Raw genomic sequence first — 55,434 nt, forward strand, 5'->3', positions numbered from 1 at the left:
AGCGTCCCGGACGCGCGGATCACCAATGTCCGCATCGACGGCTCGAACAACGGCGCGGGCATCCTCGCGATGGCGGGGGCGCGCGGCAGCGCGACGCTCACCAATGTCACGATCACGGACTCGGCCGACGGCCACATCGTCGTCCAGCCCGGCTCGCAGTTCGTCATCACCGGCGGCAACACCGGCGGTGCCTCCCAGCAGGACTCCCCGCGGCAGGACTCCCGCCAGGACGCGGCGGCAGCGCCCGTGGTCGCGCCGTCGTCACGGCGCGGCGCGGTCTGACCCGCCACCACCGCGGGCCCGTGGTCCCCGGCGGACCACGGGCCCCACGGCCGCCCGGCCCGCGCCCTCCCCGGGGCGCGGGCCGGGCGCGGTCCGGTTCAGACGCTCAGCGCCTCCCGCACCGCGCGTTCCGCGCCCGCGCCCCTGGCGCCGGACGACGTGACGCGGCCCGCCTCCAGCACGTGGTACCGCTCGGCGGCGCGCAGCGCGAAGGCGATGTGCTGCTCGACCAGCAGCACGGAAAGACCCGACGCGCCGAGGCCGAGCACCGTCTCCTGGATCTCCGCGACGACGGACGGCTGGATGCCCTCGGTCGGCTCGTCGAGCAGCAGCAGGCGCGGCCGGGTCAGCAGGGCGCGGGCGAGGGCGAGCTGCTGCCGCTGGCCGCCGGAGAGCAGCCCGGCGCGGCGGCCGGTGACGGCCCGCAGCGCGGGGAAGCGGTCCAGCGCCTCGTCCAGCGCCGCGCGCCCGTCGCGCCGCGCGTCGGCGACGAGCCGCAGGTTCTCCAGCGCGGTGAGCTGCGGGAAGCTCTGCTGCCCCTGCGGTACGTACGCGAGGCCGCGCCGCACCCGCCGGTGGGCGGACAGCCGCGTGATGTCCTCGCCCTCGAACAGCACGGCGCCCGACCGGGGCCGCAGCAGTCCGACGACGGCGCGCAGCAGCGTGGACTTGCCCGCGCCGTTGTGCCCGAGGACGGCCGCCACACCGTCGGCCGGCACGGACAGGGACACGCCGTGCAGGACGGTGGTGCGCCCGTACCCGGCCGTCAGCCCGGTGACCTCCAGCATCAGGCGACTCCTTCCTTCTGCTCTCCCGCGGGGCTGTGCTCATCGGGGCTGTGGCCCAGGTAGACCTCCTGGACGCGCGGGTCGGCCCTGACCTCGGCCACCGAGCCCTCGCTGAGCACACGCCCCGCGTGCAGGACGGTGACGCTGCTGGCGAAGGCGCGCATGAAGTCCATGTCGTGCTCGATGACGACGACGGTGCGGTCCGCCGCGATACGCCGCAGCAGGCCGCCGGTCGCGTCCCGTTCCTCGTGGCTCATGCCGGCGACCGGCTCGTCGAGGAGCAGCAGTTGCACGTCCTGGACGAGGAGCATGCCGATCTCCAGCCACTGGCGGCGGCCGTGCGCGAGCGTCCCGGCGAGGTCGCCGCGCCGGTCGGCGAGGCCGATGGTCTCCAGCGCGCGGGCGACGGCCTCGGGGACGCCCCGGCGGCGGCGCAGCAGCGCGGCGGGGGAACGCCCCGCGCCCGCGGCGATGTCGAGGTTCTGGAGGACGGTGAGGTTCTCGAAGACGGTGGCGGTCTGGAACGTGCGGCCGATGCCGAGGCGGACGATGCGGTGCACGGGTCTGCCGAGCAGCTCCGTGCCGCCGAACTCGGCGGAGCCGGCCGCGGGCACCAGGCCCGTCACGGCGTCCACCAGCGTCGTCTTGCCCGCGCCGTTGGGCCCGATCAGGAAGCGCAGGTCGCCCGGCCCGACGGTGAGGCTCACGCCGTCCACGGCGGTGAAGCCGTCGAACGTGACGCGCAGGTCGGTGATCCGCAGGCCCTTCAGCGGTTCGTCGGGGGTCGTCATGCGGGCACCTCCGCCGGGCGCGGGCCGCGGCGGGCGAGCAGCCGCCGCAGCGAGACGAGTCCGCCGGGCAGGAACGCCACGACGGCGATGAAGAGACCGGCCTGGAAGTACGTCCACGCCGCCGGGAACTCCTCGGACAGCGAGGTCTGCGCCCAGGCGACCGCGACGGCGCCCGCGGCCGCGCCGGCCACGCTGGCGCGGCCGCCGATGGCCGCGCCGATCACGAACTGGATGGACGGCGCGATCCCGATCAGGGCCGGGGAGATGATCCCCACGGCCGGGACGAACAGGGCGCCCGCGATGCCCGCCATGCCCGCCGACAGGACGTAGGCCGCCAGTTTGACGAGCGCCGGGTCGTAGCCGAGGAAGCGGACGCGTTCCTCCGAGTCCCGGACGGCGACGAGGAGTTCGCCGTAGCGGCTGAGGAACAGCTGCCGTGTCAGGACCATCAGGGCGAGCAGGACGCCCGCGATGAGGAAGTAGACGGTCCGCCGGTTGACCGGGTCGAGGAGCGAGAAGCCGAAGAAGCCCTGGAAGTTGGTCAGGCCGTTGGTGCCGCCCGTGGTGGCCTGCTGGCCGACGAGGAGGATCGCGAACGCGGCGGCGAGCGCCTGGCTGAGGATGGCGAAGTACGCGCCGCGCACGCGGCGGCGGAAGACCGCGTAGCCGATGGCCGCCGCGATCCCCATGGGCAGCAGCAGCACGGCGGCCAGGGCGACCGCCGGTGAGCGGAACGGCTCCCACCACCACGGGAGTGCGTTCGCGTCGCCGTACAGCAGCATGAAGTCGGGGAGCTGCCCGGCGCCCGCGTCGGCGAGCTTGAGGTGCATCGCCATCGCGTAGCCGCCCAGGCCGAAGAAGAGGCCCTGGCCGAGGGTCAGCATGCCGCCGCGCCCCCAGGCGAGCGAGATGCCGACGGCGACGATGGCGAAGCACAGGTAGCGGGCCAGCTGCCCGAGCCTGAAGTCGCCCAGCAGCGCCGGGGCGACGGCGAACAGCAGCACGGCGAGGAGCGCGTAGCCCGCGGGCGCGCGCCAGCGGTCGAGCGTACGGGTGGTCATGCCAGGCTCCGGGTCCGCAGGGTGTGGATGCCTTGGGGGCGCCACTGGAGGAAGGCCACGATGGCGATCAGGACGGTGACGCGGGCGACGCTGACGGTCGTCGAGTACTCCATCACCGCCTGGAGGACGCCGAGGGCGAACGCGGCGATCACCGCGCCGCGCAGCCGCCCGATGCCGCCGACGACGATCACGAGGAACGCGTCGATGATCACGTTCGTGCCCATCGTGGGCCCGATCGGTCCCACCAGGGTCAGGGCGACCCCGGCGAGACCGGCGAGGCCCGAGCCGGCGAAGAACGTGAGCCGGTCCACGCGGCCCGTCGCGATGCCGGACGCCTCCGCCAGGTCGCGGTGCTGCACGACGGCCCGGATGCGGCGGCCGAGCGGCGTGCACCGCAGCGTCAGTGTGAGGGCCGCGACGGCGGCGACGGCCAGGCCCAGGATGAACAGCCTGCTGTACGCCAGGGTGAGCGGGTCGTCGCCGCCGATCAGGGTCAGCCGCCCGGACAGCCAGCCGGGCGACTCGGTGTGCACGTTCGGCGCGCCGAAGATGTCGCGGGCCAGCTGCTGGAGCATCAGGGAGACGCCCCAGGTGACCAGCAGCGTGTCCAGCGGACGCGCGTACAGCCGCCGGATCAGCAGCCACTCCAGCAGGGCGCCCATCGCCCCGGCGACCAGGAAGGCCACCGGGAGCGCGAGGAGGAGCGAGAGCCCGGCGTCCTCGACGGGCCCTTGCAGCACGTACACGGTGTAGGCGCCCGCCATGATGAACTCGCCGTGCGCCATGTTGATGACGCCCATCTGCCCGAAGGTCAGGGAGAGTCCGAGCGCGATGAGCAGCAGGACGGCGCCGATGCTGACGCCGGTGAACGACTGGCTGAGGTAGACCGTCATGTCAGGACAGGCCCTCGGCCCACGGGTAGCCCTCCAGGTAGGGGTCGGGGCGTATCGGCTCGTCCGACGACCAGACCTCGGTGATGCTTCCGTCGGCGCCGATGCGGCCGATGCGGCTGGTCTTGTAGAGGTGCTGCGTCTCGCCGTCCACGGTGACGGTGCCCTCGGGGGCGTCGAACGTGATGCCGTCGGCGGCGGCGCGGACGTCCTCCACGTCGAACGACCCGGCCTCCTCGACCATCCGCGCCCAGAGGTGGACGGAGGTGTAGGCGGCCTCCATGGGGTCGGAGGTGGGGCGGTCCTCGCCGTAGCGTTCCTGGTAGGCGGCGACGAAGCCCTCGTTGGCGGTGCTCTCGGTGGTCTGGTAGTAGTTCCAGGCCGTGAGCTGGCCCGCCAGGTACTCGGCGCCGATGCTCGCCACCTCCTCCTCGGCGATGGAGACGGACAGGACGGGCATCTCCTCGGCGGTGAGCCCGGCCGCGGCGTACTCCCGGAAGAACGAGACGTTGCTGTCGCCGTTGAGGGTGTTGAACACCGCGTCGGCGCCGGAGTCCTCCACCTTGTTGGCGATGGTGGCGAACTCGGTCGAGCCCAGCGGCGCGTAGTCCTCGCCGGCGATCTCGATGCCGTGCTCCTCGGCGTAGGCGGTGATGATGCGGTTGGCGGTGCGCGGGAAGACGTAGTCGCTGCCGACGAGGTAGAGGGACTCGACGCCCTCCTCCTCGCGCAGGTAGTCGAGCGCCGGGATGATCTGCTGGTTGGTGGTCGCGCCGGTGTAGAAGATGTTGGGCGACTGCTCCAGGCCCTCGTACTGCACGGGGTAGAAGAGGAGCGAGCCGTTCTGCTCGAAGACGGGCAGCACGGCCTTGCGGCTCGCCGAGGTCCAGCAGCCGAAGACGGCGGCCACGCCGTCCTGGAGGATCAGCTTCTCCGACTTCTCGGCGAAGGTGGGCCAGTCGGAGGCGCCGTCCTCGCTGATCGGCTCGATCTGCCGGCCGAGGACGCCCCCGGCCGCGTTGATCTCGTCGATCGCCAGGAGCAGCGCGTCCCGTACGGTGACCTCGCTGATCGCCATGGTGCCGGAGAGGGAGTTGAGCAGGCCGACCTTGATCGTGTCGCCCGAGGTGTCCACCTCGGCGGCGGCGCTGCCCGCGGTCTCCTCGCCGGTGCGGGCGCCGCAGGCGGTGAGTGTCATGGCGGTGAGCGCCGACACGGCGGCGGCGAACAGGCGGAAGCGCCGTCCACGGAATCTGGGCATGTCCGTCCTCCATGTCCCGCCCGAGTGGCGGGGTAAGGGGAAGGTGACACCGGGCCGCGCCGCCCGGCCTGAACATGCCACAGCCTCAACAGGCTTGATTTCTCCGGGATTTCTCGACAGTTAACACTTCCGGTCGGAAGGAACCGGCCGTCAGGCCTGGCGCGTGCTCCAGGCGTCGAGGTCGGCCGTCACCCGGAAGTCGAGGCCGTCCGCCTCGGCGAGGTAGATCCGCTGCCTGACATGGCGGCCGCTCAGCCGCAGCAGGCCGCGGGCGCCCTCGTAACTCACGCGCTCGGCCGCCCGTTCGATCGCCGGGACGCGCCAGGAACCGGCCGCGGCGACGAGGGCCGCCAGCAGCAGCACGCCCTCGTAGCAGGACTCCCCCAGCGTGCTGGGCGCGGGCGCGCCGTGGCCGAAGCGCGCGGCGTAGCGGCCGTGGAAGTCGAGCGTGTCGGCGGTGGCGAGCGAGCCGAAGAACCCGGCCGTGGCGGTGAGTCCGCGGGTGGCGTCGGGGCCGCTGGCGAGCAGCATGTTCTCGTCCATGAGCGTGCTCAGCCGCAGGGCGCGGCGGTCGAGCCCGGCGGCGGCCCAGGCGCGGTTGAAGCGGACGGCGTCGCTGCCGACGAGGAGCATCAGCACGGCGTCGGCGTCGTGGCGCTCGACGCGGCGCAGGGCGGCGGTGAAGTCGTCGGTGCCGAGCGGGAGGTAGGTGGCGCCGCAGATCCGGCCGCCGCTCTCGCGGGCGTACACGTGGGCGGCGCGCGCGGTCCGGCGCGGCCACACGTAGTCGTTGCCGACGACGTACCAGCGGCGTACGCGGTGCTCGGCGGCGAGCAGCCGCATGGCGGGCCGGAGTTGTCCTTCGGGGGTCTCGCTGGTGAGGTAGACGCCGGGGGTCGTCTCGCCGCCCTCGTACAGCGCCGTATACACGTACGGCACGCGGCCGGCGAGGCGCGGGGCGAGCGCGCGGCGCACCGGGGAGATGTGCCAGCCGGTGACGGCGCGCACGATCCCGGCGTCCACGAGGGCGGCGACCTCGGCGGCCACCTGCCGCGGCGGGGCGCCGCCGTCCACGGTGACCAGGCGCAGTTCGCGGCCGAGGAGACCGCCCGCGGCGTTCACCTCGTCGGCGGCGAGCCGGGCGCACAGCTCGCAGGCGGGGCCGAAGATCCCGGCGGGGCCCTGGCGCGGCACGACCAGCGCGACGCCGAAGGTGTCGGCGTCGGCGGCGAGCCACTCTCCGTCGGCCATCGGCCCATCATCCCGGGTTTGTACGATGGTTGGCCCGTCGCCCGAGGAGTGAGATGGCCGTGCCGAGCGAGGAACGACCCGGGGAGCTGGCCGCTCTGCTCGCCAGGGCCGGGCGGCTGTCGGACCGCAGGCTGCGCGCCGTCCTGGAGGGCGCGGGCTGCTCGGCCGACGCGTGGCGCGTCCTCGACCTGCTCGCCGACGGCGAGGGGCACGGCATGACGGCGGTCGCCGGGTGCGTGCTGCTGCCGCCGCCGACGCTGACCCGGCTGATGGACCAGCTGGTGGACGACGGGCTGGTGCACCGGCGGGTGGACCCGGTGGACCGGCGGCGCATCCTGGCGTATGTGACGCCGCGCGGCATGGAGTTGTGGCGGACGCTGGAGCGGCGGGTCGCGGAGAGCTGGGCGGGGCTGCCGGGCGGCGGGGACGACGAGCTGCTGACCGTGCTGCTGCGGCGGCTGGTGGCGCGCCTTGAGGACGCGTCGGCGGCGGACGGGCGCGCACAGCATGCCCGTTGACGGCGCGTCGGCTCCTTCCGGTGCCGCACGGCGCTCGCTAGGCTGCTCCGTCAGGCACGCCCGTGCGCGCGACCGAGGAGGCGTCATGCCGAGCGTCATCGCCCGACCCGTGCGGACCGCCCTCCCCCTGCTGGCCGCGCTGCTCGCGGCGGCCGGCTGCTCGGCGGACGGCGGCCGGGAGGACTCGCCGGAGGCCACGCGGGAGGCGGCCAGGGCGGGGCAGACCCAGGAGGAGGCCCCGGCCGGTGCGATCGGCGATCCCGTGGCGGCGGCCGAGGTGTGCGACGGCGCGCTCTCGCCGGAGGCGGGCGCGGCGCTTGAGGGGCTGACGGGCGCGTCGGAGTTCGAAGAGCTGGGGGGCCAGGAGGCGGGGGACGCGGCGCCGGCCGACCTCGCCGCGTTTGCGGACGGGCTGCCGGCCTCCGAGGCGTACTACGAGGACTTCTGCGTCGTCGGGGCCGCGGGCGCCGGGGAGCCGTCCGCGCGCGTCGCCTTCGGCCTGCGCGAGGCGGTGGACGTGCCCGGGACGCCGGGGCCGCGGGAGGTCCGCTACGCGGCCGGGGACTACGCGTACGCCACCGACGCGTCGGCGATCGTCGTCTTCCCGTGCGCGGGCGCGGGCGCGGGCCCCGGGGACCCCGGACACGTGGAGGCGAACCTCTGGACCGGCGGGGACTCGCCCGCCACGCGTGACGCGCAGATCACCCTCGCCGTGTCCTTCTCCCGCGCGCTCGCCGGCCGGCTCGGCTGCCTGGACGGCGCGGGGCTGCCCGAGGGCGTGCCCGAGCGGGTCGCGGGGGGCTGACCCGCGGAGCCGGCCGGCGGGCCCGCGTTCACTCGGCGGGGGCGCCGCCGACGAAGGTGCGTTCCTGTGGGGACGCCACGAGTTCGACCATGGTGCCGGGGCGGAACTCCTCGCCGAGGACGCCGGTGACCGCGTCGGTGAGCGCGGCGGCGAGGCGCGCGGAGATCTCGGCGGCCCCGGGGCGGTCGAAGGCGGTGGCGCGGATGCCGAGGACCACCGAGACCTGGGTGTCCACCGCCTCGCCGCCCTGGGCGAAGCGGCCGCTGGGGACCCCGGTCAGGACGATGCCGACGAGGTGGCGGGCCCAGGCGCCGTAGACGTCGGCGACGGCGTCGGTCAGGGCGGCGACGAGCGCGGACTCGTTGCCCGCGAGCCTGTTCTCCGGGACGTGGACGGTCAGATGCGGCACGGCCGACTCCATTACCTTTGACAACAAAGCATTTGCCTACAAACATAACTCGGGCACCGCCCGGTGTCCACGCGGGCGGCCCCTCCGATCGGCCGAACCGCGCGCCCGATCCCGTGGCGCGGGACGGGAACGACGCGGGCCGTGGTGGCGTTGGGCGAATTGATGACTACGCTGTGCGATGTCGCCAGGTGAAGGAGGGCCGGAAGAGGCGGAGGACGAAGTCGAATGATCTGAGTGATCCGGGGTAGCCGCGGCCCATTAGTTCGTTTCCCTGTACAGCTACCCGCTGCGCAGACTGAGAGAAAGGCACCGGCGTGCCAGGCGACAAGCAGATCCGGGGACCGGCGACCACGTCGTGGCGCCCGTCGTTCACGAACTCGCGGACCGACCCCGTGGTCTTCGGTGTGACGGCTGCGATCACGCTGGCGTTCGTCCTGTGGGGCTCGATCGGCACGGATTCCCTGGCCGACGCGTCCTCCTCGGCGCTGAACAGCGTCATCCACAACGCGGGCTGGGCCTTCGTGCTCGCCGCGTCGTCGTTCGTGGTCTTCGCGCTCTGGCTGGCCATCAGCCGCTACGGCCGGATCACCCTCGGCACCGAGGGCGAGAAGCCCGAGTTCAGGACCGTGTCCTGGGTCGCGATGATGTTCAGCGCCGGCATGGGCATCGGCCTGATGTTCTACGGCGTGAACGAGCCGCTGAGCCACTTCGTCTCCCCGCCGCCCGGCACCTCGCCGGACGACCCGGGCGAGCGGATGTCCACCGCCCTGGCCACCACGCTGTTCCACTGGACCCTGCACCCCTGGGCGATCTACGCGGTCGTCGGCATGGCCATCGCGTACAGCACCTACCGGCGCAAGCGGCGGCAGACGATCAGCGCGGTCTTCACACCGCTGATCGGCGAGCGGCACGCGAACGGCGCGGTCGGCAGGGTCATCGACATCCTGGCGATCTTCGCGACCCTCTTCGGCTCGGCCGCCTCGCTCGGCCTCGGCGCCCTCCAGATCGGCAGCGGCATCGAGGAGGTCGGCTGGCTGGACAACGTCGGCACCGGACTGCTCGTCGTGCTGATCGCCGCGCTGACGACGGCGTTCATCGCGTCGGCCGTGTCGGGCGTCGCGAAGGGCATCCAGTGGCTGTCCAACATCAACATGGTGCTGGCGGCGCTGCTGGCCGTGTTCGTGTTCGTCGTCGGCCCGACCGTGCTGATGCTCGACCTGCTGCCGACCTCGCTCGGCTCCTTCATCGACAGCCTGCCGGGGATGGCCGCGCGCACCGAGGCCAGCGGTGGCGAGGAGGTCGCCGGGTGGCTGTCGGGCTGGACGGTCTTCTACTGGGCGTGGTGGATCTCGTGGACGCCGTTCGTGGGGCTGTTCATCGCGCGCATCAGCCGGGGCAGGACGATCCGGCAGTTCGTCGGCGGTGTGATCCTGGTCCCGAGCGCGGTCAGCCTGGTCTGGTTCGTGATCTTCGGCGGGACGGCGATGCGCCTGGAGGAGAACGGCGCGGACCTCACCAGCCAGTCCACCACCGAGGGACAGCTCTTCGCGGTGCTGCGCGAGTACCCCGTGGCCGGGCTGACGTCGGTCCTGGTGATGATCCTGGTCGGCATCTTCTTCGTCTCGGGCGCGGACGCGGCGTCGATCGTGATGGGCACCCTGTCGCAGCGCGGCACACTGGAGCCCGGCCGGGTGGTCGTCGTGTTCTGGGGCGTCCTGACCGGTGCCGTCGCGGCGGTGATGCTGCTGGTCGGCGGTGGCGGCTCCTCGGCCCTCGACGGATTGCAGAATCTGACGATCCTCGCGGCCGTACCGTTCGCCCTCGTCATGGTGGGACTGTGCTTCGCGCTGATGCGCGACCTGCGGCACGACCCGCTGATCGTGCGCGGCGAGCGCGGTGAGGCGGCCGTCGAGATGGCCGTCATCGCGGGCAACGAGAAGTACGACGGCGACTTCGAGATCCGCATCGGGCCGGGACCCGGCGGCGAGCAGACCGCGACCGCCGAGCCGCGGCCGGCGCAGCCCGCGGGCAGCTGAGGCCGTTCCGCCGCTCCCCCCGGCCCCGGTTCCCGGGCCGGGGGGCGGCGGACTCAGGCGGCGCCGCCGAACCGGTCGGGCCTGAACAGGCCGATCGGATGGGCGGTGGTGCCGGTGAGCGCCAGGTCGGCGAGGATCTCGCCCACGACCGGCACGAACTTGAAGCCGTGCCCCGAGAAGCCGCACGCGACGGTGACCGCCGGGTGCGCCGGGTGCGGCGCGATGACGAAGTGCTCGTCGGGCGTCGTGGTGTACATGCAGGTGGCGGCGCGCAGGTGGCGGCCCGGGAGGGTCGGCAGGCGGTCGGCCGCGTAGGCGGCGATGTCCGCGATCTCCTCGGGGCGCACCGTGCGGTCGATGGTCTCGGGGGCGCACTCCTCGCCCTTGCGGAAGAACGCGGCCTTGACGCCGCCCTCGGGCCCCTCGACGGCGGGGAAGCCGTAGATCTGGGCGCCCTCCGGGTCCTCCCAGATCCAGACCGGGTGGCGCTCCGGCGCGTACGGAGCCGTGCCGCCGGTGGGCGAGAACCAGTGCATGACCTGCCGTTCGACGGTGAACGCCACACCCAGGTCCGGGAGTTCGCGCGGCGCCCAGGCGCCGGGGCACAGTACGAGGTGCCCGGCCGTGTACGTGCCGCGCGCGGTGCTCACGCGGACGCCGCGGCCGCCCGGCAGCGCCTCCCACGAGGTGGCGGGCTCGTGGAACCGCAGGTCGGCGCCCGCCCTGGTGGCCAGCTCGATCTGGGCGGCGACGGTCTCCTCGGGGCGCAGCAGCCCGGCGCGTGGCTCGAAGAGGGCGATGTCGTCATCGTGCGGCGCGAAGGTGGGGAAGCGGCGGCGTAGCTCCGGGGCGTCGAGGATCTCGTGCGGCAGGTCCCAGGTCTCGGCGGCGTGGCGGCTGCCCGCGACGGTGCGGCTGTCGGGGCGGCCGATCATCAGGCCGCCGCAGAGGGTGGCGACGTCGCGGCCGGTGGCGCGTCCGAGGCGCTCGTACAGCTCGTGGGCGCGCAGCAGCAGGGGGACGTACGCGGCGCCCTCGAAGTACGACTGCCGCGTGATGCGCGAGGCACCGTGGCTCGATCCCTGGGCGTGGGCCGGGCCGAACCTCTCCAGGCCGAGGACGCGGGCGCCCCGCGCCGCGAGGTGGTCGGCGGCGGCGCTGCCCATGCCGCCGACGCCCAGCACGATGACGTCGTACCCGGTCGGCGCGGTCGCCACGGTCGGCACGGGGTTCCTCCTGGGGGTGCGGGGCCGGCGGGGACCGTTCCACTGTCTCGCACGGCCCCGGTCGCGCGGGCCCCGGGTCAGCCGACGGCGCGGGCGGCGGCGCGGCCCGCGGTCCGGCCGGAGAACAGGCAGCCGCCGAGGAACGTGCCCTCAAGCGAGCGGTAGCCGTGCATGCCGCCGCCGCCGAAGCCCGCGGCCTCGCCCGCCGCGTACACGCCGGGCAGCGGTTCGCCGTCCGGGGTGAGGACGCGGGCGGACAGGTCGGTCTCCAGGCCGCCGAGCGTCTTGCGGGTGAGAACGCCGAGGCGGACGGCGATGAGCGGCCCCGCGTCCGGGTCGAGCATGCGGTGCGGCGGTGCGACGCGGACGAGGCGGTCGCCCAGGTAGCGGCGGGCGGCGCGGACGGCGGCGAGCTGGAGGTCCTTGGAGAACGGGTTGCGGATCTCCCGGTCGTGGTCCTCGACGCGGCGGCGCAGCGCGGCCTCGTCGATCAGGGGCTCGGCGGTGAGGGCGTTCATGCCGCGCACCAGGGCGGACAGGTCGCGTTCGACCACGAAGTCCTGGCCGTGGTCCATGAACGCCTGGACGGGCGCGGGCGTCCCGGCGCGGGCGCGGCCGAGGACGTCGCAGACGCTCTTGCCGGTCAGGTCGGGGTTCTGCTCGGAGCCGGAGAGCGCGAACTCCTTCTCGATGATGCGGCGGGTGAGGACGAACCACGTGTGGTCGTGCCCGGTGCGGGTGATGTGGGCGAGCGTCCCGAGGGTGTCGAAGCCGGGGAAGTAGGGGGCGGGGAGCCGTTCGCCGGTGGCGTCGAGCCACAGCGACGAGGGGCCGGGGAGGATGCGGATGCCGTGCCGGGACCAGACGGGGTCCCAGTTGGTGACGCCCTCGGTGTAGTGCCACATGCGGTCGCGGTTGACGGCGTGGGCGCCCGCCTCCTCGGCGATGCCGATCATGCGGCCGTCCACGTGGGCGGGCACGCCGGACAGCAGGCGCGCGGGCGGGGTGCCGAGGCGCCGCGGCCAGTGGGCGCGGACGAGGTCCTGGTCGCCGCCGATGCCGCCCGAGGTGATCACGACGGCCTGGGCGCGCAGGCTGAACGCGCCCGCGACATGCCGGTTGCTGGCGGTGCCGCGGCGGGCGGCGCTGGGGGCGAGGACGTCGCCGGTGACGGTGTCCACCGTCCCGGCGGTGGCGGCGAGGCCCGTGACGCGGTGGCGGAAGCGGAGCTGGACGAGGCCGCGTTCGGCGGCGCGGCGCACGCGGCGTTCGAACGGGGCGAGGACGCCGGGGCCCGTGCCCCAGGTGATGTGGAAGCGGGGCACGGAGTTGCCGGGGCCGGTCGCGTCGCCGCCGCGCTCGGCCCAGCCGACGACGGGGAAGAACCGTATGCCGTGCCCGCGCAGCCAGGAGCGCTTCTCCCCGGCCGCGAAGTCGACATAGCTCTCCGCCCAGCGGCGCGGCCAGTGGTCCTCGGGCCGGTCGAACCCGGCGGTGCCGAGCCAGTCCTGCCAGGCCAGCGCGTGGCTGTCGCGGACGCCGAGGCGCCGCTGCTCGGGGGAGCCGACGAGGAAGAGGCCGCCGAACGACCAGTGGGCCTGGCCGCCGAGGGACGCCTCGGGCTCCTGGTCGAGGAGGATGACGCGGCGGCCCGCGTCGGCGAGTTCCGCGGTGGCGGCGAGGCCGGCCAGACCGGCTCCGATCACGATCACGTCGGCGTCGTACGCCATGCCGTCCCGTCCTCCCGTGCCGCGCTGCCGGTGGTGGTGCCGCTGTCGGCGCCCCTGTCGGTGCCGGACCGATCCTGCGGGTGGGGCGGGTGTGGCGTCAACCGTTGCGGGGGCGGGGCAGGAAGCGCAGGGGGGTGCCGGGGGCGGCCTGCGCGGCGGCGGCGAGGGCGCGTTCCGGGACGACGCCGGCGACGGGGTAGCCGCCGGTGGTGGGGTGGTCGGCGAGGAAGACGACGGGGCGTCCGTCGGGCGGGACCTGGACGGCGCCGAGAACCATCGGTTCGCTGGGGAGTTCGCCGTGGCGGGCGCGGGTGAGGGCGGGGCCTTCCGTGCGCAGTCCGACACGGTTGCTGTCGGCGGACACGCGGTAGGGGGCGGTGGCGAGGGTGGTGACGGCGTCGGGGGTGAGCCAGTCGTCGCGGGGACCGAGCAGCAGCGGCAGGACGAGGGGGGCGGGCGGTGCGGGCTGGGGCACGGCATCGGTGGGCGCCGGGCGCGGGGCCGGGGCGCCGAGCGGGAGGACGTCGCCGGTGCGCAGGGGCGCGGGGCCGAGGCCGGACAGCAGGTCGGCCGAACGGCTGCCGAGGACGGGCGGGCAGGCGATACCGCCGGAGAGTGCCGCGTAGGTGCGTACGCCGCTGGTGGCGGGGCCGATGTCCAGGACGGCCCCGGCGGGCACGGTGAAGGCCAGGCCCCAGGGGGCGGGGCGGCCGTCGACGGTGACGGGGCAGGGCGCGCCGGTGAGGGCGGCGGTCAGCGGGGCGTGGGCGCGCAGGCCGCAGCCGGTGAGGGTGGTCTCCAGGGTGGCGGCGTCGGGCGGGTTGCCGACGAGGCGGTTGGCGAGAAGGTGGGCGGGCGGGTCGAGCGCGCCGGAGCGGGGGACGCCGAGGTGGGCCTGCCCGGGGCGGCCGAGGTCCTGGACGGTGGTGAGGGCGCCGGGGCGTACGACGGTGCAGGCGCGGTCGTTCGTGCGGCCGTTCATGCGGGCGCTCCGGGGACGGCGGTGAAGCGTACGCGGGTGCCGGGTGTCAGCAGCGCGACGGGCTCGCGGGCGGGGTCCCACAGGACCGCGTCGGTCGTGCCGATGAGCTGCCAGCCGCCGGGCGAGGCGCTGGGGTAGACGCCGGTGTAGGGCCCGGCCAGGCCGACGGAGCCGGCGGGCACGGAGGTGCGGGGCGTGGCGCGGCGCGGAACGGCGCGGTCGTCGGGCAGGCCCGTGAGGTAGCCGAAGCCGGGGGCGAAGCCGCAGAAGGCGACGGTGAATTCGGTGGCGGCGTGGAGACGGGCGGCCTCCGCGGGGGTGACGTCCCACAGCGCGGCCACGTCGGCGAGGTCGGGCCCCGTGTAGCGGACGGGGATTTCGACGGTACCGCTCCCGCCGGGGGTGGCGGGCGGGATGCCCCAGGTGGGGAGCGCGCGGGCCAGTGCGGCGGGGTCGGTGAGGCCGTCGAGCAGGACGGTGCGCGCTGCGGGGACGATCTCGGCGACGGGCGGCAGGGTCCCGGCGGCGCGGCGGCGGAGCAGTTCGGCGTGGAGGGCGCGGGTGCGTTCGCCGGTGGGGAGTTCGACGAGGAGGGCGCGGTCGCCGTAGGGCAGGACGTTCATGCGAAGCGCTCCAGGGTGATCCCGGCGGTGGTGAGGGCGTCGCGTACGCGGCGGGCGAGGTCCTGCGCGCTGTCGGTGTCGCCGTGCAGGCACAGGGAGCGGGCGCGGATGGTGACGCGTTCCCCGTCGTGGGAGGTGGCCTCGTGGTCGCGGGCGATTCCGACGGATCGCTGGACGACCGCCTCCGGGTCGGTGACGACGGCGCCCGGCTCGCTGCGCGGCACGAGGGTGCCGCGTGCGGTGTAGGCGCGGTCGGCGAACGCCTCGTCCACGGTGGGGAGTCCCGCGGCACGCGCGGCCTCGTGCAGGCGCGAGCCGGGCAGGCAGAGCACGGGCAGGGGGCGGCCGGCCAGGGTGACGCCCTCGATGACGGCGGCTGCCTGGGCCGGGTCGTGGACGACGCGGTTGTAGAGCGCGCCATGGGGCTTCACGTACGAGACGGCGGAGCCCGCCGCGCGGGCGAAGAGGTCGAGCGCGCCGATCTGGTAGGCGACCTCGGCGGCCAGTTCGGCGTGCGGGACGTCCATGGTGCGGCGGCCGAAGCCCGCGAGGTCGCGGTAGCTGACCTGGGCGCCGATGGCGACGCCCCGGGCGGCGGCCAGGTCGCAGACGCGGCGCATGGTGGCCGGGTCGCCCGCGTGGAAGCCGCAGGCGACGTTGGCGCTGGTGACGACCGTGAGCAGCGCGTCGTCGTCGGTCAGCCGCCAGCGGCCGAAGCCCTCGCCGAGGTCCGCGTTCAGGTCGATGGTCGGTGGGGTCGGTGGGGTCGGTGGGGTCGTCATGTGCCTCGCCGTTCGCCGTGCCGGGGTACGCCGGGTCCCATCATGGCGGGCCGCGCGGCGGGCGTCGCGTCGGATTCCGATGGTGCGCAGCGCGGCCCGCGGGGCGGGAAGAACCGGCCGCGCACGTCGTCGGGCAGGCGGCCGGTCGTGGCGGCAGTCTGCCGGGCCCGCGACGGCGGCGGTCAGGGTGCCCCTGCGGGCACGCGTCGTTGTCATGATCAGACGACTGACCCAGCGCGGGATGGGGTGACGACCATGCGCCGTTTCTGTGATCATCACGCACCGAGAGTTCCTGGTCCGTAGTCCCAGGCTTCCCGGAGGCTTGCGGTCCCGGGGGTGGACGCGGGGCGGCGCGTGTGTCGCGGCGTCCCCGCGGTGGAGGGACGGACGGGGCCTGATTAGGGTCGTCACATGATCAGACGGGCCAGGGACGCGGTGCGGCTGTGGTTCTCGCCGCAACTCGTGCGAGCCGAGGGCAGCCAGCCCGATTATCGGTTCAGTTTGGCCAACGAGCGGACCTTCCTGGCATGGCTGCGCACCGGGCTCGCCCTGCTGGCGGGCGGCATCGCCGTGGACCAGTTCCTCACCGGGCTGCCGGGCCCGTTCCGCGCCGTCGTCGCCGTCGTGCTGCTCGCGGGCGGCGGGCTGTGCGCGATCCGCGCCGTCAACCACTGGGTCCGCACGGAACGCGCCATGCGCCGCGGCGAGGACCTGCCCGCCGGGCGGTTCCCCGCGCTCCTCGCGGTGACGACGGCCCTGGCGGCGCTGGCGGTCGTCGTCGCCGTGCTGGTGAGCGGATGACGGGCGGCGCGCCGCCAGGGGCGCAGCGCGAGCGCACGCGGCTCGCGTGGCGGCGTACGACCCTGGCGTTCGCGGTGGTCCTGGTGCTGGCCGCCCGCGAGGGCGCGCGGACGGGCCGGGGCTGGGTCGCCGTGGCCGTTGCGGCGGCGCTGTGGGTCGCCTTCCTCGCTCTGGCCCACCGCCGGCTGCTCGCCCTGTCGGGGACGGGGCCGCCCCCGGCGCCGGTGGCCGCCGTCGTGGGCGCCGCCTGCGCGGTCACCGGGACGGCGGTGTGCGCCGCCGTGCTGGTGGCGGACGGCTGAGCCGTTCCCCCTGGGGTCGGCGCGCGGGGTCCGGCGGTACGGTGGCGGGATGGCCGAGCCCCGTGTCTTCGCGTCACCGGCCGAGCTGCGCGCCGCCGTCGGCGAACCGCTCGGCGCCGGCGACTGGCTCGGCGTGGACCAGGAGCGCGTCGACCTGTTCGCGGCGGCCACCGGCGACCACCAGTGGCTGCATGTCGATCCGGCGCGCGCGGCGGCCGGGCCGTTCGGCACGACGATCGCGCACGGCTACCTGACCCTCGCCCTGCTGCCCGCCCTGGTCCCCGGCCTGCTGCGGGTCGAGGGGACGCGCATGGCGGTCAACTACGGGGTGAACAGGGTGCGTTTCCCCGCGCCGCTGCCCACCGGTTCCCGGGTGAGGGCGACGGGGCGGATCGCGGACGCCGCCGATGTGCCGGGCGGCGTGCAGCTCGTCCTCGCGGTGACGGTGGAACGCGAGGGCGGCGAACGTCCCGTCTGCGCCGCCGAGACCGTGACCCGCTACTACCTCTGACCACCCCCCGGGCCACGCGGCGGCGCCGGGGCGGGTGTCGGGGGCGCGGCGAGCTGCGGGGAGCGCGTGCGGGACGGCGCGTGCGCCGTCTGCGCCGGGGCGTGCGGAGGGAACACAACTGCTGCGTACGCGTACGGATCATTCATGTACTCACCGTCAACCAACCGGCTACTCCACGCCACTTGACATGACGAAATACCGAAAAAGCAACCCGATGGTGTGATGTCGGGGCAGAGGCGCGCACGCGAACGCCTCCGTGCGCCCTGTCGGCCGGGCCGTCCGCATGAGACGACAGGACACATGACGAACCGGCGCGGTCCCAACCTTCAGTTGCGGACGCTGCTCATCGAGGCCGGCTGGACCCAGGAAGCCCTGGCCCGCGCGGTGAACACCCTCGGCGGCGAGATAGGGGCGGTGCTGCGCTACGACCGCACCGCCGTCGCCCACTGGCTGTCCGGCACCCAGCCGCGGCACCCCGTCCCCCAGCTCGCCGCCGAGGCGCTCTCACGCCGCCTCGGGCGCTCCGTCACGCCGGAGGCGGCCGGATTCCCCGGCGCGGTGCGCGAGAGCGTCCCCACGGACGCCGTGAGCGGCTTCACCGCGCTGGCGCGCGCCGACGCGGACGCCGGGCGGCGCGCGCCGCTGCACCAGCGCCCGTACCGCGTGGCGGACGCGACGGTGCCCGCGCCGCCCGAGGCGCCGGAGCCGGGCAGGCCGCTCGGCTCGCGCACCGACGAGACGACGGCGCTGCACGACGCCGTCGCGTTCTTCGCCGCGTCCATCGACACGCACGGCGGACGGCACGCGCGCAGCGCCCTGTCCGCGTACCTCGCCGACGACGTGGCCCCGCTGCTCGCCGCCGCCCCGCCGGGGCGCCACCGGGCCGAACTCCTCGTCCTCGCCTCGCGGCTGGCGTTCCTGCTGGCCCGCATGTACGAGGACGGGCTGCTGCACGGAGTCGCCCAGCGGTACTACACGTACGCCCAGCGCCTCGCCGCCGAGTCGGGCGACCGGACGGCGTGGAGCGTCGTGCTGCGCGCCATGAGCGCCCAGGCACAGCGGCTCGGACACCTCCCGGCGGCGCTGCAACTGGCGGAGGCGGCGCACGAGGGGGCGCGTACGGCGCCGTACGCGCACCAGGCGTACGTCCAGGCGCAACTGGCGGTGGTCCTGGGCCAGAACGGGGACCGGCGCGGGGCACTCGCCGTCATGGGGCGCGCCGAGCGGGCGGCGGAGCGGTCGCACAGCGGCGCGTCGCCGTTCGACAGCTACCCGGTGGCGGCGCTGCACTTCCAGACGTCGGCGATGCTGGAGGCCATCGGGGAACTGCCGGGCGCGCTCGCCGCGTTGCGCCGCGCCTCGGGCGAGCGGGCGCCGTCCGACCTGCGCGGCCGGGCGCTGAGCCAGGCGAGGTTCGGGCAACTGCTGCTGCGCACCGGGCATCTGGACGAGGCGTGCGCGGCGTGGGAGGGGTTCCTCGTCACGCAGGAACGGTTGCGCTCCGGCGACGCGGAGCGCGCGCTGCGCGACATACGGCAGGCGCTGCGGCCCTACCGCAACCGGAAGCGCGCGGCGGAACTGCTCGCGCGCACGGTGCCCGCCGGGAACCGCTGAGCGGGCGGCGGCGGACATGGAGACGGCCACCGCGTCGACCCGGGTGTCGTCGCGCGGTGGCCGGAGGGGAACGGGACGGTACGGGTGGCGGGGAGTGCGTCAGATCCGCCGCGCGGGCGCCGCCTCCCCTGGGGTCGGCCGCGCCCGCCGGTCGGTCAGCCGCGTCCGCCGAACAGCGTGCGCCGCAGCTTGCGCAACGGCGCGAACAGCAGCACCCGTGCGCCGCGGCTGGTGTGCGCGGTGCGCTTGTCACGCCGGGTGAGTTCCAGCATGAGCGAGGTGGCCTCTTCGGCGTCGCGCTGCGGCACGGCAGGTCCGGAGAGCACGCTCAGATGACGGTCGAGCCGCGCGCTGTTCGCGCTGCTCCCGCAGTTGATGGCAGGCACGCGGGGCGGCCTGCTGCGCGCTGTTATCTGCTCCATGACTCTCCCACCCGTACAACGACACCCGGTCCGGGCAGGGTAACCCTAACGCCCCACACGAGCGCGTGGGTATCCCGGTCCCACGATTCACCTTGCCCAGCAACGGGGTTGACGAACACCGCCGGACGCGTCCGCACCCCGGATCACCTCGCGTCACCGCGAAAAGCCCCATGCGCCTGGCTTGTCCCCGGGCCCGGGGCCGCCACCGCCACGCGGCGCCGCCATCCACCCACACGGAGGAATCGCCGGACCCGCGCCGCCCCCCACCGCGACCACGCGGGACGGGGGCGGCGGGGGGCGGGACGGCGTGCCGATCATGACGAGAATCACGTCGGCCGACCCGTCCGACCGGCGCGGACGGCGGGGAACGCGCCCCCTGTCACGCCCGGCGGACGCCGAACGCGTAGACGGTGGACGAGCGGTAGGTCCGCCCCGGCCGCAGCACCGTGCTGGGGAAGGCGGGCTGGTTGGGCGAGTCGGGGAAGTGCTGGGTCTCCAGGCACAGGGCGTCGCTCTGCCGGTAGAACGAGCCCGAGGTGCCCGCGAACGAGCCGTCGAGGAAGTTGCCGGTGTAGAACTGCACGCCCGGCTCCGTCGTGCTGACGGTCATCGTCCGGCCCGAGGAGGGGTCGTACACGGTGGCGAACTGCTCCGGGCGCCGGGTGCCGCCCTTGTCCAGGACGAAGTTGTGGTCGAAGCCCTGGCCGAAGCGGAGCTGCTCGTGCGACCTGCGGATGTCGCGGCCCACCGGCTTGGCGCGGCGGAAGTCGAAGGGCGTGCCCGCGACGGGCGCCAGGTCGCCGGTGGGGATCAGTGTCGGGTCGACGGGGGTGAAGCGTGAGGCGGCGAGCTGGACGTGGTGGTCGAGGGCGGTTCCCGAGCCCTCACCCGCGAGGTTCCAGTACGTGTGGTTGGTGAGGTTGACGACGGTCGGGGCGTCGGTGGTGGCGCGGTAGTCGATGCGCAGGGCGCCGTCGTCGGTGAGCGAGTAGTCGACGCGGACGTCCAGGGCCCCCGGGTAGCCCTCCTCGCCGTCGGGGCTGGTGCGGGTGAGGGCGAGGGAGGCGGGCCCGGTGGGCTCGACGTGCCACACGTGCTTGTCGAAGCCCTGGTTGCCGCCGTGCAGGCTGTTCGGGCCGTTGTTGACGGGCAGGCTGTAGGTGCGCCCGTCGAGGGTGAAGCGTCCGGCGGCGATGCGGTTGCCGTAGCGGCCGATGAGGGCGCCGAAGTAGGGCGAGAGCGTGAGGTACGGCTCCAGGCTCGCGAAGCCGAGGGACACGTTCGCCCTCTCGCCGCGGCGGTCGCGCACCTCCAGGGTCTGCACGATGCCGCCGTAGCTGAGGACCTTCAGGAGGGTGCCGCCGCGGGAGAGCGTCCAGCGGTGGACGTCGCGGCCGTCGGGGAGGTGCCCGAAGACCTCCTGGCGCGGTCCGCGGCCCGTGCCGCCGTGTGACGCGGGGGCGGCGGCGGTGGTGTCGGCGGCGCCGGCCACGCCGGACGTGGCGGCCACGCCCGCGGCCACGGCCGAGGTGAGGATCGTGCGTCTGCTGGGTGTCATGACCGGTTACTCCTCGTCGCGCGGGGATCTCGGAGTGCAGCGTTCGCTTTTTTCGCTTTCGGTTCGACTCTGCGAGGCGAGAAGTTAGGCGGGCCGCTGACACCGCGTCAAGAGTTATGCGGGGTGAATCCCGAGGCTGCTGGTGAAGTCGCAGGTCAGCGGACGGACTTCAGGGAGTGGCGCGGCCGGGGCGAGACGCGCACGTGATCTTGACGCAGCGCGCATGGTGGACAGGGCGGCGCCCCGGAGCCGCGCGCTCCCCGCCGTTCCCACATTTATCCAAGTGGCCGGGCGCACGGCAGAGGCCCCGCACCGCGGCCGTGGGGCCGGGGCGCGGGGCCTGTGCGGGTCGGAATCCTCCCTGGGTCAGCTCTTGACCGATCCGGACATCAGTCCGCCGATGAAGTACTTGCCGAGAACGATGTAGACCAGCAGGGTCGGCAGCGAGGCGAAGAGCGCGCCCGCCATGGAGACGCCGTAGTTCTGGAGCAGGGCGCCGTTGGCGAGGTTGTTCAGCGCCAGGGTCACCGGGCCGTTCTGGCTGGAGGAGAAGAACACCGCGAACAGGAAGTCGTTCCACGCCGAGGTGAACTGCCAGATCAGCACGACCACGAAGCTCGGCACCGAGATCGGCAGGATCACCGACCAGTAGGTGCGCAGCAGTCCGGCGCCGTCCATGCGGGCGGCCTCGACCAGTTCGTGCGGAACCGTCTGGTAGTAGTTCCGGAAGATCAGCGTCGTGATCGGGATGCCGAAGACGACGTGGAGCAGGATCAGGGTCGGGATGCCGCTCGGCAGACCCAGGTCGAGCACCAGCTCGTTCAGCGGGATGATCACGGCCTGGTAGGGGATGAACATCCCGAACAGGATCAGCGTGAACACGAGGTTCGCGCCCCGGAAGGACCAGCGGGAGAGCACGAAGCCGTTGACCGAGCCGAGCACCGCGGCGATCAGCGCCGACGGGACGACCATCTGCACGGTGCGCCAGATCGCCGGGGCCAGGGCGTCCCAGGCCGTCTCCCAGTTGTCGAACGTCCAGGTGCTCGGCAGGTTCCAGGCGCGCTCGGGGGCGGCGTCGCCTGGGCCCTTGAAGCTCGTCACCAGCAGGACGTAGACGGGGATCAGGACGATCAGGAGGAAGAGGAGCAGCGCGGCGTAGCGCAGCGTGCGGGCGAGGGTGAAGCCCTTGGGGCGGCGCGCGCGCCCGGGGGGCGCGGCCGGGAGGCCCGCGGCGGTCCCCGGGGGGACCGGCTGGGTGGAGAGCGTGGCCATCACTTCTCCCTGCGATTCGTGCGGATGAGGTAGGGCACGACCACGAGGGCCACGAGGACCAGGAGGATCGTTCCTACGGCGGCGGCGTTGGCGTAGTCGAAGCTCGACTTAAACATGTACATGTCGACGGCCGGGACCTTGGTCTGGTAGTTCGCCGGTTTCGAGATGGACATGATGAGGTCGAACGACTTCAGCGACATGTGGCCGATGATGATCAGCGCGGACAGCGCGATCGGGGACAGCTGCGGGAACAGCACGTGGCGGTAGAGCTGCCAGGTGGTCGTGCCGTCCATGCGGGCCGCCTCGCGCAGTTCCTCGGGGATGCCCCGGAAGCCGGCGAGGAAGAGCGCCATCACATAGCCGGACAGCTGCCAGATCGCGGGGATCGCGATGGCGGTGATGCCGTAGTCGACGTTGTTCCACCAGTTGTTCTGGAGGAAGTCGAGATGCACCATCTGGAACAGCCGGTTGAGGCCCGTCGCGCTCTCGTCCTGCCCGGAGTTGAGCAGCCACCGCCACACCACACCCGAGGCGACGAAGGAGATCGCCATCGGGAAGAGGTAGATGGAGCGGAAGACGCCCTCGCCCTTGATCGGGCGCTCCAGCAGCCAGGCCCACAGGAAGCCCATGAACATGGTCCCGGCCAGGAAGAGGACGGTGTAGAGCAGGAGGTTCTTCAGCGAGTGCTGGAACGCCTCGTCGCCGAGGAGGTCGAAGTAGTTGCTGAACCAGACGGTGCCCGAGGGCTCCTGGCCCGTGGTCTGGGCCGCCGTGTGGATGTCGGTCGTCGACGTCTGGAAGTTGACGGCGATCAGACCGTAGACGAACACGCCTATCAGGATCAGCGAGGGAGCCAGGAGCAGCAGCGGCGCCCCGGCACGTCTGAGGGTCTTGGTCATTGAGGTCTCCCTGAGCGCCGCGGCGCGCCGCCGGAGGGTCCGGCGGGCTCGCCGCGGGCGCGGTCCGGATGGGGCGCCGCGGGACGGGGGCGTACGGCTCGGTCGCCCGGCCGCCGCCCCCGTCGTGTCGCCGCGGGGTCAGTCCGTGCCGACCGCCGACGCGAGCTCCGACTGGAACGCCGCGAGGTCGGACGCTCCGGAGGTGAACTTGCTGGTGGCGTCCGTGATGGCGTTCAGCGTGGCCACCGGGGCGGCGGCGCCGTGCGCCAGGGAGGAGACGATGGTGTCCTGGGCGAACGACTCGATGGCCGTCTGCTGGTACTCCGAGAAGTCGGCCGGGTCGGCGTCGGTGCGCGCCGGGATGGAGCCCTTGGCCGCGTTGAACGCCGTCTGGCCCTCGGCGGAGCTGATGGTCTCCAGCCACGCCTCGGCACCCGCCTCGTGGGGCGCGCCCACCGGGAGGGTGAAGGAGTCGGCGAGGAAGTCGAAGACACCGTCGGTGCCGGGGACCGGCGCCGCGTTGAAGTCGGTGCCGAGGGTCTTGCCCTGCTCCTCGAACGCGGCGATGGCCCAGTCGCCCATCACGTTGAAGGCGGCGTTGCCGTCGATGACCAGCTGGGTGGCCTCGGGCCAGTCCAGGCCGTCGCGGTCGCTGTTGGTGTAGCTCATCGCGTGCTCGAAGTCCTCAAGGGCGGCGGTGACATCGGCGCCCTCCCAGTCCGTGGTGCCGTCCCACAGGCCGGTGTAGGCGTCGGAGCCGAGGTCGGACAGCAGGATCGTCTCCAGCAGGTGGACCTGGGTCCACGCGGTGGCGACGGACAGCGGGGTGACGCCCGCGTCCTGGAGGGTGTCCATGTCGGCGAACCACTCGTCGAGCGAGTTGTAGGTCTTCTCCGGGTCGATGCCGTTCTCCTCCAGCACCGAGGCGTTGGACCACATCATGTTCGCGCGGTGGATGTTGGAGGGGATCGAGTAGATCTTGCCCTCGTGCGTCAGCAGGTCCACCAGGTCGGCGGGGAAGGCTTCGCGCAGGTCGAACTCGTCGTACAGCGACGAGACGTCCTGGAGCTGCCCGGCGTTGATGTAGTCCAGCAGCTCGGCACCCGCGTGCGCCTGGAACGTGTCCGGCGGGTCGTTGGCCTGGAGGCGGGACTGGAGGAGGTCCTTCGCCGCGGAGCCCGCGCCGCCCGCGACGGCGCCGTTGATGAAATCGGTGTCCGGGTGCTGCTGGTCGAAGACGCCGACCAGGGCGTCGAGACCGGCCTTCTCGGAACCGGCCGCCCACCAGGTGAAGACCTCGACCTCGGAGTCGGAGCTGCCGCCCTCCGAGCCGCCGCCTCCGCCGCCGTTGGAGTTCCCGCTGCACGCGGAGAGTGTGAAGGCGGTGACGGCGGCGCCGGCCACCATCATGCCTATTTTGCGATTGACACGCATGCGAGTCCCTACGCCTTCATTGCCGTACCGGGGAACGGCGCGCAGGGGGACGGCGCGCCGCCGACGGGCGCCGTTGCGCCCTCGTTGTCCGGCAGTCATCAAAGGCCCAGGATTCGTTGAAGTCAAGAAGTAAATTCATAACGAACCGGAAGCGGTCCTTGGGGTTGGATCACATACCCAACGGGGGCGGGGCCCGCCGCGTCCCGAACGCCCCCTGAACGGTGGGGCATGACCGGTCGGCACCACAGCGGGTATCCTCCCGACTGTGCGCGCTGATCGGGTGACACCGGGCTCACAGACTTCACTGCGTGAGGCCAACCGAGCCCGCATCGTGAGCGCCGTTCAGCGATGCGGTTCCCTGACGCAGATCGAGCTGGCCGGCGTCACCGGGCTGTCCCCGGCCACGGTGTCCAACATCGTCAAGGAGCTGACGCAGCTCGGCGTGCTCCACACCTCGCCCTCCACCCGCAGCGGGAGGCGGGCGCTGCGCGTCACGCTCGCCCGCAACCTCGGCCTCGTCGCGGGCGTCCACTTCGGCTTCCGCTCGCTGCGGGTCGCCCTCGCCGACGCCTCGATGCAGGTGCTGACCGACCAGTCGATGCCGCTGGCCCCCGACCACCGGGCGGACACCGGGCTGCGCCGGGCGGCGCTGCTGGTCATGGAGATGGTCGACTCGCTCGACGCGCGCCCCGAGGAACTCCTCGCCGTGGGCGTCTGTCTGCCCGCCCCGGTGGACCGCCGCACGGGCCGCATCACCACGCTCGGCATGCTGCGCGGCTGGGACGGCGCGGTCGTGCCCGAGGTGATCGGCGAGGAGCTCGGCGTCCCCGTGACGGTGGACAACGACGCGAACCTCGGCGCCCTCGCCGAGACGCGCTTCGGCGCCGCGGCGGGACACGACGCCGTCGCGTACCTGCGGGTGTCCCACCGGGTGGGCGGCGGACTCGTACTCGGCGGCAGGCTCGTCCACGGCCGCGCGGGCGGCGCGGGCGAGATAGGCCATGTGACGGTCGACGCCAACGGGCCCATCTGCCGCTGCGGCAACCGCGGTTGCCTGGAGACGTTCGTGGGCGCCCCGGCACTGCTCGGGATGCTCGCCGCCAGCCACGGGCACCTCACGCTGCGCGACGTCATCGCCCGCGCCACCGAGGGCGACGCGGGCTGCCGCCGTGTGCTCTCCGACTCCGGGCAGCACCTGGGCGTCGCCGCCGCCAACCTGTGCAACCTCGTGGACCCGGAGATCGTCGTGGTCGGCGGCCAGCTCGCCGAGGCGGGGGAGATCCTGCTCGGCCCGATGCGCACGGTCGTCGAGCAGCGCACGATGCCCAGCACGGCGGGCCCCGTCCGCGTCGTCGCCGCCGGGCTCGGCCCCTCGGCCGAGGTGCGCGGCGCGCTCGCCGTCGCCCTCGACACCGCCCGCATCGGCGGCGCCCTGGGGGTGACGACATGACCGGCGCCGACCGCACGTCCCCCCGGCGCGGCCGCCTCGCGGCGTGGACGGCCGGGCTCTGCGCGCTCGTCCTCGTCGTGACGGGCGCGGTGTTCGCGGCGGGCGCGGACCGCGACGCGTCCGAGGGCGCCATCGCCCTGCTGCTCCCCGAGGTCGAGACGGCACGCTACGAGACCACGGACCGGCCCACGTTCATGGGCATCGTCGACCAGCGCTGCCCCGGCTGTGAGGTGTATTACGCCAACGCCGACCAGAACGCGGCGACCCAGCAGCAGCAGGCGGAGTCGATGCTCGCGCGGGGCGCGGACGTCCTGGTGCTCGACGCCGTGGACGCGGTGGCCGCCGTCAGCATCGTCCAGGAGGCGAAACGGTACGGCGTGCCGGTCATCGCATACGATCGGTTCATCGCCGACGCCGACGTCGAGTACTACGTATCCTTCGACAGCGAGCTGATCGGCTACCTCCAGGGAACCGCCCTGGTCGCGGCCGTCGAGGAACGGGGTCCACGCCGGGACGGGCGTCCCCCCGGCGTCCTCCTCGTCCACGGGTCCCCGACCGACCCCAACTCGGCGGAACTCGCTGCGGGCGTCCGCCGCGCGCTTGAGGGAGAGGGCATCGAAGTGCTGGCCCAGTACGACACACCCGACTGGAGCCCGGACCGGGCCACCGACTGGGTCGAGAGCCGGCTGACCGAGTTCGGCGACCGCGTGGACGGCGTGTACGCGGCCAACGACGGCATCGCGGGCGGCGCCGTCGCCGCGATGAAGGCCGCCGGGTTCGACCCCGTCCCGCCGGTCACCGGCCAGGACGGCGAGCTGGCCGCCGCGCAGCGCATCATCTCCGGAGATCAGTACATGACCGTCTACAAGGCCACCACCGAGCAGGCACGCACGGCCGCCGAACTCGCCGTGCGCGTGCTGCGCGGCGAGGAGCCCCGTACCACCGCGGTGATCGACGGCGTCCCGAGCATGCTGCTGGCCCCCCGCGCGGTCGGCGCGCGGGACGTGCACCACGTCCTCGTCGCGGGCGGCGTGTACTCGGTGGACGAGATATGCACCGAGGCCTACCGCGCGGCCTGCGACCGCGCCGGACTCCGCGAGGAGACGCCGTGAGCACGCCCGCCCCCGGCCGCGCCCCCGTGCTCTCGCTGCGCGGCGTCTCGAAGAACTTCGGCGGCGTCCGCGCCCTCACCGGCATCGACCTCGACGTCCATCCGCACGAGGTGCTGGCGGTCGTCGGCGACAACGGCGCGGGCAAGTCCACGCTCGCCGGGGTGATCTCCGGCGTGTACCGGCCGGACGCGGGCCAGATCACGCTGGACGGCGAGCCGGTGACCCTCGACTCCCCCGCCACCGCCCGCAGCCTCGGCATAGCCGCCGTCTTCCAGGACCTCGCCCTCTGCGACAACCTCGACGTGGTCGAGAACCTCTTCCTCGGGCACGAACCGACGCGCGGCGGCTTCCTCGACGAGGTCGCGATGGAGCGCAAGGCCTGGGAACTCCTCGGCCAGCTCGCCACCAGCGTCCCCTCCGTCCGGCTGCCGGTCCGCGCCCTGTCCGGCGGGCAGCAGCAGGTCGTCGCCGTCGCGCGCGCCCTGCTCGGCTCGCCCCGGGTCGTCGTCCTCGACGAGCCGACCGCCGCCCTCGGCATACGCCAGACCGCCGAGGTGCTGAACCTCGTGGAACGGCTGCGCGACCGCGGCCACGCCGTCGTCGTGATCAGCCACCAGGCCGCCGACCTCCAGGCGGTCGCCGACCGGTTCGTCGTCCTGCGGCTCGGCCGCATGGGCGGGGAGCTGGACGCGGCGAACGCCGGGTACGAGGACCTGCTCGCCGCGATGACCGGCGTGAGCCGCCCGAGCGGCAGGAAGCCCCGATGACCCGCGCCCCCGCGCCCGCCCCGGTGCGCACCCACGTCGCCGCCTTCGACAGCGGCGAGTCGTCCCTGCCGAACCTGCTGCGCCGCATCCCCGACCGGGAGCTGGGCATGGTCCCGGTGATCGGCGCGCTCGCGGTGATCTGGGCCGTCTTCGGCCTGGTCAACCCCGCGTTCCTGTCCGCCGAGAACCTCGTCAACCTCACGCTCCAGTCCGCCCCGACCGGCGTGATCGCGCTCGGCGTCGTCCTCGTGCTGCTCGTGGGGCAGATGGACCTGTCGGTCGGCTCGGTCAGCGGGCTCGCCGCCGCCGTCGTCGCCGTCACCACCGTGCTGCACGACTGGCCGATCGGGCTCGGCATCCTGCTCGCGCTCGCCGTGGGCGTCGCCGTGGGGCTGTGCTACGGCTTCGCGGCCACCCGGCTCGGGCTGCCCAGCTTCGTGCTGACGCTCGCCGGGCTGCTGATCCTGGCTGGCGTGCAGCTGCGGGTGCTCGGCTCGCGCGGGTCGATCAACCTGCCGTTCGAGTCCTGGCTGGTGCGGTTCGCGCAGCAGGGCTTCCTGTCGCCGCTGGCCGCGTGGGCGCTGGTCGCGGCGGCCGTGACGGTCGTGACGGCCGTGCAGCTCGTGGAACGCGCGCGCCGCGCCCGGGTCGGCCTGCCGGGCATCGGGACGGGCAGGCTGCTCCTGCGGACGGCCGGGCTCGCCGCCGTGCTCAGCGCGACCGTCGCCTACCTGGGGACGGCCAGGGGCATCGGCTACCCGGTGGTCCTGTTCGTGTCCCTGGTGGTCGTGGTCGACGTGCTGCTGCGCCGTACGCGGTGGGGGCGGTCGGTGCGGGCCGTGGGCGACAACCGGCGCTCGGCGCTGCTGGTCGGCGTGGCGGTGCGGCGTACGACGGTGTCCTGCTTCGTCGCCTGCTCGGCGCTCGCGGCGCTCGGCGGCGTCCTCGCGGCGGGCAGGCTCGCCGCCGCGAACCAGGGGACGGGCGGCGCGGACACGTACCTCACCGCCATCGCGGCGGCCGTGATCGGCGGGACGAGCCTGTTCGGCGGGCGGGGCAACGCCTGGTCGGCGGTGGTCGGTGTGCTCGTCATCACGTCGATCTCCAACGGCCTGACGCTGCTGGACCTGGACACCGCGTCGCGCTACATCGTCACCGGCTCCGTGCTCGTCCTGGCACTCACCGCCGACACGGCCCTGCGCCGCCACCGCAGCCCCTGACCGGCCGCCGTCCGGGCCCGGGGCACGGCCGGAATGCCTCTTGTCAGGACGCGGTCATGCGGCAGAGGCTTCCTCCCGGACGCATCGATGAACTCCTGGGGGGGGACCACACCATGCGCAGACTCGTCGCTGTCCTCGCGACCGTCGCCGCCGCCGCGGCACTCACCGGCACCGCCGCGCCCGGCGCCTCGGCGGGCGGCGCCTCCGCCGCCGCCGAGTACGGCTGCAACGGCTCGCTGATCAACACCTACCCGGTGCGGACGCCCGCCGGGGCGGTGTGGGGCAACATCCGCCTTTACTACGACGGCTCCACCGGCCGCAACTGCGCCGTCAACGTCAAGACGGCCGCCGGGGGAAGCGGCACCAGGGGCTGGACGAGCGTCAACCTCTACCGCTGCGCGTCCTCCACGCCCGGCCGGCCCTGTCGGTGGCAGGACGAGACGTACGACGGGGACGGCGGCCCGTACGCGTACTACGCCGGCCCGGTCAGCATCCCCGCCGCGGGGAAGTGCATCAGAGTGACCGGCTTCGTCGGCACCGCCCCGTCGAACGCGTCCGGCGGCAGCGGCACCAACGGCGTGCACTGCGGCTGAGGCGGGGCCGTCCCCCGAACGGTCCGGCAGACCGGGTGCCGCGCCCGCCGCGGACGGATGCTGGGTACGGCGGCCCCGCCCCCGCGCCGGCCCGCCGTACCCACGGCTCCCGCCGGAGCGCCGCACCATCGAGGAGTGACACCGTGATGTTCCCCCAGCGCAAGAACACCTCCGCCCGGCGCGACACGGGCCTGCTTCTGCTGCGCCTGGGGACGGGCGGTGTCCTCGCGGCCCACGGCGCGCAGAAGCTCTTCGGCTGGCTCGGCGGCGGCGGCCTCAGCGGCACGGCCGCCGCGATGGACACCATGGGCTTCCGGCCCGGCAAGGCCAGCGCCCTGGCCGCCGGGCTCGGCGAGGCGGGCGGCGGCGCGCTGCTCGCCCTCGGCCTGGCCACCCCGGCGGCGGGCGCCGCGGCCGCCGGGACCATGGGCGGCGCCGCGGCCGTCCACGCGGACAACGGCTTCTTCGCCATGAACGGCGGTTACGAGTACCCGGCGTTCCTCGGCTTCGCCGCCGCCGCCCTCGCCGTGACGGGCCCGGGGCGCTTCTCCCTCGACCACGCCATGGGCGACCTCCTCAACCGGCACTGGATGGTGCCCGCCGCGCTCGTCGGCACCGCCGCCGCGCTGCTCGCGGTCGTCGGTTCGCGCTCCCGCGCCCTCGCCCAGCCGACCACCGGCGAGATGCGCACGGACATCGAGCCGCCGACCGCGGGCCGGGACGGCGACGCCCCCGGCGAGTGACGGCGGCCCCCGCCCGTACGATCGTGGCGCGGTGTCCGCGCCCGTGCGGACGCGTCGGGGAGAGGACTCGGGTCTCATGCGCGTCGCCGTACTGGACGACTACCAGCGGGCCGCCGCCCGTTTCGCCGACTGGGACGCCCTGCGCCGCGACCACGGCGTCAGCCGGATCGACCACCTGCACCACCACCTGCCCGACGACGACGCGGTCGCGGCCGCGCTCGCGCCGTACGAGGTGGTGGTCGCGATGCGGGAGCGCACCCCGTTCACCGCCGCGCGCCTCGCCCGGCTGCCGCGCCTGCGGCTGCTGGTGACGACGGGGATGGCGAACGCCGCGATCGACCTGGCGGCCGCCGCCCGGCAGGGCGTGACCGTCTGCGGCACGCGCGGCGGCCGGTCGGCCACCCCCGAGCTGACGTGGGCGCTGATCCTCGCGCTGCTGCGGCACCTGCCGGCGGAGGCCGCCGCGATGCGCGCGGGCGGGTGGCAGCACACGGTGGGCGGCGACCTGGACGGGCGGACGCTCGGCGTCGTGGGGCTCGGCAGGCTGGGCACGCGCGTGGCGGCGGTCGGCGCGGCGTTCGGGATGCGGGTGCTGGCGTGGAGCAGCCGCCTCGACCCGGGGCGCGCACGCGGCCTGGGCGTCGAACCGGTCGGGAAGCGCGAGCTGTTCGAACGGTCGGACGTGGTGACCGTGCACTACAAGCTGGGCGAGCGCAGCAGGGGCCTGATCGGCGCGGAGGAACTGTCCTGGATGCGCCCCACCGCGTACCTGGTCAACACCTCGCGCGGCCCGCTCGTCGACACCACCGCCCTCCTGGCCGCCCTCCACGGGAACCGGCTCGCGGGCGCGGCGCTCGACGTGTACGACACCGAGCCGCTCCCCGCCGACCACCCGCTGCGCACCGCGCCCCGCACCCTGCTCACGCCGCACATCGGGTACGTGACCGAGGAGTCGTACCGGATCTTCTACGGGGACGCGGCCGAGGACATCGCGGCCTTCGCGAGCGGCGCGCCGGTACGGGTCCTGACGGCGGGCTGAACGGGGGCGGGACGGCTCGGCGCGCCTCGCGTCGCGGCCGGTGTCAGGCGCGACGGTACGGCGGGCGTGGCGCCGAGCGGCAGCGGGACGGACAGCGGGGAGCCGCGGGCGGTCACGTCGGACTCCCTGGCGAGCCGGTGGTGTGCAGGTGCCCGACGTCGCTGTCGCGCACCGTGACCGGGCCGACGCCGGTGGTCCTGCCGTGGTCGAGCCGCGCTTCCGGCCGCCCGCCCACCGCGAGGTGCCGGTCGCCGTCGTCGTCCAGCCGCACGCCCCCGCCGACGACGGCCCGCGCCGGGAACCGGCACGGCCTTGCCGCCGGACGCGGCGAACGCCTCCTGGCCGGGTCCGGCGTGGCGGGCTCCCGGTGATACGGGTCGGGGCCGCCCGGGGCGTCGAGGAGGCGTCCACCTCGCCCACGGCGTCGAGCGCCCGGTTCACGGCACGCACCAGCGGGCCGGTCACACGTCGAGGTCCGCGCCGTTGCCGCGCAGCCCGCGCGCGGCGGTCTCCGCCGCCGGGCCGGACGCGGGGCGGCGGGGATCAGCCGATGGAGAGGCCGAGGTCCGTGACGTACCAGACCCCGTCGAACGCGCCGGCCTCGACGGACATGTCCACGTCCTCGGCGCTCACGCCCTCGGAGTGGGACAGGACGACCTCCTGGAGCGTCTGCCCGCCGACGTCGATCTGCTCGATCGGGAACGTCGCGCTGGTCTCCGACTCCGGCTCGCCCGTGACCGTGACGGTGGGCACGCCCGCCGCGTCCGCGGGGGTGAACGTCTCGGCGAGACCGGTCAGCTGCGAGTGCATCGGGCCGCCCTCGGCGCAGGTCTCGGCGGTGCCGACCTCCGGGTCGCCGCCGTCCTCGGCGGGCAAGGCCATCAGCAGGCAGGCGTCCTCGGGCCGGTTGTCGATGACGGCCGTCACCCAGCCCGCCACCACGTCCTGGGCGGTCGCCTGGGCGTCGGCGGCCCCGTCCTCGGCCGCGTCGCCGCCGGTCTCCTCCTCGGCCGCGTCGTCCGCACCGTCCTCGCTCCCGGCACCCTCCTCGTCCGAGGCGGCGGTCTCCCGCACGTCCTCGGCGGGCGCGGGGTCGCCGTCGTCGGAGCAGGCGGTGAGCAGCGAGGCCGCCATCACCAGGCCCAGGGCCGCCGTCAGGGGGGTCGCGCCGATCCTCGTCATCCGTGCTGCCATCGTCCGTTGTCCTCGCAGAGAGATCGATCAAGGTCGCCGATCATTATGGGGGTCCGGGACAGTGGTCCCGCACACGAATCCCGGTCAGGGGATCACCCGTTGCACCAGTCCCCAGGTGAACTCGGCGATCACGTCCCGCGGTTCGCCGGAGGCGGTGGGCGCGGTGAACGCGAGGCGCGAGCGGGTGGGCGCCGAGCCCTCCATCGGCCGGGCGGGCGGGAAGGCGCGGGCGAGTTCGGCGACCGTGCAGGACCACGGCGTCAAGTCGTCCAGCGTGCGCGGCACGGGCGCGGGGTGGCCGGGCGCGCGGACCAGCTCCTCTTTCCACACGGCGCCGCCTGGCGCGGTGAGGACCTCGAAGCGCAGGCCGGGCCAGAGCGGGACCGGCCAGCGGTGCGCCTCGGCCCTGAGGCCGCCGATCCGGAGCGCGGCGGTGGACTCGGGCGCGCCGAGGACCGAGCGGTAGCGTGCGAGGGCCCCGGGCGCGCGGCCGGACCGGGCCATCGCCTGCCAGCGGCGGTTGGCCTCCCGCATGCGGTCGCATCCCGCGCCGAGGGTGCGCAGGGCGTCCGCCACCAGATCGGGCTGGAAGTCGGCCATCCGGCGCAGCAGGACGAGCTGGAAGTCGAGGGGGTCCACGGCGGGGCATTCTGCCAGTCGGGGCCGGTGGCAGGATGCCCTGAGCGGGAGCGGGAGCGGGATCAGGAGGAGCCATCCGATGAAGCACGGGCACCGCGGGAACCACCGTGTCGCCGTCCTGGTGCTCGACGGCGCGAAGCCGCTGGACGTGGGCATCCCGGCGCAGGTCTTCACGCGCCGCCCGAGCATGCCGTACGAGGTGCGGGTGTGCGGCGCCGCGCCCGGTCCCGTCACCGGGGGCGACGGGCTCTCGTACCACGTGGCGCAGGGCCTTGAGGCGTTCGAGGACGCCGACACCGTCTTCATCCCCGGCTACCGGGAGCCCGCGACCACCGAGCCGCCCGCGGCGGTCGTGGCGGCGCTGCTGGCGGCGCACGGGCGGGGGACGCGGCTGGCGGCCATCTCGACGGGGGCGTTCGCGCTGGCGGCGACGGGCCTGCTGGACGGGAAGCGCGCCACGACGCACTGGCACTACACGCGGGCGCTCGCCGCGCGGCACCCGCTGGTGCGGGTGGACGAGAACGTGCTGTTCGTGGACGAGGGCGACGTGCTGACGTCGGCGGGCGCGGCGTCCGGCATCGACCTGTGCCTGCACCTGGTGCGGCGTGACCACGGGGTGGGGCTGTCGCACCATGTGGCGCGGCGGCTGGTGGCGGCGCCGTACCGCAGCGGCGGGCAGGCGCAGTACGTGCCGCGCAGTGTGCCGGAGCCGCTGGGCGACCTGTTCGCGGACACGCGGGAGTGGGCGCTGGCGCACCTGGCCGAGCCGCTGACGCTGGAGACGCTGGCCCGTACGGCGCGGGTGTCGCCGCGCACCTTCTCGCGGCGGTTCGTGGAGGACACCGGCTGCACGCCGATGCAGTGGGTGCTCAGGGCGCGCGTGGACCTGGCCCGTGAGCTGCTGGAACGCACGGACCTCGGGATCGAGCAGATCGCGGACCGCGTCGGGCTCGGCAGCGGCGCGAACCTCCGGCTGCACTTCCAGCGCATCCTCGGCACGTCGCCGACCGAGTACCGGCAGACGTTCTCGGCCTGATCCGGGGCGCGATCCTTGCGGCCGGTGGCGCGGCTTCTGGCGAGATGCTTGCGCGCGTTGTCATCCGAGCCACTTCCGTCCCCTCCCCCGCCCGCCGAGCATGGGAAGCAGGACGAAAGGAGCCGACCCATGACCCGCATCGCCATCAACGGATTCGGCCGCATCGGACGCGCCACCCTGCGGGCGCTGCTCTCCCGCGGCAGCGACCTGGAGGTGGTCGCCGTCAACGACCTCACCGACCCCGCCGGCCTGGCGCACCTACTGGAGTACGACAGCACGCTCGGCCGCCTCCCCCACCCCGTCACCGCCGAGGGGGACACGCTCGTCACCGGGGACCGCCGTGTCAGGGTGCTCGCCGAGCGCGATCCCGCCGCCCTGCCGTGGGCGGACCTCGGCGTGGACGTCGTGCTGGAGTCCACCGGCCGCTTCACCTCGGCCGACGCCGCCCGCGCCCACCTCACCGCCGGTGCGGGACGTGTCCTGGTGAGCGCGCCCTCCTCCGGCGCCGACGTCACCCTCGCCTACGGCGTCAACACCGGCGCGTACGACCCGGCGCGCCACCGCATCGTCTCGAACGCCTCCTGCACCACCAACGCGCTGGCCCCGCTGGCGTCGGTCCTCGACGACCTGGCGGGCATCGAGCACGGCTTCATGACGACGGTCCACGCGTACACCCAGGAGCAGAACCTCCAGGACGGCCCGCACCGCGACGCCCGCCGCGCCCGTGCCGCCGCCGTGAACATCGTCCCCACCACGACCGGCGCCGCCAAGGCCATCGGGCTGGTGCTGCCGGGGCTCGACGGCAAGCTGTCGGGCGACTCGATCCGCGTGCCGGTCCCGGTGGGCTCGCTGGTGGAGCTGAACACCACCGTCGCCCGCGAGGTGACGCGTGACGCCGTGCTCGCCGCCTACCGCGCCGCCGCCGACGGCCCGCTCGCGGGCGTCCTGGAGTACGCGGACGCGCCGCTCGTGTCCAGCGACATCACCGGCCGCCCGGCGTCCTCGGTCTTCGACTCGGCCCTGACCCGCGTCGAGGGACGGCACGTCAAGGTGGTGGCCTGGTACGACAACGAGTGGGGCTTCTCCCACCGCGTGGTCGACACCCTGGAACTCCTCGCGGCGACCCCCGTGCCCCGCTGACTCCCCTCGCCCCTGCCCCTGCCCCTCCGATCCAGCCGGTGCCCGCTCCCCCGGGCACCGGCTCGCCCCGCGCCGCCCCGCGCGGTTCCGGCACCGGCGGTCCGCTCCACCGGGAGAACCGCCCCGGCGGCCGGGCCCGCCCGGACAGGGTCAGTGTGAACTCGCCACGACCCCGGCCGGGGGCGTCCCGGGAAGGGCGCGCAGGGGCGCGGGGTCGCCGGTGAAGTGGGTGCCGGGGAGCCCGGTCTCACGGGTCAGCGCCTTGAGCAGGCCGCCGCGTGTCGTGTAGCCCGCGAGGTGTGCCGCGACCGTCAGGCCGTCCCCGCAGCGCAGGCGGGAGATGGCGACGTTCAGCCGCGCCCGTGCCCGCCACGTGCTGAACGACATGCCGGTCTCCTCCCGGAACACCCGCTGGACATGCCGCACGCTGGTCCCCTGCGCGGCGGCCAGCTCGTCCAGCGTCAGATCCGACATCGCGGCGCGCCGCAGCGTGAAGTACTGGCTGCCGAGGGACCGCAGGAGCGCGTCGAGCGCCGCCCGGAAAGGGCGGATCTGCTCGGGTGTGGCGGGCGCCGCGCCCAGGACGGTGGTCATCAGCCGCGTCACCTGCGGTACGACGCCGAGCCGCTGGACGCGCTGGGCCGGGACCGTCCCCGGGGACAGCAGCGGGCCGAGGACGACGCTGCCCGGCGCGTACCGCGCCGAGTGCGGGACGCCGGGCGCGAGCCAGAGGCTCTCCCGCGTCCCCAGCCGGACCGCGCGGCCGTCCACGAGGAGGTCCGCCGTGCCCGCCACGACATGGATGAGGTGTGGCTCCCGGTGGGCGTGAGAGCGGTGTCCCCGGAAACGGATGGTGTGTTCGGGGACAACGGTGGTGAGTTCACGCTGCGTGTTCGTCACGTCGATCCTGCGTTCCATGTCGCGTCGGTGGCAGCCGATGTCGCACGGGGACCGGCCGCCCCGTAAGTTCGACTTAGGGTAACCTAACCTTCCTCCCGGCGCGTGGGGGCGGGTCCCCGGTCTTCTCGTGAATGAGGTTCCATGCGCACGCCTGCCCGTCGTCCCGCTCTCGTCAGCCTGCTCGCGGCCGCGGCCCTGAGCACCGCCCTGGCGGGCTGCTCGTCGTCCGACTCCTCCGGCGACGACCCCGCCACGGCCGGCTCGTCCGGTACGGCGGACAGCAGGGTCGTCACCACCGACCAGGGGGACGTGACCGTCCCGGGCGACCCGCAGCGCGTCGTCGTGCTCAACTACGCCCTGACCGGCTACCTCTACGACCTCGGCGTGCCCGTCGTCGCGACGGTCGCCGAGGACACCGAACACGACGGCGAGTTCTCCGAGTTCTGGGGCGACGCCCCCGAGGAGCAGGGCACCGGGTTCCTGCCGTGGAGCATGGACGGCTTCGACCACGAGGCGATCCTCGGGGCCGAGCCCGACCTGATCGTCGCCGGGGGCGTGGGCCTGCCCGCCGTGCTGGCCGCCGAGGAGTACGACCGGCTCAGCCAGATCGCGCCCACCGTCCTCGTCGGCGACGGACTGACGACCTGGCAGGACCAGTTCTCGTTCCTCGCCGAGGACGTCTTCGACCGGCCCGAGGTCTACGAGGACTCGCTCGCCGCCTACGAGGCGCGGGTCGCGGAGGTCCGGGACGCCATCACCCCGCCGCCCACCCCCGTCGCGACACTGACCATCACCGCCGACCGCACGCCGTACCTCCTGTTCGAGGACATGGGCCTGTCGCAGACCCTGGCCGAGCTCGGCCTCGAACCCGCGCCGCTCGTCGCCGGACACGGTCTGCCGCCCTACAAGCCGGGCGGCGACATGGCCGAGCTCTCCACCGAGCAGGTGGGCCAGCTCCTGCCCGACGTCCCGACCGTGTTCGTCACCGGCTTCAACGCGGACACCGCAGACGTCGCCTCCCTCGCCGACGAGCCGGTGTACGCCGCCCTGCCCGCCTTCGAGGAGCAGCACGCGTACGACCTGCCCTACTGGGCCGTCCGCGGCGACTACGACGAGTCGCTGGCGCTCCTGGACATCGTCGAGCAGCAGTTCTCCTGAGAACGGGTCACCCACGCAGTCATGTCTCACCACGACGTCACCGTCCACCCGCTCGTCCTGCGCCGCACCGAGGTCGCGCGGGTGGCCGACGTGACACCACGCATGCGGCGGATCACCGTCACGGGGCCGCAGCTCGGCCCGTTCGAACGCGACGGGATGTCCCTGCCGGGCTTCGCCAGTCCGGCGTTCGACGACCACGTGAAGCTGGTCTTCGCGTCCGACGGCGACGTGCGGGCGGTCCTGCCCCGGCAGGTGGAGGGCGGCATCGAGTGGGCGCCCGCCGCCACCCGGCAGGGCCGCGACTTCACACCGCGCCGCTTCGATCCGGAGGCGCTGGAGCTGGACCTCGACTTCGTACGGCACGGGGACGGACCGGCCGCCGTCTGGGCGCGGCACGCCCGGCCGGGGGACGAGCTGTGGTTCGCCGGTCCCAAGGCGTCCACCGTCGTCCCGCCCGACAGCCCGTGGGTGCTGCTGGCCGGGGACGAGACGGCGCTCCCCGCCATCGGCCGGTACTTCGAGGAACGCCCGGTGGACGCGCCGGTCCGCGCCGTGGTCACCGTGCCGGGACCCGCCGCCCGGCAGGACCTCGCCGTCCGCCCGGAGGACCGGGTGACGTGGGTGGTCGCCGAGCCGGGCGACCCGGCGGCGCTGGCCGCCGCCGTCGCCGCCGTCGAGCCGCCGGACGGCGTCCCGTACGTGTGGGCGGCGGCCGAGAGCCGGTCGCTGCTGCCGGTGCGCCGCCACGCCGCCCGCGTGCTCGGCGCGCCCAAGTCGCGGCAGAACATCACGGGTTACTGGCATCTGCGATCAGGCACCGGCGCGCCGCCGGCACCGGTGGCCTGGTTCGCCGTACGGGCCGCCCTGCGGCTCGGCGTGCCGGACGCGCTGGCAGCCGGGCCGCTCGACAGGGACGTGCTCGCGAGGCGGGTCGGCGTCGAACCGGCGCGCCTCGCCGTGCTCCTGGACGCCCTGGTCACCGCCGAAGTGGTCGCCCACGACGCGTCCGGCCGCGTCGGACTCGGCCCGGCGGGAGAGGAACTGGCCGAGGACGAGCACGCCCGGGAGCGCTACACCGGCCTCCACGCCGACCGGATCGCCGCCCTCGCCGAACTGCCCGCCGCGCTCACCGGCACCACCCCGGCCTGGCAGGCCGCGCACGGCCGGACGCTGCGGGAGACCGCCGCACGCGACACCGCGCGCTACGCCGAACTGGTCGAGGACGCCGAAGGGCTCGCCCAGCTCGTCACCGGCCTGCCGCGCCACCCGGTGTGGGCCGGGGCCCGGCGCGTCGGTGTCACGGGCCCCGGCGCGCTCTCCGTCGCCGATGTCCTGCACGGACACGCCGCCGCGGACGTCACGGTCGTCGAGGCACCCGCCGCGCTCGCGGCGCTGCGCACGCAGGCCCGTCCCGGCTGCCCGCACGCCTTCGCCGAGGACTGGGGCGCGTACGACGCCGTGGCCACCGCGCTCGCGCTCGGGCACCGGACGGACGACGAGGCGGCCGCGCTGCTCCGCGCCCTGCGGACGGCCGCGCCCGTCGCGGTCCTGGTCGAACGGCTCGCGCCCGACGGCCTCAGCCCCGCCGCGCTGTCCGAGGGCGCCCTGCTGCACCTGGCCACGCTCGGCACACCACCCCGTACGCCGGACCGCTTCACCCACCTCGCCGCCGCGGCCGGGTGGACCGTGACGGGGCGCCGCAAGCTCGGCTGGGGCGTCGGGTGCGTCGAGCTGGCCGCCGCCGGGACCGCGCCGTGACGCTCCACCCGCCGCGCGAACGGGGCGCCGCCACGCCGACCGCTCCGGGCGACGGGCCACCCCGGCGGATCGGGAACGTGCGGCGTTCCGCCTGTCTGGCCCTGGCCGTGGCGGTGCTGGCCGCCGCCTGCGCCGCCAGCGTCGCGATCGGCTCGGCGAATCTGCCGCTGTCCACCGTCTGGGAGTCGGTCACCGGGCAGGGCGGCGGCATCGACCACCTCACCGTGCGCACGCTGCGTGTGCCCCGCACGGTCCTGGCGGTCCTCGTCGGCGCCGCGCTCGGCGTCGCGGGTGCGCTGATCCAGGGCCTGACGCGCAATCCGCTGGCGGACCCCGGCGTGCTCGGTGTGAACGCGGGCGCGCAGTTCGCCATCGTGCTGGCCGTGGCCGTCCTGGGCGTCACGCGGATCGAGCAGTACCTCTGGTACGGGTTCGGGGGCGCGGTGGTGGCGGCCGTCGTCGTCCACCTGATCGCCGCCTCGGGCCCCGGCGGCGCGACCCCGCTGCGGCTCACCCTCGTCGGCGTCGCGCTCAGCGCCGTGCTCATGGGCGCCGCCCAGACCCTCGCCCTGACCGACCCGGAGACCTTCGAACGGATGCGGTACTGGGTCGCCGGAACCGTCGCCGACCGCCCGGCCGGCACGCTCACGCTGATCTGGCCGTTCATCCTCGGGGGGGTGGTCCTCGCCTTCGCCTGCTCCCGGGGGCTCAACGCGCTGGCGCTCGGCGACGACGTGGCGCGGGCCCTCGGCGCACGGATCGTGGCGACCCGTGTCGTCGGCCTGCTGGCCGTGACCCTGCTGTGCGGCGCCGCCACGGCGGCGGCCGGACCGATCGGCTTCGTCGGGCTGATGGTGCCGCACGCCGTGCGCTTCGTCACCGGACCCGACCAGCGCTGGGTCCTGCCGTTCAGCCTCGTCCTCGGCCCGGTCCTCGTGCTGCTCTCCGACATCCTCGGGCGCGTCGTCATCCGGCCGGCGGAACTCCAGGTGGGGGTCGTCACCGCGTTCCTCGGCGCCCCCGTGCTGATCGCCCTGGCACGGCGGGGGAAGGCGCGCGTCCCGTGAGCCGCGCCGTCGTCCTGCGGGCCGGGCCCGTCAGCCGCCGCACCACCGTGCGGGCGCTGACCGTGAACGCGGTGCTCGTCCTCCTCGTCGCGGGCTGCGCCCTTGCGGCGCTGATGCTCGGCGACCGCCCGCTCACCCCGGGCCGGGTACTGGCCGCGTTCGGCCCGGACGCGAACGCGCTCGACCGGCTCGTCGTGGTCGAGTGGCGCGCGCCGAGGGCCGCCGCCGCGGTCCTCTTCGGCGCCTGTCTGGGCGTCAGCGGCGCCATCTTCCAGTCGCTGACCCGCAACCCGCTGGGCAGCCCCGACGTGGTGGGCCTCAACACCGGCGCCTACACCGGCGTCGTCACCGTCCTGACGCTCGGCGGCACGGGCTACGCGGCCCAGGCCGGCGGCGCCCTGCTCGGCGGACTCGGCGCGACCGCCCTGGTGTACCTGTTCGCGTACCGGGGCGGCGTGCACGGCTTCCGCTTCATCGTCGTCGGCATCGCCGTCTCGGCCATGCTCTCCTCCGTCAACACCTGGCTGACGGTCAAGGCGGACCTCGATGTCGCCATGCGGGCCGCCGTCTGGGGCGCCGGCGGTCTGAACGGCGTGGACTGGCTCCCCGTGACCGTCTCCGCCGCCGTCGCCGCGCTCCTCGCGCCGGCGCTGCCCGCCGCCGCGCGGTGGCTGCGGCAGCTCGAACTCGGCGACGACACCGCCGGAGCGCTCGGCGTCCGCACCGAGGCGGCGAAGGCCGCGCTGGTCGTCCTGGGCGTCGCGCTGACGGCGCTGGTGACCGCCGCGACGGGGCCCGTCACGTTCGTCGCCCTCGCCGCGCCGCAGATCGCCCGCCGCCTCACCGGGCACGGCGGCTCGGTGGACCTCGTCGGGTCGGCGCTGGTCGGGGCGCTGCTGGTGTCGGGCGCCGACCTCGTCGGCCAGCACGCGATCCCCGGCACCGCCCTGCCCGTCGGGGCCGTCACGGTCTGCCTCGGCGGCGGCTACCTCCTGTGGCTGCTCGTCCGTGAGGTACGCCGCAGCTGAACGGGCGCGCCGCCCCGCCCGTCCGGTGGCCGGGCCCGCCCCCGCCCACGACGGCACCGGTCAGCGGGCGCGGCCCCGGGGTCTGAGGGGAGTCGGGGGGAGAGGTGGTGCGTCGAGGCGGGGGCCGGCGTAGCCGTGGACCTCGCCGAAGCGGGTGGTGGTCATCCAGTCCTCGCGGGCCTGGGCGATCTCCTCCGAGGAGCGGCCGATGAAGTTCCACCACATGACGAGCTGTTCCTCGAACGGTGTGCCGCCCAGCAGCATGAACGACGCGTCCGTGTCGGAGCGTACGTGCAGTTCGCGGCGGCCCGTGCCGAGGTAGAGGAGCGCGCCGGGGCCGAGGGGTACCCCGTCCACCTCGCAGCCGCCCGCCATGGCGAGCGCCGCGTACTCGAACTCCTCCTCGACCGGCAACCGTACGTCCGTCCCCGCCGCGACCGTGATGTCCGCGCCGGCCAGCGGGCTGTGGACGGTGCCGGGCGACGTCGCGCCGGCCAGGGTGCCGAGGACCACCGTCGCGCGCAGCCCGCCGCCGCCCGCGATCTCCGGGAGGGCCGTGTGGTGTTCGAACGCGGGCTCGCGGTGGCGGTGGCCGTCCGGCAGGGCGATCCAGAGCTGCGAGCCGTGCAGCACGGGGGTGTGCGTCCGGGGTGACTCCTCGGAGTGCGCGATGGCGCGGCCCGACGTCATCAGGCCGAGTTCGCGCGGCCGTACGGTGCACAGGCTGCCGAGGCTGTCGCGGTGGAGCACCTCGCCCGCGTGCAGCCAGCTGACGGTCTGGAGGCCCATGTGCGGGTGCGGCGGGACCTGCATGCCGGGCTCGCCGGCGATGTCGTCGGGCCCGTACTGGTCGACGAAGCACCAGGCGCCGACCATGCGGCGCCCCATCGTGGGCAGCAGGCGGCGCACGACCGTGCTCTCGCCCAGCGGCACGGCCTTGCCAGGCAGGAGGTCGCGTACGGGCCCGGGGCCGTGGCCCCCGCCGCACCGGGTGGCCACCGGTGTCCGGTCCAGATTGCTCATGGCTCGATCCTGCACCAGTCGCCGCGCGTTCCCCCACCCCGCCCGGCTGTCAATTGTCGGGGTGTGTCAAAAAACCATGTACACGTTTACATCAGGCCTTGCATGCCGTCACCTGGGGGTCCGGCGCGGCGAAGGGGGTCCCGCAGGCCAATTCCGCGGCGGAGGAAGATCTTTGCCTGTAAGCGATTGCATTCTCTCCGCGGTCGGCAGTACGTTCGGCTCACTGCCGTGATCGGAGGGTTATGGCCGCCAGCATCAACGACGTCGCCCGGCGCGCGGAAGTGTCCACCGCGACCGTGTCCCGCGCCCTGCGCGGCTTGCCGAACGTCTCCGAGGCCACTCGGGAACGGGTGCTGCGCGCCGCCGAGGAGTTGCAGTACAGCGTCTCCCCGCACGCCTCGCGTCTCGCCTCCGGCAGGACCGGGACGGTCGGGGTCGTCCTCCCGTTCGTCAACCGGTGGTTCTACAGCCAGGTCGTCGCCGGTATCGACTCCGTGCTGCGCGCCAACGACCTGGACATCCTGCTCTACAACCTCGGCGACGAGCGGGTCCACGAGCGGTTCTTCACGCGAATGCCGCTGCGCCGCCGCGTTGACGCGCTGATCGTCCTCAACCTCCCGCTGTCCACGGCCGAGTGCGACGCGCTCGTCTCGATGGACGTGCCGATCGCCGTCCTCGGCACCCGCATCCCCGGCTGCTGGCACGTGTCGATCGACAACGCGGAGGGCGCGAGCACCGCCGTACGCCATCTGATCAACCTCGGTCACCGGCGCATCGGGATGATCACGGGGGCGCTGGGCGACCCCCGCGGCTTCACCACACCGATCGTGCGGCAGCACGCGTACCGCACCGTCCTCGCACAGGCCGGGGTGGCGTACGACCCGGACCTCGAAGTGCCGGGGCACCTCGAAATAGAGGAAGCGGCCTCGGCGATGGCCAAGCTGCTCAGCCTGCCCGACCCGCCGACGGCCGTGTTCGCGGAGTCGGACCAGATGGCGTTCGGCGCGCTGCGCACCCTGACCCGCATGGGGCTGCGGGCGCCCGACGACGTCTCGGTGATCGGCTTCGACGACCACGAGACCGCCGAGCTGCTCGACCTGACCACCGTCGCCCAACCCGTTGCTCACCAGGGGGAGCTGCTCGCCCGCCAGATCCTGGACGCGCTGTCCGGGACGGGCGTGGAGCCGACCCGGGTGGTGGTGCCGACCCGGCTCGTCGTCCGGGGCACCACGGGCGCGGCACGTGCCGCGCGTTCCCTGTATCACATCTCCTCACCTCGGCCGGGACCTGAACCGGACCAGCACAGCCGCACCACCGCGCGGTGAGCCGCTCGATCCGCGCATTTTCCAGGGTCAACTCGCAAGAGGAATGGAAGATACGTGCCCCGCACCCGCATTCATCAGAAGCCGGCCGCCCCCTGGTGGAGCACCGCCGTCGTCTATCAGGTCTACCTCCGCAGTTTCGCCGACGGGAACGGCGACGGTGTCGGTGACATCGCCGGCCTGCGCGCCCGCCTGCCCTACCTCAGGGAGCTGGGGGTCGACGCCGTATGGATCACCCCGTGGTACCCGTCGCCGATGGCGGACGGGGGCTACGACATCGCCGACTACCGCGCCATCGACCCCGCGTTCGGGACGCTGGCCGAGGCCGAGGAGATGATCGCCGAGGCGCACGCGCTCGGCGTCCGCGTCGTCCTGGACATCGTCCCGAACCACACCTCGGACCGGCACCGCTGGTTCGCGGAGGCCCTGGCCGCCGCGCCGGGGTCGCCCGAACGCGACCGGTACGTCTTCCGCGACGGCCGGGGCGAGGCGGGCGAACTGCCGCCCAACGACTGGCGCAGCGAGTTCGGCGGCCGGGCGTGGACCCGGGTGACGGAGCCGGACGGCACGCCGGGGCAGTGGTACCTGCACCTGTTCGCCGCCGAGCAGCCGGACCTCAACTGGGCGAGCCGGGAGGTGCGTTCCGACTTCGAGGCGAGCCTGCGCTTCTGGTTCGACCGGGGCGTGGACGGCTTCCGCATCGACGTGGCACACGGCCTGGTGAAGGACCACACACTGCCTGACCTGGGCATCGCGGACGACGCGGTGTTCGAGCACGAGGGCGGCAAGGAGGACCACCCGCACTGGGATCAGGAGGGGGTCCACGAGATCTACCAGACGTGGCGCAAGGTCGCCGAGTCGTACGCGGGCGACCGGGTGTTCGTCGCCGAGGCGCATGTGCGCGAGGACCGGCTGCCGCTGTACCTGCGGCAGGACGAGCTGCACACCGCGTTCAACTTCGCCTTCCTCAAGTCGGCGTGGGAGCCGAACGTGCTGCGCGAGGTCATCGACCGGGGCGTCCGCACGCTGGCCGAGGTCGGCGCCCCGCCGACCTGGGTGCTGTCCAACCACGACGTGCCCCGCCATGTGACGAGGTACGGGCGCCGGGACACCGCGCTCGGCCGGCGCGACGAGAACGGGCGGCCGGGAGCGGCGGCGACCGACCGCGCGCTCGGCACCCGGCGGGCGCGCGCGGCGGCGCTGCTGATGCTCGCGCTGCCCGGCGGCGCGTACCTCTACCAGGGCGAGGAACTGGGCCTGTGGGAGGTCGAGGATCTGCCGGCGGACGTCCTGCGGGACCCGACGTGGGAACGCAGCGGGCGCACGGTGCGCGGCCGTGACGGCTGCCGGGTGCCGCTGCCCTGGTCGGGCTCGGACGCGCCGTTCGGCTTCGGCCCGGCGGGCGGCGAGGCGCCGTGGCTGCCGCAGCCGGCGGAGTGGGAGTACTTCAGCGCGCAGTTCCAGTCGGGCGCGCCCGCGTCGATGCTGGAGCTGTACCGGACGGCGCTGCGGCTGCGCAGGGAGCAGCCCGGCTTCGACAGCGGGACGCTGCGCTGGCTGGACGCGCCGGAGGGCGTGCTGGCGTTCGAGCGCTCCCCCGTGCTGCGGTGCGCGGTGAACTTCTCCGGCGATCCGATGCCGCTGCCGCGCGACTGGGGCGTCCTGCTGACCAGCGACCGGATCACCGGCGGGACGCTGCCCGCCGACACCACGGTCTGGCTGTGGGGCGGCGGCGCCGCGCTGCGGTAGGCGGCGCCGGGAGACGGGGAGACGTACGGCGTGCGGCCCGTGCCGGGGCCGGGTGACCAGGGGTCAGCCGGCCGGGTCGTACGCGGCACGCAGCGCGTCCCGTACGGCGGCCTGGGCTTCCTCCCGGTCCAGGCCGAGCCGCCGGGCGCGCTGGGCGTAGGCCTGGGCCGCCGCCGCCGCTTCCCGCGCGGCGGCGTCCCCGGCGGCGGCGACGAAGGTGCCGTGCCGCCCGCGCGTCTCGACGACGCCGTCCGCCTCCAGGGCGCGGTACGCCTTGGCGACGGTGTTGGCGGCGAGGCCGAGTTCGTCGGCGAGGCCGCGGACGGTGGGCAGCCGGTGGCCCGCGGGCAGTTCGCCGCTGCCCGCGAGACCGGCGATCCGGGCGCGCAGCTGTTCGTACGGCGCGACGGGTGATGCGGGGTCGATGGTCAGCTTCACCCGCCCGATTGTGCCGCAGGCGGGCGGGCCCGCGCCGTCAGCCGCCGAACGTCTGGAACGCGGTGCGCTCCGGCGTCCTGAACACCTGGCGGCCCGTCACGGCGTTGAGGACGGTGGCGCCCCGGTAGGCGCCGATGCCGAGGTCGGGCGCGGCGGCGCCGTGGGTGTGCAGCTCGGCGTTCTGCACGAACAGGCCGCCGGTCACCTCGGGGACGGTGCGGACGCGGTGGCCCGCGTCGATGTCGTACCTGCCCAGGGCGTCCCAGGCGATGAGTTTCTCGACCGGGTCGAGGCAGGCGGGGCGGCGGGCCGCGTAACCGGTGGCGGCGACGACGGCGCCGGTGGCCAGCTCGCGTTCGGCGCCGGTGTCGGCGTGGGAGGTGGTGAGCCGTATGGTCCCGTCGTCGGCGGTCCGTGCGCCGAGGAGCGCCGTGCCGGGCAGGAGGGTGACCGGGGGGCGGTCGCCGTCGAGCAGGTGGTCGTACAGCTCGGCGTGGATGAGGTCGATCGTCTCCGTGTCGATGCCCTTGTACAGCTGCCACTGCGAGGCGATCAGGCGATCGCGGACGGCGGGGTCGAGGCCGTTGAAGTACCGCATGTAGGCGGGTGTCGTGTACTCCAGGACGAGCTTGGAGTAGTCGAGCGGCGCGAAGCCCCACGAGCGGGTGAGCCAGGTGAGGGACCAGCCGGCGTCGCGCTGGCGGCGCAGCAGGTCGAGGAAGACCTCGGCGCCCGACTGACCGGAGCCGACGACGGTGACGTCCCTGACGCCCTGGGCGCGCAGGCCCTCGACGCGGTGGAGGTGCTCGCCCGAGTGGAAGACGCGGTCGGGGGTGCGGGCGGCGGGGACGGCGAGGGCGGTGGGGAGGTGGGGTTCGGTGCCGATGCCCATGGCGATGTTGCGGGCGAGCCGGGTCGTGGGGTGGGCCGCCGGGGTTCCCGCGGCGCCGTCGGCGGGGGTCAGGGTGAGGCGCCACAGGGCGCGTTCGGCGTCCCAGTGGACGGCGGTCACGTCCGTGCCGAAGTGGCAGCCGGGCAGGCGGGCGGCGGCCCAGGCGCAGTAGTCGGCGTATTCGCGGCGGGGCACGTGGAAACGTTCGGCGATGTAGAAGGGGTACATCCGGTCGTGCTCGGCCAGGTAGTTGAGGAACGACCAGCGGCTCGTGGGGCGGACGAGCGACACGAGGTCGGCGAGGAAGCCGACCTGGAGCTTGGCCCAGTCGAACATCAGGCCCGGGTGCCAGTCGTAGGCGGGGCGGCGGTCGTACGCGGCGTAGGCGAGGTCGTCGATCTCGTCGGCGAGCGCGGTGAGGGAGAGGTTGAACGGGCCGATGCCGACGGCGGCGAGGTCGAGGACGGGCGGCTCGGCGCCGTCCTGCGGGGGAAGCGGGGTGGTGCTCACAGGTGCTCTCCGGTGCTCTCGACGGCTTCACCGGCGGCGACGACGGCGGCGAGCAGTTCGTCCAGGTCGGTCTTGGTGGCCTGCGGGTTGAGCAGGGTGAGTTTCAGGCGTACGCCGCCGCCCGGCAGGTCGGTGCGGCCGACGAGGGCGGTGCCCTGGCGCAGCAGGCGGCGGCGGAGCGCGCCGTTGACGGCGTCGGGGTCGGCGCCGGTGCGCGGCGTGTAGTGGAAGACGACCGTGGTGAGGACGGGTTCGGCGGTGAGTTCGAGGCGGGGGTGGGCGGTGACGGCGGCGGCGGCGTGGCCGGCGAGGTCGTGGCAGGCGTCGAGCATGGCGCCGACGCCCTCGCGGCCGAGGGCGAGGAAGGTGGCGGCGACCTTGACGGCGTCGGCGCGGCGGGTGGTGGCCAGGGAGTTGCCGAGGAGGCCGTCGTACCCGGCGGCGCCGTCGTCGTCGGGGTTGAGGTAGGCGACGCGCAGGCCGGTGGTGGCGGCGAGGTCGCGGGCGTCCCGGGTGAGCAGGACGCTGGCGGCGGCGGGCTGCCAGGCGGTCTTGTGGAGGTCGATGGTGACGGTGTCGGCCGCTTCGAGGCCGGTGAGGAGGTGCCGCAGGCGGTCGGAGAAGAGGGCGCCGCCGCCGTAGGCCGCGTCCACGTGCAGCCGGGTGCCCTCGCGGCGTGCGAGCGCGGCGAGTTCGGGGAGGGGGTCGATCGAGCCGTAGTCGGTGGTGCCCGCCGTGGCGACGATGGCGAGGGGGATCTCGTCGGGGGCGCGGGAGGTGAGGGCGTGGTCGAGCGCCGCGGCGTCCATGCGGTGGCCCGCGTCGGCGGGGACGGTCCTGACGGCGTGTTCGCCGAGGCCGAGGAGGGCGCAGGCGCGGGCGACGGAGAAGTGCGCCAGCTCCGAGCAGTAGACGACGGGGCGGACGGCCAGACCGGTCAGTCCGGTGCCGCGGATGTCGGCGCGGTCGCCGAGTACGGCGTCGCGCGCCATCAGGAGCGCCTGGAGGTTGGAGGCGGTGCCGCCGGGGGTGAGGACGCCGTCGGCGCCGGGGCCGTAGCCGGCGAGGCCGGTGAGGGAGCGGATGAGGCGGCGTTCCAGTTCCACCGCGTAGGGGCCGCTGTCCCAGGTGTCCACGGAGGCGTTGAAGACGGAGGCGAGGACGTCGGCGGCGGCGGCGATGCTCAGGGCGGGGGGCTGGAGGTGGGCGGCGGCGCGCGGGTCCGCCAGGTCCACGGTGTGGGCGGCGTACGAGCGGGCCAGGGCGAGGACGGCGGCGCGGCCCTTGCCGGTGCGCGGGAGGGGCCCGTCGGGGAGCTGGGTGTCGATCAGGCGTGACAGCTCGTCGGGGGTGAGGGCGGGGAGGGGTCCGCTGCGGCGGCGGAGTGCCCCGGCGGCTTCCCTGGTCAGCTCGGTGACGAGCCGTCCGACCTCGGCGAGACCGGCGGGGTCGGCGGCGAGCAGGTCGGGCTCTAGGAGGGCCGAGGGTGCGGGGGCGAGTGGTGCATGGCCGGGCATGCTCATGGGGTCTTCGGGTGTCCCTTGTCGAGTCGGCTGCTGATCGGTGACATCGGTGACATGGGGGTGCGTCCGGCAGCCGGGGGTCGGCTGACGGCTGGACGGACGGTCTCCGTTCACGCGGATCAATTTAGGTTAGGCATACCTAACTATGTCAACAGGGCCCCGGTGTGCGGGTGGTCACGGCGGGGGCACTGTCAGTGCCGGGGCGTAGGCTCGGGAACGCGCCGGTGGCGGACCGGCGGTGAGCGGCGGGAGGCGCGCGGTGGACACGGAACGGGTGGGGGCGGCGTGGTCCGGCGGTGACGCGGGGGCCGTCCGTGACGTCACGTCGGAGGCCGAACTGCGGGAGCTGGTGGGCGAGCCCGCGCCGTACACCCGCGACAAGACCCGTACCGCCCTGCACGCGCTGGACCGCGCCTGGCTCGCCCGCTCGCCGTTCTGCCTGATCGCCACCTCGGGCGCCGACGGCTCGTGCGACGTCTCGCCGAAGGGCGATCCGCCCGGCTTCGCGCTCGTCCTCGACGACCGCACGCTCGCGATACCCGACCGGCCGGGGAACAAGCGGCTCGACGGCCTGCGCAACGTCCTGGCGAACCCCCGGGTCGGCCTGGTCTTCCTCATACCCGGCCGGGGCGACATGCTGCGGGTCAACGGGCGGGCGCGGATCGTCCGGGAGGCGCCGTTCTTCGACCGCATGACGGTCCGGGGCAACCGGCCGCGCCTCGCGCTGGTCGTGGAGGCGGAGGAGATCTTCCACCACTGCGCCAAGGCCGCGCTGCGCTCGGACCTGTGGGCCCCGGAGACCTGGGACCCGGACGCCCTCCCGTCCCGGGCGCGGATGTCCAAGGCGCTGGAACGCCCGGACGACGCGCTGGAGTTCCTTGAGGAGCACTACGGCCCGGGGTACGCGGACCACCTTTACGAGGGCTGAACCAGCGTGCGGCCAAAGCCCGTTGGCGCTCCGTCACCCCGCCCTGCCCACGGGGACCGCCGGACACGCGGGTCGCCGCCCACCGGCCCCCGGTCCCGAGACCGGGTCAGGTGACGGCATGCCGGGCGTCGCGTCCCGGAGCGCGGTGCGGTGCGGGGAGGGCCGGGCCGGTGCGCGGCTGCGGGAAGCATCAAGGTGAGGGCGGGGGAACGGACGGAGTGGGGGCCATGCGGAGTCGGACCGGCGGACCGGACGCGGTGCGGTGGTCGCCGTGACGGGGGCTGCCCGCCGTGCCGGAACGCCCCGTGAAAGGCTGGGCGGCGTGGACGCAGCGGCGGACGGGCGGGCTGCCCGGGACTTCCTCGCGACACTCGGCGTCGGCGACCTCTGCGAGGGGACCGTGACCGAGGTGACCCGCTCGCACGGGCTGGTCGTGACACTGGACGGCTTCCCCGCGCGCCCGCTGGGGACGGTCGGGCCGCTGGACGTGTCCTGGCGGCCGGGCGTCCCCGCCGAGGTGCGGGCCGGGCAGCCGGTCACCGCCGAGGTGATCGCCGTCGAGCGGGGGGAGGGGCGGGTCAGGCTGTCGATGGCAGCCACCGAGAACCCGGAGCTGTGGGCCTTCCTGAAGGCGCGCCGGCCGGGCGAGATCCTCTCGGGGACCGTCGCGTCGATCCAGAGGTTCGGCGTGTTCGTCGCCCTGGACGAGGGCCCGGCGCACCCGGTGTTCCCCGGCGTCGGGTTCATCACCATCCCCCAGCTGTCCTGGCACCGCGTCGAGGAGGCGTCGGACGTCGTCAGCGCCGGGCAGCGCGTCTCGTGCGCGTTCCTCCAGTTCGACACGTGGAACGGCGAGGCCAGGCTGTCGCTGCGGGCGACGCGGCCGGACCCGTTCCTGGCCTTCGCGGACGGCCTGACGGTGGGCCAGTCCCTGCGCGGACGGGTCACCAGGTCCCTGCCGGCCGGTGTCCTCGTCCGCGTCGCCGACGGGGTCGAGGGGCTGATCCGGCAGGCACGCGCCGTCCGGCCAGGCGAGGAGATAGCGGTCGTCGTCGCGGGCGTCGACCGGGAGCGGCGGAGGCTGGTCCTCTCCCGGCACGAGGCCGCCCCCGACGCCCCCTGAACCTCCTGGGTCCGTCCGGCGGTCCCGCCTGTCCCGCGTCGCCCGGCACGGGGGCACCCCGCCGTTGCCGCGTCACCCCGGGTACGCCCGGCGCGAGCCGCCATCCGGCGCCTTGCGACGCACCGCGTCCAACGCCATGAGGCCGCGACACGATCCGCCGGACAGACCTGGGCCCGTCTTCAAAGGGCCGCCCTGCTCACGGCACTCCGCCCGCCGGTCCGGCGGCTGGGCCCCCGGGCACGCACCTCACCGCGCTGCCGCGTCACCCCGGGTACGCCCGGCGCGAAGACGAACCAGCGCCTTGCGATCGCGCGCGCCCGGGGGGCCGCGAACGGCCGGACGTTCCCTCGGCGGCACCGCCGAGGGGTCATGCCGCGTCGAGTTGTCCTGCGGGGCCCGCGGCGCGGGCCCCGAAGCGGTGGCGGGCGCGGTCGGCGGCCGCCTCGGCGCGGCGGCGGCGTTCGTCGGCCGGGTCCAGGGACAGCTGCCGCGCGCTCTCGGCGGCGTCCGTCAGGTCCTCGGCGCGCAGCGCGACGGCGCGGACGCGCGCCCGCTGGAGGCCGAGCGCGTCGTGCAGGGCGTAGGCCGTGCCCACCAGCGCCGGGGTGTGGGCGGTCGGTTCCGGCAGGGTGCGGCGGCGCGTGGTGGCGGTGCGGTCGGCGTAGCGGACGGTGAGGGTGAGGGCGCGGGTGGTCTGCCCGGTGCCGCGCAGCCGGTAGCCGAGCCGGTCGGCGAGCGTGAGCAGGGCGCGGCGGCGGACGGCAGGGTCCAGCTCGTCGTGGCCGAACCGGTGCTCGGCCGCCGTGGACCTGGCCGGTGTGCCGGGGACGACGGGGGTCGGGTCGATGCCGCGCGCGAGGGCCTGCACCCGGCGGGCGGTGGACGCGCCGAGGATGCGCTGGAGCGTGAGGGGCGGCGCGGCGGCCACGAGACCGGCCGTGCGGATGCCGTACGCGGCGAGGGCGCGGGCGGTGGCGGGGCCGACGCCGTGCAGGTCGGCGGCGGGCCGGTCGGCGAGGAAGGCGGCGATCGCGTCCGGGTCGTCGGGCACGGCGCCGATCCCCGGGCCGCCGCCGGGCGGGGCGGCGGCGAGCCGGGCGAGCAGCGGGTTGGGGGCGACGCCGATGGCGCAGTCGGTGCCGTGCAGGGCCAGGCCGCGTACGCGGACGAGCCGGGCGAGCCGTACGGCGTCGAGGCCGAAGTAGCGCAGGGCGCCCCGGACGTCGGCGAGCGCGGCGTCGGGCGGCAGGGCCTGGACGACGGGGGTGATGCCGTGCAGCACGTCGAGCAGCCCGTCGTAGGGCGCTTGGCATGGGCGGTCCGTGGTCAGGTAGCGCACGTAGAGCACGTGCCGCCCGGTCATCCGGCGCTCCCCGGGCTGGAGTGCCACAGCTTGCGCGGCGGGGTGGCGGCGGAACCGCCCGCCGGGCGGAGGTCGGCCCAGGGGTGGAGGGTGGCGCCGGTGGGCAGTGCGATGCGCCGGGTGGTCCCCTCCTCCGGCGCCGCCCCGTCCCCGGGGCTGTCGGCGAGGCGTTCCGCCACCGCGTCGAGGCCGCCGGTGCGGCGCAGTCCGGCCAGTTCGGTGAGGTCCCAGGCCGCCTGGCCGACGACGGTCAGCGCCCGCGCGCCGCGCCGCTGGACGGTGCCGCGCACCAGCAGCAGCCAGGAGTGGAACACGGTGTGGGCGCACGCGGCGTGGCTGTCCTCGAAGAAGGTCAGGTCCACCAGGCCCGAGGTGTCGTCCAGGGTGGCGAAGATGATGCGCCTGCCGGAGCGGATCGCCGGTGTCTGGGTGGCGGCCTTGGCGCCCGCGACCAGTACGGTCTCCCCCTGCCGCGCGTCGCGCAGGCGGTGGGCGCTGAGCACGCCCAGCTCGTCGAGGAACGCGCGGTGCCCCGCCAGCAGGTGGCGCCGGGACTCCATGCCGAGCACGTCGAGTTCGGCGCCGAGCCGTTCCTCCTCGTCCAGGTCGGGCAGCCCGGCGGGGGGCGTGCGCTCGGTGTCGCCGAACGGGAGCTGGCCGCCGCCGGGTCCGCCGCCGCCGCGCTGGCGGTGCAGGTCGGCGATGTGGAGCAGCAGGTCGCGGCGGTTCGCGCCGAAGGCGTCCAGGGCGCCGACCGAGGCGAGCCGTTCGGCGACCGGCCTGGACGGCGCGGCGCGGGCGAACAGGTCGCCGAGGGAGACGTACGGGCGGCCCGCGGCGATCCGTTCCGCCTCCTCGCCGCTGATGCCCCGGACGTCGCCGAGCGCCAGCCGGACGCCCCACCGCCCCGATTCGGACTCCAGTTCGATTCGATAGGCGGCGTCCGACGCGTTGACGTCCAGCGGCAGCACCGGCACCCCCCGGCGCCGCGCGTCGGCGAGCAGCAGCCGCTTCGGGTACATCCCCGGGTCGTGCGTGAGCAGCCCGGCGTAGAACGCGGCCGGGTGGTGCGCCTTGAGCCAGGCCGACTGGTAGGTGGGCACGGCGAACGCGACAGCGTGCGCCTTGCAGAAGCCGAACGACCCGAAGGACTCGACGATGTCCCAGGTCCGCGCGACGACCTCGGGCGCGTACCCCCGTTTCCCCGCCTCGGCGGCGAACCAGGCGGCCACCCGCCCCTGCCGCTCCCGGTCGGACAGCGCGCGCCGCGCCTCGTCCGCCAGCGCGCGGTCGCAGCCGGTCATGCGCGCGAGCACGCCGATGACCTGCTCGTGGAAGACGACGACGCCGTGCGTCTCGCGCAGGACCGGCTCCAGGTCCGGGTGCGGGTAGCGCGCGGCCCGCCGCCCGGCCCTGCCCTCGATGAACGGCCGCACCATGTCGGCGCCGACGGGACCGGGCCGGAAGAGCGATATGTCGACCACGAGGTCGTGGAAGTCCTCCGGCTGGAGCCGCGCGATCAGGTCGCGCTGCCCCGGCGACTCGATCTGGAAGCACCCCAGCGTCTCGGACGACCTGATCAGCCGGTACGTGTCCGGGTCGCCGGGCGGCACGCGGTCGAGGTCGAGCCGCTCCCCGGTGGCACGCTCGGTCTCGGCGACCGCGTGCGCCATGGCGGACTGCATCCGCACCCCCAGCACGTCGAGCTTCAGCAGCCCGAGGTCCTCCACGTCCTCCTTGTCGAACTGCGACATCGCGAAGCCCTCGCCGCTGGTGGGCACCACGGGCGTACGGTCGCGCAGCGACGTGTCCGACAGCAGCACGCCGCAGGGGTGCATGGCCACGCCGCGCGGCAGCGCGTCCAGCGCCTCCACCAGTTCCCACATGCGCGGCCCGTACGCGTCGGCGTCCACGTCGCGCAGTTCCGGCAGCTCGGCGAGCGCGGCGCGCGCGTCCCTGGCCCTGATGTGGGGGAACGCGGTGGCCAGCCGCCCCGTCTCGGCCGGGTCGAGGCCGAGGGCGAGCCCGACGTCGCGGACGGCGTGCCGCACGCGGTACGTCTCGGGCATCGCGACGGTGGCCACGCGCCGCTCCCCGAAGCGGTCGAAGATCGCCCGGTACGCGTCGAGGCGGCGCGCGGACTCCACGTCCACGTCGATGTCAGGCAGCACGGCGCGGCGCGGGGAGAGGAACCGTTCCATCAGCAGCCCGTGCTCGACCGGATCGGCGTGCGCGATGCCCAGCAGGTGGTTGACGAGCGAGCCGGCGCCCGAGCCGCGCGCCGTGACGCGGATGCCCATGCCCCTGATGTCACGCACGACCTGGGCGACGGTGAGGAAGTACGACGCGTAGCCGAGGCGGGCGATGAGGTCCAGCTCGGCGTCGAGCCGGTCCCAGCGCACCCGGTCGCGTTCGAGCCGCCGGGCGACCATCCCCGCCGTGCAGCGGGAGCGCAGGACGCGGTCCGCGGTGCGGTCGGCCGCGCCGACGAGCCCGGCCTCGGGGAAGTGGACGCTGCCGATGCCGAGGTCCCCCTCGGGGTCCACGCGGCAGGAGTCCGCCGTCTCCTCGGTGACGGCCAGCAGGCGGCGCGCGGCGCCGGCGCCCATCCCGGCGGCCTCCGCGGCGGCGTCGGCGGCCGAGGCCATCGCGGCCGGGCCCTTCAGCCAGCGATGGCCGTTGTCGTGCGGGCCGCGCGGGTCGATGGGGACGAGGCGGCGCGCGGCGTCGAGGACGTCGGCGACGCGCCCCTGCCCGGGGTCGGCGTAGCGGACGCCGTTGGTCAGCACGGGGGGTACGCCGGTGGTGGCGGCGAGACCGAGGGCGCGGGCGGCGGGGCGTGCCGGGCCGCTCGCGTCCAGGGCGATGCGCAGCCCGGCCCCGGCGGCCTCGCGCCACGGGCCGAGCAGGCGCGCGGCCCGGTCGGGGCGGCCGGCGGCCAGGGCGCGGCCCGGCGGGGAGTCGGGGCCGAGCAGCACGACGAGGCCGTCGAGCCCGCCGCCGGTCACCTCGGCCCAGGGCAGCAGGGGCCGTTCGCCCGTCCCCGCGACGGCGGCGTGCGCGGCGGTGATCAGACGGCACATCCTGGCCCATCCGGCGGCGCCGTCGCGGGCGAGGAAGGTGACGCGGGGCGCGGACTCGTCGGTGAACGCGCCGCCGCGCACGGGCGTGCGCCGCCTGGCCGCCGTGCCCGGGGGGCCGTCGGCGGGCTCGGGGGCGGCGACGGCCAGTTCGACGCCGTAGACGGGCCTGATGCCGGCGGCGGCGCAGGCGCGGGTGAAGCGGACGGCGCCCGCGAGGGTGTCGCGGTCAGTCAGGGCGAGGGCGTCCATGCCGCGCTCAGCCGCCCGTTCGGCGAGGCGTTCCGGGTGGGAGGCGCCGTAGCGCGCGGAGAAGCCGGAGACGGCGTGCAGGTGCGTGAAACGCGGGGTCATCCGCACCTCCTCCCGTCATGCCAGGCCCCCGTCTCTC

The 55,434-nt window shown here is 74.7% G+C and carries 52 protein-coding genes; 25 read left to right on the forward strand and 27 right to left on the reverse strand.

Translation table 11 applies throughout. The annotated features are described in order from the left end of the window. The coding region (locus ACL02R_RS17625) for a hypothetical protein (protein WP_412797876.1) at positions 1-282 on the forward strand (282 nt) is incomplete at its 5' end. 98 nt (positions 283-380) lie between these two features. Here ACL02R_RS17625 and urtE read toward each other — a convergent pair. From urtE to ACL02R_RS17655, 6 genes are all read right to left on the reverse strand, one after another. Further along, the gene (gene urtE / locus ACL02R_RS17630) at positions 381-1,070 is read right to left on the reverse strand and encodes an urea ABC transporter ATP-binding subunit UrtE (protein WP_412797877.1); all 690 of its coding nucleotides are present in this window, start codon (positions 1,068-1,070) and stop codon (positions 381-383) included. Continuing rightward, positions 1,070-1,861 (reverse strand): urea ABC transporter ATP-binding protein UrtD, encoded by a 792-nt coding sequence (gene urtD, locus ACL02R_RS17635; protein ID WP_412797878.1) that lies wholly within the window; start codon positions 1,859-1,861, stop codon positions 1,070-1,072. Before urtD ends, urtE begins: the two co-directional genes overlap by 1 nt. Beyond that, complete coding sequence (gene urtC, locus ACL02R_RS17640) at positions 1,858-2,922, reverse strand: urea ABC transporter permease subunit UrtC (RefSeq protein ID WP_412797879.1); 1,065 nt, start codon at positions 2,920-2,922, stop codon at positions 1,858-1,860. The genes urtD and urtC overlap by 4 nt, the downstream gene beginning before the upstream one ends. Next, a complete protein-coding gene (gene urtB / locus ACL02R_RS17645; RefSeq protein ID WP_412797880.1) occupies positions 2,919-3,815 on the reverse strand; it encodes an urea ABC transporter permease subunit UrtB in 897 nt (298 codons plus the stop codon). The genes urtC and urtB overlap by 4 nt, the downstream gene beginning before the upstream one ends. Position 3,816: 1 nt before the next feature. Continuing rightward, positions 3,817-5,073: an urea ABC transporter substrate-binding protein gene (urtA, locus tag ACL02R_RS17650; protein WP_412797881.1), complete on the reverse strand. Its 1,257-nt coding sequence runs from the start codon at positions 5,071-5,073 to the stop codon at positions 3,817-3,819. 150 nt (positions 5,074-5,223) lie between these two features. Continuing rightward, complete coding sequence (locus ACL02R_RS17655) at positions 5,224-6,324, reverse strand: substrate-binding domain-containing protein (protein ID WP_412797882.1); 1,101 nt, start codon at positions 6,322-6,324, stop codon at positions 5,224-5,226. Positions 6,325-6,377: 53 nt separating this feature from the next. Here ACL02R_RS17655 and ACL02R_RS17660 point away from each other — a divergent pair, with 53 nt between their 5' ends. Next, the gene (locus tag ACL02R_RS17660; protein WP_412797883.1) at positions 6,378-6,842 is read left to right on the forward strand and encodes a MarR family winged helix-turn-helix transcriptional regulator; all 465 of its coding nucleotides are present in this window, start codon (positions 6,378-6,380) and stop codon (positions 6,840-6,842) included. A gap of 85 nt (positions 6,843-6,927) precedes the next feature. After that, positions 6,928-7,647, forward strand: a complete 720-nt coding sequence (locus tag ACL02R_RS17665) for a hypothetical protein (RefSeq protein ID WP_412797884.1) — start codon at positions 6,928-6,930, stop codon at positions 7,645-7,647. 28 nt (positions 7,648-7,675) lie between these two features. On the opposite strand, the gene ACL02R_RS17670 is transcribed toward ACL02R_RS17665, so the two are convergent. Then, positions 7,676-8,056, reverse strand: coding sequence for a tautomerase family protein (locus tag ACL02R_RS17670; RefSeq protein ID WP_412797885.1), 381 nt, complete (start codon positions 8,054-8,056; stop codon positions 7,676-7,678). Between the two features lie 332 nt (positions 8,057-8,388). Here ACL02R_RS17670 and ACL02R_RS17675 point away from each other — a divergent pair, with 332 nt between their 5' ends. Next, the gene (locus ACL02R_RS17675) at positions 8,389-10,092 is read left to right on the forward strand and encodes a BCCT family transporter (protein ID WP_412797962.1); all 1,704 of its coding nucleotides are present in this window, start codon (positions 8,389-8,391) and stop codon (positions 10,090-10,092) included. A 53-nt stretch (positions 10,093-10,145) separates the two neighbouring features. Here ACL02R_RS17675 and solA read toward each other — a convergent pair whose 3' ends face one another. The 5 genes from solA to ACL02R_RS17700 form a co-directional block, all read right to left on the reverse strand. Next, complete coding sequence (gene solA, locus ACL02R_RS17680) at positions 10,146-11,258, reverse strand: N-methyl-L-tryptophan oxidase (RefSeq protein WP_412797963.1); 1,113 nt, start codon at positions 11,256-11,258, stop codon at positions 10,146-10,148. A 137-nt stretch (positions 11,259-11,395) separates the two neighbouring features. Continuing rightward, positions 11,396-13,048 (reverse strand): FAD-binding dehydrogenase, encoded by a 1,653-nt coding sequence (locus ACL02R_RS17685; RefSeq protein ID WP_412797886.1) that lies wholly within the window; start codon positions 13,046-13,048, stop codon positions 11,396-11,398. 97 nt (positions 13,049-13,145) lie between these two features. Continuing rightward, complete coding sequence (locus tag ACL02R_RS17690; RefSeq protein WP_412797887.1) at positions 13,146-14,030, reverse strand: biotin-dependent carboxyltransferase family protein; 885 nt, start codon at positions 14,028-14,030, stop codon at positions 13,146-13,148. Next, on the reverse strand, positions 14,027-14,653 hold the full coding sequence (gene pxpB / locus ACL02R_RS17695) for a 5-oxoprolinase subunit PxpB (RefSeq protein ID WP_412797888.1): 627 nt from the start codon (positions 14,651-14,653) through the stop codon (positions 14,027-14,029). The genes ACL02R_RS17690 and pxpB overlap by 4 nt, the downstream gene beginning before the upstream one ends. After that, entirely contained in the window at positions 14,650-15,435 is a 786-nt protein-coding gene (locus ACL02R_RS17700; RefSeq protein ID WP_412797889.1) for a LamB/YcsF family protein, read from the reverse strand. Before ACL02R_RS17700 ends, pxpB begins: the two co-directional genes overlap by 4 nt. Before the next feature lie 411 nt (positions 15,436-15,846). On the opposite strand from ACL02R_RS17700, the gene ACL02R_RS17705 reads away from it, so the two are divergent. From ACL02R_RS17705 to ACL02R_RS17720, 4 genes are all read left to right on the forward strand, one after another. Then, the gene (locus ACL02R_RS17705; protein WP_412797890.1) at positions 15,847-16,236 is read left to right on the forward strand and encodes a YidH family protein; all 390 of its coding nucleotides are present in this window, start codon (positions 15,847-15,849) and stop codon (positions 16,234-16,236) included. Next, positions 16,233-16,538 (forward strand): DUF202 domain-containing protein, encoded by a 306-nt coding sequence (locus ACL02R_RS17710; protein WP_412797891.1) that lies wholly within the window; start codon positions 16,233-16,235, stop codon positions 16,536-16,538. Before ACL02R_RS17705 ends, ACL02R_RS17710 begins: the two co-directional genes overlap by 4 nt. A 49-nt stretch (positions 16,539-16,587) precedes the next feature. Then, complete coding sequence (locus ACL02R_RS17715; RefSeq protein ID WP_412797892.1) at positions 16,588-17,049, forward strand: MaoC family dehydratase; 462 nt, start codon at positions 16,588-16,590, stop codon at positions 17,047-17,049. Between the two features lie 300 nt (positions 17,050-17,349). Then, positions 17,350-18,663, forward strand: a complete 1,314-nt coding sequence (locus ACL02R_RS17720; protein ID WP_412797893.1) for a hypothetical protein — start codon at positions 17,350-17,352, stop codon at positions 18,661-18,663. 155 nt (positions 18,664-18,818) lie between these two features. On the opposite strand, the gene ACL02R_RS17725 is transcribed toward ACL02R_RS17720, so the two are convergent. The 5 genes from ACL02R_RS17725 to ACL02R_RS17745 all read right to left on the reverse strand — a co-directional run bounded on the left by ACL02R_RS17725 (position 18,819) and on the right by ACL02R_RS17745 (position 24,248). Continuing rightward, entirely contained in the window at positions 18,819-19,085 is a 267-nt protein-coding gene (locus ACL02R_RS17725) for a hypothetical protein (protein ID WP_412797894.1), read from the reverse strand. Positions 19,086-19,464: 379 nt separating this feature from the next. Further along, positions 19,465-20,643 (reverse strand): aldose epimerase family protein, encoded by a 1,179-nt coding sequence (locus ACL02R_RS17730; RefSeq protein ID WP_412797895.1) that lies wholly within the window; start codon positions 20,641-20,643, stop codon positions 19,465-19,467. A gap of 366 nt (positions 20,644-21,009) precedes the next feature. Then, entirely contained in the window at positions 21,010-21,915 is a 906-nt protein-coding gene (locus tag ACL02R_RS17735) for a carbohydrate ABC transporter permease (RefSeq protein WP_412797896.1), read from the reverse strand. Continuing rightward, positions 21,915-22,814, reverse strand: a complete 900-nt coding sequence (locus ACL02R_RS17740) for a carbohydrate ABC transporter permease (protein WP_412797897.1) — start codon at positions 22,812-22,814, stop codon at positions 21,915-21,917. The genes ACL02R_RS17735 and ACL02R_RS17740 overlap by 1 nt, the downstream gene beginning before the upstream one ends. Positions 22,815-22,952: 138 nt before the next feature. Continuing rightward, positions 22,953-24,248, reverse strand: a complete 1,296-nt coding sequence (locus tag ACL02R_RS17745; protein ID WP_412797898.1) for an ABC transporter substrate-binding protein — start codon at positions 24,246-24,248, stop codon at positions 22,953-22,955. A gap of 331 nt (positions 24,249-24,579) precedes the next feature. Between ACL02R_RS17745 and ACL02R_RS17750 the strand changes: the two genes are divergently transcribed. From ACL02R_RS17750 to ACL02R_RS17780, 7 genes are all read left to right on the forward strand, one after another. Further along, positions 24,580-25,698 (forward strand): ROK family transcriptional regulator, encoded by a 1,119-nt coding sequence (locus ACL02R_RS17750; RefSeq protein WP_412797899.1) that lies wholly within the window; start codon positions 24,580-24,582, stop codon positions 25,696-25,698. Continuing rightward, positions 25,695-26,810, forward strand: a complete 1,116-nt coding sequence (locus tag ACL02R_RS17755; RefSeq protein WP_412797900.1) for a substrate-binding domain-containing protein — start codon at positions 25,695-25,697, stop codon at positions 26,808-26,810. Before ACL02R_RS17750 ends, ACL02R_RS17755 begins: the two co-directional genes overlap by 4 nt. Before the next feature lie 26 nt (positions 26,811-26,836). Further along, positions 26,837-27,577 (forward strand): ATP-binding cassette domain-containing protein, encoded by a 741-nt coding sequence (locus ACL02R_RS17760; protein WP_412797964.1) that lies wholly within the window; start codon positions 26,837-26,839, stop codon positions 27,575-27,577. Beyond that, positions 27,574-28,797 carry a sugar ABC transporter permease gene (locus ACL02R_RS17765; protein ID WP_412797901.1) on the forward strand — a complete coding sequence of 408 codons (1,224 nt, stop codon included), beginning with the start codon at positions 27,574-27,576 and terminating at the stop codon, positions 28,795-28,797. Before ACL02R_RS17760 ends, ACL02R_RS17765 begins: the two co-directional genes overlap by 4 nt. 113 nt (positions 28,798-28,910) lie before the next feature. Further along, on the forward strand, positions 28,911-29,390 hold the full coding sequence (locus ACL02R_RS17770; protein ID WP_412797902.1) for a hypothetical protein: 480 nt from the start codon (positions 28,911-28,913) through the stop codon (positions 29,388-29,390). A gap of 146 nt (positions 29,391-29,536) precedes the next feature. After that, positions 29,537-30,133 carry a DoxX family membrane protein gene (locus ACL02R_RS17775; protein WP_412797965.1) on the forward strand — a complete coding sequence of 199 codons (597 nt, stop codon included), beginning with the start codon at positions 29,537-29,539 and terminating at the stop codon, positions 30,131-30,133. 76 nt (positions 30,134-30,209) lie between these two features. After that, positions 30,210-31,172 carry a D-2-hydroxyacid dehydrogenase family protein gene (locus tag ACL02R_RS17780; RefSeq protein WP_412797903.1) on the forward strand — a complete coding sequence of 321 codons (963 nt, stop codon included), beginning with the start codon at positions 30,210-30,212 and terminating at the stop codon, positions 31,170-31,172. A 112-nt stretch (positions 31,173-31,284) separates the two neighbouring features. Here the strand turns inward: ACL02R_RS17780 and ACL02R_RS17785 are convergent, their stop codons facing one another. The 3 genes from ACL02R_RS17785 to ACL02R_RS17795 all read right to left on the reverse strand — a co-directional run bounded on the left by ACL02R_RS17785 (position 31,285) and on the right by ACL02R_RS17795 (position 32,966). Then, on the reverse strand, positions 31,285-31,443 hold the full coding sequence (locus ACL02R_RS17785) for a hypothetical protein (RefSeq protein ID WP_412797904.1): 159 nt from the start codon (positions 31,441-31,443) through the stop codon (positions 31,285-31,287). A gap of 272 nt (positions 31,444-31,715) precedes the next feature. Then, entirely contained in the window at positions 31,716-32,366 is a 651-nt protein-coding gene (locus ACL02R_RS17790) for a hypothetical protein (protein ID WP_412797905.1), read from the reverse strand. 84 nt (positions 32,367-32,450) lie between these two features. Then, entirely contained in the window at positions 32,451-32,966 is a 516-nt protein-coding gene (locus ACL02R_RS17795; RefSeq protein WP_412797966.1) for a hypothetical protein, read from the reverse strand. Between the two features lie 118 nt (positions 32,967-33,084). Here ACL02R_RS17795 and ACL02R_RS17800 point away from each other — a divergent pair, with 118 nt between their 5' ends. Together ACL02R_RS17800 and gap are read left to right on the forward strand one after the other, a co-directional pair. After that, positions 33,085-34,041, forward strand: a complete 957-nt coding sequence (locus tag ACL02R_RS17800; protein ID WP_412797906.1) for a GlxA family transcriptional regulator — start codon at positions 33,085-33,087, stop codon at positions 34,039-34,041. A gap of 129 nt (positions 34,042-34,170) precedes the next feature. Beyond that, entirely contained in the window at positions 34,171-35,181 is a 1,011-nt protein-coding gene (gene gap / locus ACL02R_RS17805) for a type I glyceraldehyde-3-phosphate dehydrogenase (protein ID WP_412797907.1), read from the forward strand. Positions 35,182-35,331: 150 nt separating this feature from the next. Here gap and ACL02R_RS17810 read toward each other — a convergent pair whose 3' ends face one another. Beyond that, on the reverse strand, positions 35,332-36,099 hold the full coding sequence (locus ACL02R_RS17810; RefSeq protein WP_412797908.1) for a helix-turn-helix domain-containing protein: 768 nt from the start codon (positions 36,097-36,099) through the stop codon (positions 35,332-35,334). Between the two features lie 123 nt (positions 36,100-36,222). On the opposite strand from ACL02R_RS17810, the gene ACL02R_RS17815 reads away from it, so the two are divergent. From ACL02R_RS17815 to ACL02R_RS17830, 4 genes are read left to right on the forward strand one after another with little or no spacing between them, the layout of a single operon-like run. After that, entirely contained in the window at positions 36,223-37,239 is a 1,017-nt protein-coding gene (locus ACL02R_RS17815) for an ABC transporter substrate-binding protein (RefSeq protein ID WP_412797909.1), read from the forward strand. Positions 37,240-37,260: 21 nt separating this feature from the next. Next, complete coding sequence (locus tag ACL02R_RS17820) at positions 37,261-38,997, forward strand: SIP domain-containing protein (RefSeq protein ID WP_412797910.1); 1,737 nt, start codon at positions 37,261-37,263, stop codon at positions 38,995-38,997. Beyond that, the gene (locus ACL02R_RS17825; RefSeq protein ID WP_412797911.1) at positions 38,994-40,064 is read left to right on the forward strand and encodes a FecCD family ABC transporter permease; all 1,071 of its coding nucleotides are present in this window, start codon (positions 38,994-38,996) and stop codon (positions 40,062-40,064) included. Before ACL02R_RS17820 ends, ACL02R_RS17825 begins: the two co-directional genes overlap by 4 nt. Then, positions 40,061-41,092 (forward strand): FecCD family ABC transporter permease, encoded by a 1,032-nt coding sequence (locus ACL02R_RS17830; RefSeq protein WP_412797912.1) that lies wholly within the window; start codon positions 40,061-40,063, stop codon positions 41,090-41,092. The genes ACL02R_RS17825 and ACL02R_RS17830 overlap by 4 nt, the downstream gene beginning before the upstream one ends. A gap of 60 nt (positions 41,093-41,152) precedes the next feature. Here ACL02R_RS17830 and ACL02R_RS17835 read toward each other — a convergent pair whose 3' ends face one another. Beyond that, a complete protein-coding gene (locus ACL02R_RS17835; protein ID WP_412797913.1) occupies positions 41,153-42,115 on the reverse strand; it encodes a pirin family protein in 963 nt (320 codons plus the stop codon). 242 nt (positions 42,116-42,357) lie between these two features. Here ACL02R_RS17835 and ACL02R_RS17840 point away from each other — a divergent pair, with 242 nt between their 5' ends. Together ACL02R_RS17840 and ACL02R_RS17845 are read left to right on the forward strand one after the other, a co-directional pair. Continuing rightward, positions 42,358-43,440, forward strand: coding sequence for a LacI family DNA-binding transcriptional regulator (locus ACL02R_RS17840; protein WP_412797914.1), 1,083 nt, complete (start codon positions 42,358-42,360; stop codon positions 43,438-43,440). Between the two features lie 54 nt (positions 43,441-43,494). Next, complete coding sequence (locus ACL02R_RS17845; RefSeq protein ID WP_412797915.1) at positions 43,495-45,186, forward strand: glycoside hydrolase family 13 protein; 1,692 nt, start codon at positions 43,495-43,497, stop codon at positions 45,184-45,186. Between the two features lie 63 nt (positions 45,187-45,249). Here the strand turns inward: ACL02R_RS17845 and ACL02R_RS17850 are convergent, their stop codons facing one another. From ACL02R_RS17850 to ACL02R_RS17860, 3 genes are read right to left on the reverse strand one after another with little or no spacing between them, the layout of a single operon-like run. Continuing rightward, positions 45,250-45,624, reverse strand: a complete 375-nt coding sequence (locus ACL02R_RS17850; RefSeq protein ID WP_398844232.1) for a GntR family transcriptional regulator — start codon at positions 45,622-45,624, stop codon at positions 45,250-45,252. A 37-nt stretch (positions 45,625-45,661) separates the two neighbouring features. Beyond that, positions 45,662-47,026, reverse strand: coding sequence for a lysine N(6)-hydroxylase/L-ornithine N(5)-oxygenase family protein (locus ACL02R_RS17855; RefSeq protein ID WP_412797916.1), 1,365 nt, complete (start codon positions 47,024-47,026; stop codon positions 45,662-45,664). Next, positions 47,023-48,543, reverse strand: coding sequence for a pyridoxal phosphate-dependent decarboxylase family protein (locus ACL02R_RS17860; RefSeq protein ID WP_412797917.1), 1,521 nt, complete (start codon positions 48,541-48,543; stop codon positions 47,023-47,025). Before ACL02R_RS17860 ends, ACL02R_RS17855 begins: the two co-directional genes overlap by 4 nt. A gap of 265 nt (positions 48,544-48,808) precedes the next feature. On the opposite strand from ACL02R_RS17860, the gene ACL02R_RS17865 reads away from it, so the two are divergent. Together ACL02R_RS17865 and ACL02R_RS17870 are read left to right on the forward strand one after the other, a co-directional pair. After that, entirely contained in the window at positions 48,809-49,477 is a 669-nt protein-coding gene (locus ACL02R_RS17865) for a pyridoxamine 5'-phosphate oxidase family protein (protein WP_412797918.1), read from the forward strand. Positions 49,478-49,799: 322 nt separating this feature from the next. Beyond that, on the forward strand, positions 49,800-50,600 hold the full coding sequence (locus ACL02R_RS17870; RefSeq protein ID WP_412797919.1) for a S1 RNA-binding domain-containing protein: 801 nt from the start codon (positions 49,800-49,802) through the stop codon (positions 50,598-50,600). A 367-nt stretch (positions 50,601-50,967) separates the two neighbouring features. Here the strand turns inward: ACL02R_RS17870 and ACL02R_RS17875 are convergent, their stop codons facing one another. Next, positions 50,968-51,963, reverse strand: a complete 996-nt coding sequence (locus tag ACL02R_RS17875; protein ID WP_412797920.1) for a DNA polymerase Y family protein — start codon at positions 51,961-51,963, stop codon at positions 50,968-50,970. Continuing rightward, positions 51,960-55,397, reverse strand: coding sequence for a DNA polymerase III subunit alpha (locus ACL02R_RS17880; protein WP_412797921.1), 3,438 nt, complete (start codon positions 55,395-55,397; stop codon positions 51,960-51,962). The genes ACL02R_RS17875 and ACL02R_RS17880 overlap by 4 nt, the downstream gene beginning before the upstream one ends. Positions 55,398-55,434 lie beyond the last annotated feature (37 nt).

This window comes from Streptomyces sp. MS19 (assembly GCF_047200595.1).
In the GTDB taxonomy this organism is placed as follows: domain Bacteria; phylum Actinomycetota; class Actinomycetes; order Streptomycetales; family Streptomycetaceae; genus Streptomyces.

Excerpts from the sequence above, each read along its gene's own strand:
- ACL02R_RS17710 (WP_412797891.1), top strand. The coding sequence starts at position 16,233 with ATGACGGGCGGCGCGCCGCCAGGGGCGCAGCGCGAGCGCACGCGGCTC.
- urtB (WP_412797880.1), bottom strand. The coding sequence starts at position 3,815 with ATGACGGTCTACCTCAGCCAGTCGTTCACCGGCGTCAGCATCGGCGCC.
- ACL02R_RS17720 (WP_412797893.1), top strand. The coding sequence starts at position 17,350 with ATGACGAACCGGCGCGGTCCCAACCTTCAGTTGCGGACGCTGCTCATC.
- ACL02R_RS17835 (WP_412797913.1), bottom strand. The coding sequence starts at position 42,115 with ATGAGCAATCTGGACCGGACACCGGTGGCCACCCGGTGCGGCGGGGGC.
- ACL02R_RS17770 (WP_412797902.1), top strand. The coding sequence starts at position 28,911 with ATGCGCAGACTCGTCGCTGTCCTCGCGACCGTCGCCGCCGCCGCGGCA.
- ACL02R_RS17655 (WP_412797882.1), bottom strand. The coding sequence starts at position 6,324 with ATGGCCGACGGAGAGTGGCTCGCCGCCGACGCCGACACCTTCGGCGTC.
- urtC (WP_412797879.1), bottom strand. The coding sequence starts at position 2,922 with ATGACCACCCGTACGCTCGACCGCTGGCGCGCGCCCGCGGGCTACGCG.
- ACL02R_RS17735 (WP_412797896.1), bottom strand. The coding sequence starts at position 21,915 with ATGGCCACGCTCTCCACCCAGCCGGTCCCCCCGGGGACCGCCGCGGGC.
- urtE (WP_412797877.1), bottom strand. The coding sequence starts at position 1,070 with ATGCTGGAGGTCACCGGGCTGACGGCCGGGTACGGGCGCACCACCGTC.
- ACL02R_RS17810 (WP_412797908.1), bottom strand. The coding sequence starts at position 36,099 with ATGGAACGCAGGATCGACGTGACGAACACGCAGCGTGAACTCACCACC.
- ACL02R_RS17820 (WP_412797910.1), top strand. The coding sequence starts at position 37,261 with ATGTCTCACCACGACGTCACCGTCCACCCGCTCGTCCTGCGCCGCACC.
- ACL02R_RS17690 (WP_412797887.1), bottom strand. The coding sequence starts at position 14,030 with ATGAACGGCCGCACGAACGACCGCGCCTGCACCGTCGTACGCCCCGGC.
- ACL02R_RS17840 (WP_412797914.1), top strand. The coding sequence starts at position 42,358 with ATGGCCGCCAGCATCAACGACGTCGCCCGGCGCGCGGAAGTGTCCACC.
- ACL02R_RS17765 (WP_412797901.1), top strand. The coding sequence starts at position 27,574 with ATGACCCGCGCCCCCGCGCCCGCCCCGGTGCGCACCCACGTCGCCGCC.
- ACL02R_RS17725 (WP_412797894.1), bottom strand. The coding sequence starts at position 19,085 with ATGGAGCAGATAACAGCGCGCAGCAGGCCGCCCCGCGTGCCTGCCATC.
- ACL02R_RS17775 (WP_412797965.1), top strand. The coding sequence starts at position 29,537 with ATGTTCCCCCAGCGCAAGAACACCTCCGCCCGGCGCGACACGGGCCTG.
- ACL02R_RS17715 (WP_412797892.1), top strand. The coding sequence starts at position 16,588 with ATGGCCGAGCCCCGTGTCTTCGCGTCACCGGCCGAGCTGCGCGCCGCC.
- gap (WP_412797907.1), top strand. The coding sequence starts at position 34,171 with ATGACCCGCATCGCCATCAACGGATTCGGCCGCATCGGACGCGCCACC.
- ACL02R_RS17790 (WP_412797905.1), bottom strand. The coding sequence starts at position 32,366 with ATGGCAGCACGGATGACGAGGATCGGCGCGACCCCCCTGACGGCGGCC.
- ACL02R_RS17880 (WP_412797921.1), bottom strand. The coding sequence starts at position 55,397 with ATGACCCCGCGTTTCACGCACCTGCACGCCGTCTCCGGCTTCTCCGCG.
- pxpB (WP_412797888.1), bottom strand. The coding sequence starts at position 14,653 with ATGAACGTCCTGCCCTACGGCGACCGCGCCCTCCTCGTCGAACTCCCC.
- ACL02R_RS17685 (WP_412797886.1), bottom strand. The coding sequence starts at position 13,048 with ATGGCGTACGACGCCGACGTGATCGTGATCGGAGCCGGTCTGGCCGGC.
- urtD (WP_412797878.1), bottom strand. The coding sequence starts at position 1,861 with ATGACGACCCCCGACGAACCGCTGAAGGGCCTGCGGATCACCGACCTG.
- ACL02R_RS17875 (WP_412797920.1), bottom strand. The coding sequence starts at position 51,963 with ATGACCGGGCGGCACGTGCTCTACGTGCGCTACCTGACCACGGACCGC.
- ACL02R_RS17780 (WP_412797903.1), top strand. The coding sequence starts at position 30,210 with ATGCGCGTCGCCGTACTGGACGACTACCAGCGGGCCGCCGCCCGTTTC.
- ACL02R_RS17755 (WP_412797900.1), top strand. The coding sequence starts at position 25,695 with ATGACCGGCGCCGACCGCACGTCCCCCCGGCGCGGCCGCCTCGCGGCG.
- ACL02R_RS17815 (WP_412797909.1), top strand. The coding sequence starts at position 36,223 with ATGCGCACGCCTGCCCGTCGTCCCGCTCTCGTCAGCCTGCTCGCGGCC.
- ACL02R_RS17800 (WP_412797906.1), top strand. The coding sequence starts at position 33,085 with ATGAAGCACGGGCACCGCGGGAACCACCGTGTCGCCGTCCTGGTGCTC.
- ACL02R_RS17740 (WP_412797897.1), bottom strand. The coding sequence starts at position 22,814 with ATGACCAAGACCCTCAGACGTGCCGGGGCGCCGCTGCTGCTCCTGGCT.
- ACL02R_RS17860 (WP_412797917.1), bottom strand. The coding sequence starts at position 48,543 with ATGCCCGGCCATGCACCACTCGCCCCCGCACCCTCGGCCCTCCTAGAG.
- solA (WP_412797963.1), bottom strand. The coding sequence starts at position 11,258 with ATGGGCAGCGCCGCCGCCGACCACCTCGCGGCGCGGGGCGCCCGCGTC.
- urtA (WP_412797881.1), bottom strand. The coding sequence starts at position 5,073 with ATGCCCAGATTCCGTGGACGGCGCTTCCGCCTGTTCGCCGCCGCCGTG.
- ACL02R_RS17665 (WP_412797884.1), top strand. The coding sequence starts at position 6,928 with ATGCCGAGCGTCATCGCCCGACCCGTGCGGACCGCCCTCCCCCTGCTG.
- ACL02R_RS17705 (WP_412797890.1), top strand. The coding sequence starts at position 15,847 with ATGATCAGACGGGCCAGGGACGCGGTGCGGCTGTGGTTCTCGCCGCAA.
- ACL02R_RS17795 (WP_412797966.1), bottom strand. The coding sequence starts at position 32,966 with ATGGCCGACTTCCAGCCCGATCTGGTGGCGGACGCCCTGCGCACCCTC.
- ACL02R_RS17730 (WP_412797895.1), bottom strand. The coding sequence starts at position 20,643 with ATGACACCCAGCAGACGCACGATCCTCACCTCGGCCGTGGCCGCGGGC.
- ACL02R_RS17745 (WP_412797898.1), bottom strand. The coding sequence starts at position 24,248 with ATGCGTGTCAATCGCAAAATAGGCATGATGGTGGCCGGCGCCGCCGTC.
- ACL02R_RS17700 (WP_412797889.1), bottom strand. The coding sequence starts at position 15,435 with ATGACGACCCCACCGACCCCACCGACCCCACCGACCATCGACCTGAAC.
- ACL02R_RS17660 (WP_412797883.1), top strand. The coding sequence starts at position 6,378 with ATGGCCGTGCCGAGCGAGGAACGACCCGGGGAGCTGGCCGCTCTGCTC.